Genomic DNA, 57,671 nt, shown 5'->3' on the forward strand with positions numbered 1-57,671 from the left:
ACGAACAGAGGGGTCAGTCAGCTTCCTGCGGGACCCTCACGCAGAGGGCCTGATGGTCCACGGTCACCTGGATGTGCTTCGTCTCTCCCAGAATGTCGCCGTCCACCTGGGCCAGGGCCGGCTCGACCAGTCGTATGTCAGACCTGCTGCCCTGCATCTGGACGATGGTCGAATTGGTGGACAGGGGGCTTTGGTTGGCCTTCCTGGTGATGGTCTGATGCATCACATCCCCCAGCAGGTTGGCCCAGCCGAACAGGCCGGCCGTGGTGTCGATGAGTTCGAAATCGAGCAGACCGTCATCGTAGGAGGCGTTGGGCATCAGGGAGAATCCTGGAATCTCCCCGCAGTTGCCCGCCATGAAGGTCCTGAAGGAGACCGAGGTGTTGATCTGTGCGCTGCCGTCCGGCCTGATCACGGTGATGTCACCGGTGTATTTGGGCGCGAAAAGATGCTTGGCCCCGCTGATGAAGTAGGCCAGCCAGCTGACGGTCTTCTTGAGATTGGGGTCGGTGTCGTCGATCATCAGGGCGTCGAAACCGATCCCCGCGATGATGAGGAAGGCATGCTTCCTGTCCGGCTCGGCCCCGTCCCGCAGGGACATCCAGCCCACGTCCACATGGCTGGACCCGTGTGAGGTGGCCACGGCCAGGGCGGCATCCACGTCACCCACCGGAATGCCCATGTTGCGGGCAAAGAGGTTGCCGGTGCCGATGGGCACGATGCCCATGGCGTGATCGGTGCCGGCCATGGCGCTCGCCACGGTGCGCACGGTCCCGTCGCCTCCCACGGCGACGACCACTCCAGCACCGTCGCGAAGGGCCTCCTCGGCACAGACGCTGCCGTCCTTGTCGAGCTGTGTGTCGATGAAACGTATGTCTTGTATGCCCTTGTCCCTGCAGTATTCCTCTATGCGTATCCGCACCGAGGCGGCCTGCGGCTTGGATGGGTTGATGACGAAGGCGTAGCGCACCTGATCGTCGTCGCGTGCCTCCAGCTTCTGCACCATCAGCCACCTTTTGCGGGCGCGCATGATTAGCACCGCAGCGACTGCGGCGATGACCACGATGGCGATGACACACAGGGTTATGACTACTGACTTAGGCATGATTCCATTGTGCCCGCAGCCGGGACGCTGACCCGACGCGGGCGGCCAGACGTCAACGAATCCTCTACGTGTCAGGAAGGCGGCGCGGGTGGCCTCGGGCGTGTCCTTTTCCGAGGCTAGGCTGGCCTTATGCTTGATATCCAGTTCATCCGCGACCACGCGGACATCGTCAAAGACTCCCAACGCAAGCGAGGCGAATCCGTCGACCTGGTGGACGAGGTGCTGCGCAACGACACCGCCCGCCGCGAGTCCCTCCAGTCATATGAGAGCGCACGGGCCCAGCAGAAGGCCCTGGGCAAGCAGGTGGCCGCTGCCCCCCCTGAGGAAAGGGCCGGCCTGATAGCCCGGACCAAGGAACTCTCCAATCAGGTCACGGAGTTCAAGAAGGCCGCTGACGAGGCCGACGAGGCATATACCACCGCCATGTGGAAGCTGAGCAACGTCGTGGAGCCCGAAGCGCCTGAGGGGGGCGAGGACGACTATGTGGTGGTCAGGAAGGTGGGCACCCCCCGCGACTTCCAGGCCGAGGGTTTCGAACCCAAGAACCATCTGGACCTGGGTGTGGGCGTGGCCGGCATCGACATGCGGCGTGGCGTCAAGGTCTCCGGGTCCCGCTTCTACTTCCTGCGCGGTGATGTGGCCCGTATGGAGATCGCCATGTTGACCATGGCCGTGGACCAGGCCCAGGAACACGGGTTCATCCCGACCATCACCCCCACCCTGGTCAGGCCCGAGGTCATGGCCGGGACCGGTTTCCTCAACTCCCATGCCGATGAGATCTACCGCCTGCGCGACCCGGACGACCAGTACCTGGTGGGTACCTCCGAGGTGGCCCTGGCCGGTATGCATGAGGATGAGATCCTCGACCTTTCCGAAGGCCCCCTGCGCTACTGCGGTTGGTCCAGCTGCTACCGGCGTGAGGCCGGGGCGGCCGGCAAGGACACGATGGGGATCATCCGCGTCCACCAGTTCGACAAGGTGGAGATGTTCGTCTACTGCAAGCAGGAGGAATCCCGCGACCAGCACCAGCAGCTCCTGGGCATGGAGCAGGAGATGCTGGCCAAGGTGGACGTTCCCTACCGGATCATCGACACGGCCGCAGGAGACCTGGGCTCTTCGGCCGCCCGCAAGTTCGACTGCGAGGCCTGGGTGCCCACCCAGGGCCGCTACCGGGAGCTGACCTCCACCTCCAACTGCACCGAGTACCAGGCCCGCCGGCTCAACATCCGCGAGCGTATGGATGATGGTTCCACCAGAGCCGTGAGCACCCTGAACGGGACCTTGGCGACCACCCGCTGGCTGGTCGCCATCCTGGAGAACCACCAGAACGCCGACGGTTCCATCGTCATCCCCGAGGCCATGAGGTCCTATATGGGTGGCAAAGAGGTCCTCGAACCCACCAAGTGGGAGGCCTGAGCCCATCTGGCGCCCGGGTCCGGGGTCCCGGCCCGGGCCATGGCCCGGAGGCCGGGCCCGCCCCGTCCACAGCCCTCCAGCATCGGTTGGGGGGCGGATGCGGGCCGGTGTGGCAGGCCCCCCGGGTGTTGTATACTGAAATCCGCGTCTTTGTGACAGGCCCCACCTTCCTGGCGGTTCTGTGACTGACGTATGGACAGGTGTCTGAGCGGTCGAAAGAGACGGTCTTGAAAACCGTTGTGGCGCAAGTCACCGCGGGTTCGAATCCCGCCCTGTCCGCTTCTTTGCTCCGGTATGTAGCCTCTGGTGGGAGGTTTCCGATGTCTTGCATCGCCGGAATGTCCTCCACCCCTGCCCGGAGCTCCGTGTGGATTCTGCCGGTGGTCCCACCCCGGGGCCCGATATGACCTGCCTGTCGCCATAAGGACGTTTCTGTTCCCCGGAACGGCTTAGCTTCCTCCCTGACGGCAGATGTAGGGTGCGCACGGTTTCCGTGATTGTAATACAATGAGACCGCCGACGAAGTGTGCGGTGAGAGCGTTGCCGATTTCACTGCGGAAAAAGGACAAGGGGGTTCCTTCAGTGGAGGGAGGGCCACAAAAGGGCGATAAGCCGTGCAGTCACATTCATGCCCCTGCCCACGCCGGATCCGTCTTCGCATTGATTGCTCCTGACGCAGCCGGATGTGAAGCCGGTACGGGGACGACCGTGGACGGCACCGGATGGCAATGGCTGTTTCTGCCGCCGGCGCTTCGGACTCCAAACGGGAACTTCTGAATCGGAGGTGATTCTCATCATGGCAATCCGGTATAAGGTTCGCTGTGCAGGAGTAACAGCCCTGCTTGTGGCGGCCGTGGCGCTGGCGGGTTGTGCGGGCGGCGCTCAAGCCCAGTCATTTGAACAGGAAAAGCAGCAGGCCGAACACATCGAGCCCTTTGTCGATGACATGAAGGAGGCGTTGAAGGGGAAGGATCTGAGTCCCCTCGAGCGCGATGTCTTCACCAGGGCGGCGAAGACCGGGCGCATAGAGGCCTCCGACTATGAGGAGGCGCACAACAGGTATCTGGAGTGCATGACCAACGCAGGCTTCGACGAGCACGACGCCAAGATGCCCGACGGGGTTTACAAAAGCGCTGAAAAGGTAGGTGCCGACTTTGATGGTCACGCATGGTTCAAACAGAGCAAGTCATGCTCCGAGCACACCACCATGCGGATTGAAGGCTACTACCGGGAGCAGCAGGACAACCCGGAACGGTATAAGGACATAGGAATCGTGGCCGTGCAGTGCCTGCGGGATTCCAAGATCGTGGGGGATGACTACACGGCAGCCAGATTCAACGAGGGACTGGAGCAGTTGAGAAAGGAGGATTCGGATCCAGAGGAGGCTTTGGGCTACTCCCTTTCCTCTGACAAGGGGGCCCAGGCCAGGTACTGTACCAGTCTGGGAGGGCTCGATATAGGCGTTGACAAGGCGGCGGCCAAGTGAAATTTTCCGGAAGGGGGAGTCAAGAGCGTGCCCGTTCCCCCAGAGGCAGGAGTGGGGGAGGGTCCCGGGCGGCCCTGGCGGTCCTTGTCTCCCTGGCCCTTGTCTGTCTTGGCTGTGGTGTGGGGGCGGCCATCTCCTCCCGATTCGTGCCTGTGGCCCTGCAGGCTCCCCGCCCGGCGGACCGGGCCCCTGTCTCCATCGAGGAATTCTCTGATGCCCATGCCGTCAAGGTCCACTTCGACGTGACCCCCGACATGCCCATCGGTTGGAAGGGAGGGGGGACGGTTACCGGGCTCCGGGTCGGCCGGGGCGATGATCTGGTCTCCGGCCAGTCCCCGCTCAGCATCGACGGGGTCCCAGTCCTGGCTCTTCACACCGCCATTCCCTTCTACCGCAGCATGTCCTTGGGGGTCCGGGGGGACGATGTGTCCGCCCTGCGCGACGAGTTGGCGACCCTGGGTCTGCCGGTTGGCCCTGGCGACAGGGCCCTCTTCGACCAGACCCTCAAATCAGCCCTTCAGACCCTGCAGGAGAAGGCCGGTGCACCCCGGGACGGCGTGATCGACCCCGACAGGGTCATATGGCTGCCCGGCGAGCATAACCTCCTGCGAGTATGGAACCCAAGGATGGGACAGGACATCGGTCCGGACCTTGGCGCGTCCCAGGGCTCAATCCAAGCCATGAGCGTGGCCAGGGCTCCTGAATCCCTGGCGGATGGCAGCCATGTCATCGAGGTCTTCGGCAAGAAGGGGGCTGTCGACAAGGAGCTCAAGACCACGCAAGCCGCCTTCCTGCGCGATCTGGCATCCACCAAGGAATACGCCGACCTGGCGGGCAGTCCCGATGCCCTGGAGGCAGGAGTCGATGCCGAGCTGAAACTCGACCATCCGGTCAGGGCCTTCAAAATCCCGGTGGGTGCGGTCTTCGGCAGGAACGGGCAGAAGGCCTGCGTGCAGGCAGGGGGGAAGGCCCGTCCCATCACTATATTGGGGTCCAAGGGCGGTTTCGTCATGGTCTCGTCCGACCAGACCTTCGACTCCGTAGACCTCAACCAGGCCATCACCGCACGGACCTGCGGAATCCGACCATGACGAAGACCGGAATCCAACAGGGCCCCATGGTCCTGGTGAGCGATCTGGGCCATCGCTTCACCGGAACAGGCATGTTGTACCAGCATGTGGCCTTCACCGTGGCGGCCGGCCAGACCCTGGCCGTGACCGGCCCCTCGGGTTCGGGCAAGTCCACCCTCCTCTCCCTGGTGGCAGGATGGGACAGGCCCACCTGCGGGCGGGTCGACCTGCAACAGGGTGCCAGGGTCTGCTGGGTCTTTCAGAACCCGTACGGCCCCAACCGCCGTACGGTCCTCGACATCGCCGCCTTTCCCCTGGTGGCCCAGGAAGAGCCCCGGCCGCAGGCGGAAGAGGAGGCCAGGGGTGTCCTGGACCAGTTCGGACTGCTCGGCAGGGCCCGCGCACACTTTGCCGACCTGTCCGGTGGCGAGGCCCAGAGGCTCATGCTGGTCCGGGCCATCTGCTCCAGGCCAGACATCCTCCTGGTGGATGAACCTACTGCCCAGCTGGACATGCGTTCGGCCCGCCAGGTTGCGGACAGCCTGCGGCTCCTGGCCGGTCGGGGGATGGCGGTCATCATCGCCACCCACGATCCGGCGGTTGCTCAGGTCTGCGACCTGACGCTGGATTTGGAAGACTACCTTCCAGAGGGAGGGACGGGCGATGAGGCTGGTTGAAACCCTGCGGGAGGCTGGACGCAACCTTGACACAGGAATGACCCGGCCGATGGCCCTGACCCTCCTGTTCGCATGCGTCCTGGCCTTTTGCGCCGGCATGGACATGTACCAGGTGGCCGACATCGAAAACCGGGCCCAAGGGTACCGGTCGGCCCTTTCGAACGTGCAACTCATCAAGAAAGAGGGGGCGGTGGACCCCGCCGCCTGCAATGCCTTGACCGGAAACACGGGTGTGGGGGAGTCCGGTGCCCTGCGGAAGGGGAATGCCATCAAGCCCCTTCTGGCACCGGGATTCACGATCAACACGTATGAGGTGACCCAACCCTTCCTGGGCATCGTCCAGGGGGAGGGCAGAGGGACAGGGGGCCTATGGGTCTCCAGCGCAGTGGCGGACAAGCTGGGCCTGCATCCCGGGTCCACATTGGAGACGACAGAGGGGGAAATGACGGTGGACGGGGTCTACCGATGGCCGGAGGACGGCAGGGACACCAGGCTGGGGTACTCTGCATTGGTCCCCGTCATCCCGGACGGAGACTTCGACGAGTGCTGGGCATCCATATGGCCCCTGCGGGATGATGCCACGGCCACCCTGCGGCAGTCCCTCAAATTCTCGACCGACCTGAGCGATTCTCAGACCGGTCAGATCAACTACAGCCAGGGGGATCAATTCGACCCACATGCGCTTTTCGAGACCAGGCTGACCCGCCCCCTCATCTATACGCCGGCCCTCCTGTGCTTTCTGACGGCCATTCTCGCCTGCCGTCGGCGCAGGCTGGAGATTGCGGGATACCTCCATGCCCGTGAACCCAAGATCTCCATGATGGTGAGAATGACCTTGGAACATTCAGCCTGTCTCCTCCTGGCCATGTCCCTGACCGTTCCACTTCTGGTTACGGCCTTCCTGGTCAAGGGGGCGGACCTGGCTGACCTGACCAGGACCTCCCTGGTCCCGGTTCTGCTGACGGCCCTCCTGGGACAGGTGGCCGGCAGCCTGGCAGGCGCCGGCGGCATACGCGAGCGCGATCTGTTCCGGCATTTCAAGAACCGGGAGTAGGGAGGGCGTTCCCCTGTTTTCCTCCCCCTCCCTGGGGTCGTGGTGCGGGTAGATTCGGGGGGGGGGAATAAATCTCGGCCTTAGGTGTTGTACAAGGTGCCGGATGATGTTGAACGTCATCCGTGATCATCGGGAGTGCCCCGTTCAGGCGGTTGCGCATGGTACGGTCTTCCTGCTGATCCGTTCCCGGACACGCCCAAAAGTTGATTATGCGGAATAGCATCAATATAACCGCAGCTTAATCTACAGTTTAAGATAATCGGTCGAGTTCAATTGGGAGGGGTCTCAGGCATTGGAACATTTCATTGCTATCGTGTCTTTGATGGGTGATTGGCTGCTCTATTCTTTCCCCCTGTACCAGGGTCTGATGGAGTTGAAGGATTACCAGGAATTGATGGATGACTTCGACAAGGTCAGCAAGAAGTGGAAGATGGTCTCTCCCTGGTGGTGGCTGATTCCTGTCATCAAGATCCAGATGGAGCGCAGGCGGGGCTATAAGATCCTTCGCGAAGCCACGAAGACGAAGAGCGAACGTCACCAGGCCATCAGTTTCATCGACAAGGCCACGGCCTGGTATTTCGTTTCGCTGGCAGGCTGGTTCAAGATGATCACGTCATCGTATGAGACCTTGGAAAGCTATGGTGCCCAGGACAACATCTGGCTGCTCATCCTTCTGGTCGTGCTCATGACGACCGGTGGGACCTTCAACGCTTACTACCGCATCGGGGGCAAGCGCGTCCATGAAAAGGAGGAGGAGCTCAAGCCCTCTTCCGAAGTCTCGGATGAGTGACCGCCAAGACCCGCCATCGGTCCGCGGGGACGCAACCTTCGTGACCCGTGCCGGTCTTCGAGGCCGGCATGAGGACCATGGGGGGCAAGTCGCAACCCCGGAACAGGGGAGTGCGGCTCGCACCTTCTCATGACGTGTCGGATCGGCGGAAGGCCTAATGTACGGTCGGCGCCCTCGGGATACACTGGCTCCCATACGAGCCGACCTGCATCCGGGAGGGCCAAGACATGAACAGAGGCAGCCAGGGGGGAGGACCCCGGTCCGGCGGTGACGGAACCGCTGATTTCAGAAGTGATGGCCCCGACTCTGCGCAGGCTGCAGAGGAGGGGCCCGCTGTCTGCCTCCTTGACCGCCTGGGCGTCCCCTGGCGTCTGGTCCGCCACCCGGCCATAGGGACGGTCGAAGAGGGGTTGGACGCAGGAGTGGCCGATTTGCTTGGCATCGCCGCCTGCGACCTGTCCAAGTGCCTCTTACTGGAAGATGCCGGCGGGGCCCTCGTGTTGGTGGTGGCACCTGCCCTGGTAAGACCGGATTTGAAGGCGGTCCGCCTCGTTGCAGGCACACGTCGCCTACACCTGGCCCCTCCAGACAGGCTCCGAGGCTCACTAGGGTCTGTGCCCGGTTCGGTCTCCCTCTTTGACCTGATATGCCATCCAGGGACCGTGACGACTGTGGTCCTGGAAGAGGGCCTGGTCCTCGGCAGGGGGGAGACGGCCCTCCACGCGGGCACGAACCGGGCTTCGATTCTCATTCCCAAGCGCTGCCTGCCGATGGTCGCGGACAGCCTTTGCGGCAATGTCGTGACCTGGAGGGTGGGAGGAGATGCCGACCGTCCGTGATCATGAGGCGGGGAAGCCTTCATGCTCCCGGTGTGTCCAGCCGGACCGTATATCCTGGGCTGAATGCTGCGAGCGGCTGGATCGGTGACCCGCAGCGGGGGCTCCGTGATGATTCGTGCGATCCCCTGGCAATGGGCGGAAGGGACCTTTCGGCGGCTATCCGCTGCTGCATCCGTAGCAGGTGGGATGCTGTCGATGACAGGTGAAGGAGGCGGAGGGCGATGGCCGGTCTTCTGCTTGCCGTGATCTACCTGGCCTTCATCAGCCTGGGCCTTCCTGACTCGATACTGGGGGCCGCCTGGCCTTCCATGAGCCGGGGACTGGGCGTTCCCTTCTCATGGGCAGGCGGTATATCCATGGTCATATCGACCGGTACCGTCATCTCGGCCCTCCTCTCCGAAAGGGTGACCCGCAGGCTGGGGGTCGGCAGGGTGACGGCCTGCTCAGTGGGGCTGACGGCCTTATCCCTGTTGGGCTTTTCCCTGGCTCCTTCATACTGGGTCCTCCTGGCCTTGGCCCTTCCATACGGTCTGGGGGCTGGAGGGGTGGATGCCGCGTTGAACAACTATGTGGCCGTCCACTATGCCAGCCGCCATATGAGTTGGCTGCACTGCATGTGGGGGGTGGGGGCTGCCATCGGACCCTACGTGATGGGCTTCGCCCTCTCCCGGGGTCAGGGATGGCCTTGGGGCTACCGTTACATAGCCCTGGCCCAGGCGGTGTTGACCCTGGTCATAGTCGCCAGTCTCCCCCTCTGGCAGGGTGAGGGGGGCGGCGCAGGACGCAGGCGTTCCCGGGGTTCTGTGCCACCCCCTGACCAACCCCGCCAGGATTCAGGGGAGGACAGGGGGCCGATCCCCCTGAGGGAGGTGGTCTGCATCCCGGGTGTGGCCGATGTCATGCTGGCCTTCTTCTGCTACTGCGGCATAGAGACCACGGTGGGCCTGTGGGCCAGCACCTACATGACCCTGGAAGGGGGGCTGGACAGGGTGGCCGCCGCCCGGTGGGCCAGCCTCTTCTATCTTGGGATCACGGCGGGCAGGGCCCTGGGGGGTTTCCTGACCATGAAGTTCAATGATCCGGTCATGGTCAGGTCGGGGCAGGCCATACTCCTGGCCGGGATCCTCTGTGTCTTCCTGCCGTCACCCGGCCAATGGACAAGACTGGCCGGGCTGATCCTGGTCGGTCTCGGGGCGGCCCCCATATACCCCTGCATGATCCATGCCACCCCCGCCCACTTCGGCGTCCGGCGCTCGCAGGCGGTGATAGGTGTTCAGATGGCCAGCGCCAACGCCGGTTCGCTTCTGGCCCCTCCGGTCTTCGGATTGATGGCCGGGCACTTCTCCATCGCCCTTTTCCCGGCCTATCTTCTCCTTCTGCTTGCAGGCATGGTGCTGGGCCATGAGCGGTTGGAGGCCAGATCGGCGGCCTGAGGCCTGTCTGCGGCAAAGTCCCGATCGGGAGCCGTGTGGGACATCCCCGTCCCGCCCTGAGCCCTCCTGCTTACGCCCTTCTTGTCGGAGCAGATGGGGCATGTGCCTGCCAAGGCACAAGGGTCGGATCAGCGACAAGAGCAGTCAATGAGGGCGGGTTGATTCGAAGATCATTTCCTACAGCGGCATCCGTGTGGAAGCGCGCTGCACAAGGGTGCCGCCGACCTTTTCGATTCCGTGATGGGACCCACCCTCCAGCATATCCGACAGCAGGCTGGCCGCCCGGGTTCCCATCTGTCTTAGGTCCAAATCGACACTGGTCAGGGTGGGGCGTGAATTGTCCACGATGACAGCCCTGTTATCGACACCGACGACCGATACCCGGTCAGGCACCGTCACATCCCGATCATGGAGGATGTCCAGACAGCCCCGGGCAATTTCGTCGTTGCCGCATGCCACGCCGTCGAAGGTGACCTTGCGATCCAGGAGGTCTTGCATGGTTCGACGGCCGGTCTCTTCGTCCCAGGCGCCATAACGTATGACGGCGGCTGGTTCCAGATGCCTTGCCTCAAGCTCCGCCAGGCCCCCTTTGAGCCTGTCGACCGACGAGCGGAAAGCAGGATCCCCCGCAATGACGACGATATGTTGACACCCTCCGTCCAGCAGATGGCTGACAAGGAGATGACCAACTTTGACGTTGTCCGTGATGACGGAACAGTCGTCTGTCTCCTGTGACGCCTGGTTGGCGTAGACCACCGGCACCGGACAGTTACGCAGTGGCGGCCGTGGGTCGGTCCGCCAGCCGACCATGAGCAGGCCCTTGACCCCGTAGGCCAGCAGGTTGTCTATGTGGCGTTGCTCAAGTGAGGGGTCGCGGCCGGCGTTGCATAGGAAGACGGGGATGGACTCCACCCCGAAGTAGTTTTCGGCTCCGATGAGAATGGGCATGGAGAATTGACCATTCAGGTCGGAGGTGACCAGTCCCACGGACCGGCGGGGGGCGGTTGCCTGGATGTTTCGGCGTTCGGATTGCAGGGGGAAGGACAAGGCGCTGGCCGCCTTGAGCACCCTGATCCGGGTGGAGCCGCTGACTTGCGGACTGTCCCTCAGGGCTTTGGAGGCGGTCGAGACGGCGACTCCGGCCCTGGCGGCCACGTCGGCAAGGGTCACTTTTTTGGTCATTCCATCCTCCCGATTGCTTTGTGGGTCGCTGCATCTACAAACATGGTAGTTGAAGGGGGAGTTCCGTATCCGGGTGGACAGGGGGCAGGCCTGTGCGCCTGCTGCCGGCCTTGACGGTCCCGCTCGGAAGGGATGTCTTCCTGCCTGTCACCGCAGTACGGCGGCAACCGTCTCTGCGGTCCTGAGAGGTGTCCCGAGAAGCTATACAGAAAAGTTTGCATCCCTTGAAATATTTCTGTGCACAGACTAACCTGAGTCTGCCGCCTCCTTCATCCCCGGCCGAGGACTGGTCAGGCGGCAGAGAAGGAAAGCCCCATGGCTACATTGTTTCACCCGGAACCTGGAAGCATAACGGTCGATTGCAAGGACGGATTGGTGATTGCGGGTAACGGGCAAGGTCCACGATGGATTGTGGATGGAGAGGAGGACCCAGCCGTCCTCATCGCCCTAGACAATCTCAAGGACGATCTGGAGGCAGTGGCCGGTGCAGGACCGGGGCCGTCACTTCCGGCCGGCAAGGGGGGAGCGACGATCTGTGTCGGAACCCTTGGAAGATCGGCCCCTCTTGATGCGGCTGTCGCTGTCCGCAACCTGGACGTGTCCCCACTCAACGGACAGGAGGGGACCCTCAGATGGGAGGGGTTCACTCTTCAAGTCAGGGACGACACCCTCTACATCGCCGGTACAGACAGGAGGGGGACGATATACGGCATCTATACTCTCAGCCAGGCCATGGGTGTCTCCCCCCTGCACTGGTGGGCGGATGTGCCGCCCAGACGCAGACCGTTCGTCAGCATTCCACGGGATCTGTGCGTCTACGATTGGCCATCGGTCAAATACCGGGGTTTCTTCATAAACGATGAGGAGGAACTGGACGACTGGGCCCGTTCGCACACCGCTGACGGAACAATCGGCCCCGTCACCTATGAGCATGTCTTCGATTTGATTCTGAGGTTGAGGGGGAATTACCTGTGGCCGGCAATGCACGTCAACGCTTTCAACAGCGACCCACGCAACGGCAAGCTGGCTCAGACGATGGGGTTGGTCATCGGCAGCAGCCATTGTGACATGCTCCTGCGCAGCAATCAGCATGAATGGGACCCTTGGGTGAAGGCACAGGGCGAACCTGTCGCCTACGACTATTCACTGCCGGGGAGGAACCGGGACAAAATCAGAGAATATTGGGCACAGAGCGTTGACATGAACCGGGATTACGAGGTGACATGGACCGTGGGCATGAGGGGGATTCATGACACCGGCCTGACTACACGGGTCATCGACGACGATCCCGGTCTTGACGATGAAGGACGGGTCAAGGCCCGGGTCGGCCTCATGGAAAAGATCATCGCAGACCAGAGAAGCATACTGGCCGATCACCTGGGCCGGAACCCGGAATCTATTCCTCAGATCTTCATCCCCTACAAGGAGGTCCTTCCCCTCTACGATGCCGGCCTCAGGGTTCCCGACGATGTCACCATCATGTGGGTCAACGACAATTACGGTTACATGCGCCGTCTTCCCGACAGGGCCGAAGCCGCACGTAGCGGGGGCAACGGGGTCTATTACCACAGTTCCTACTGGGCACCACCCAGAACCAGTTACCGTTGCACCTCTTCCACCCCCCTGGCCCTCATGTGGGACCAGCTCGGCAAGTGCTGGGACAGCGGCATCCGCCGTGTCTGGGTCGATAACCTGGGCGCCGTCAAACGTCTGGAACTGGAAGGGTCATACTTCCTGCACCTGGCCTGGAACGCTGGCAGGGCGGCATCATGCCTGCAAGCCCGTGACTTCGTGGCCAGATGGTTCGAGCAGACCTTCGGATCCACCTGCGGGCAGGAGGCCGCAGACCTGTGCATGGCATACTATGCGATCAACAACGAGACCAAAATAGAGCACTTCCACGAATGCTCCTTTGCCCAGTCCGGTTACGGGGACGAGGCGGGTGACCGGTTGGCCGCCATCATGGACCTGGATGCCCGTTCTCTCAGGCTTGAAGAGAGCCTTGATCCAAGGCTCCGGGAGTCCTATGCCGAACTGATCGGGTTCAAGATCGCGCTCATGCACTACGTGTGCGCTCAGTTCTACCATGCCGACAGGAGTCGGCTGGACTATGCCAGACGGGCTTACCGGGCGGCCGATCGGCAAACCGAAATCTCCCACCTCTACGGATGTGAAATCCGTGCTCTGGTGCACTGGTACAACCGCGTCCTGGCAGGAGGCAAGTGGGAGGACATCTTCACTCCGGACACCTTTCCGCCCCCTACCCTTCCCCAGCACCCGACCTGTCGCCCTTCTCCCGCAGCTTGGATTCGAGGGACCCAGCCGGGGATCGGGGGTGCAGGACCCTGCCATCCCGATCCAAGCTCCGGTCCGGCAGGCGTGGTCCCCGCGGTTCCGCCGGACCGGGATGCTTCCTCGCTTGCCGTCTCTGTGGAAGGGGAGGACGGGGTCTTCAGCCTGGGAGCCCTTTCCTGGTCCTTCGATGCCTGTGCCCCGCCCGCCAATTCCTCTTCTGACACCTTCTCCCCCCTGCCCGCCGGGTCTTCCGCAGGCCAACCTTCTCACGGCCATCGTTCCCCCGTTCTCTCGTTCGACCCGTATGGGTCGTCAGATAAATGGCTGGACCTGTATGCACAGGGATCCGCGAACGAGCGCTGCCGGCTGCGGGCCGATCAGGATTGGGTACACCTGTCCTGTTCGCAGGTGACTGTCGAGGATGAGGTCAGAGTCCACGTCATGATCGATGATCCACACCGCCATGCCGGCTCCAGGGCAGCATTGACCATCACCGCGATTCCGGCACGGGACGGCGTGCAAGCGGGAGCCGGGAAGGCTGTGGGCCGATGCGGGGTCGTGTCTATCCAACTGGGTGCCGGCCCCGGTCCCGACCCGGGTTTCATAGGTTATGTGGAGGCCGATGGCTTCATCAGCATGGATCCCTCCACGGGTCTGACTCGTCCCGATCCATCCGGCTCCGGCTCATGGCTGGCCACGGCGGACCTGGGCAGGTTCGCCAACCCCATCATGCAGACCGTCGGGCAAAGTGTACGTGATGTGGGCAATGCGACCCTTCTCTCTCTGGATTTCTGGCTTATGACGGCCGGCATCCACACTCTTGAGATTCACCGCCTGCCCACCCTTGATTCCCGGGGTCGGATTCGTCTTCGGGTGGGAGTCGACGGGGTCGAAGCCGGGATCGTCGAATCGCCCACCACGGATGAGTTCAAGGGGAATTGGCAGGATTCAATCGTGGAGAACGCCGAGAGACTGACCCTGGTCCTTCCCCGTCTGGATGTGGGCCCCCACCGTCTGGATCTGCGGGTCATGGACAGATCTTTCGGCATCGACAAGGTGGTGATCTACACAAGGCCCCGCAGGGCTGGCCATCTGGGACCCTCTTTCAGCACAAGGCTGACAGCTGGCAGCCATCTGCCAGCTGTCCAGCACGGTCCTCATGAGGGGGAGGGATCAAAGGGCCGTGACCACCCGGACTTCTCCGGATGGCCAGGTCCGGCATCCGGCTTCCAGCCCTGCCCATCCCGACGAGACCTGGATGATAGGCTGCGCCTTATGGCCGTACGCGGCTATGGAATCGACCTTGATGACCTTCCCCCTGAGGCGGTCGCCTACTTCGACCGCTCCTACTGGGCCCAGGCAGGCCTCTATACACGTCCGAACCTGGTCTACCCCTCTTCCGCGAAACGAAGTGGCCGCTGTGGCACCATATACGCGGCGAAGGCCGATGACCATCCTGGTTCCTGTCCGCGTAGCGGATCCATCCATGAGGTTCAAGGCCGAATCGCCATTGAGGTCGCTGATTGCCTGGCAGGAGGACGGAGGGCCTGGCTGTCACCAGGTGGTGTGCCCGGGGTGGGTTGGTTCCATACGGACGCCCCCATCCGGTCAGGCTTGGGCATGGCTATGAGGGCTGAACCGGCGGGCAGCGTCTGCGAGGATCCGTGGACGGCCCCTCGCATGACCTTCGCTTTCGACCTGGCACGGCCGGGTGTTTACCGCCTATGGATTCTGGCGCAGTTTGCCTCTGACCTGGAGGATTCCTGCCATCTCTTCATGGACGGGAGCCTCCTGGACTCGGCCTGTGTCTTTCCGCCCGGGGGGCATCTGATGACCTACGCCACGGAACATGTCTGGGCCTGGTTCGAGCTGGCCCAGGTTGAGCTGAGGGAGGGGGGACACCGGCTTGGAATCGCCCCTCACCGTGCCGGGATGAAAATAAGCCGGATCTACCTTGCCGAAGACGGCATCCGGCCTCCCCTGGAGCGGGACTGGCCCCTTCCGGCGTGAGGAAGGGGAGACCCGGTCACACGATCCTGCGGTCGGCGGCCCACCGGGTCAGCTCACTCCTGTTGGACAGTTGGAGTTTGCGCAGGACATTGGAGACATGCGTCTCGACGGTCTTGATCGATATGAAGAGCTCGCCGGCCACCTCCCGGTAGGTGTAGCCGCGGGCTATGAGGCGCATGACCTCCTGCTCCCGTGTGGAAAGACGGTCCAGTTCATCGTCCTCGATTGGGGAGGCCGGGTCTTCCGAGCCGGCGTGGAAGGCTGAAAGGACGAAGCCTGCCAGTTTGGGGGAGAAGACGGCATAACCCTCATATACCTGCCGTATGGAGGATATCAGGTCCTTGGAGGAGATGGTCTTGGTCACGTAGCCCTGGGCGCCGGCCCTGATGACGGCACCCACATCCTGGGCGGAGTCGGAAACGGACAGGGCCAGGAAGACGGTTCGGGGGGACATGGGCTGGGACCTGGTCAATATCTCGGCGCCGCCTCCCCCTGAACCTCCGGGCACATGGACGTCGAGGAGGACGACATCGGGCCGGGTGTCGGCGATCATGGCCACGGAAGAGTCCACGTCGGGGGACTGGCCGACTATGCTGAAATACGGCTGAAGGGTCGCTATGACGCCGGTCCTGAACATCTCATGGTCATCCACCACCCCCACCCGGATGGGGGTCGCCCGTCTGGTTGTAGCCGTGGATTCTCCGTCTGTTGCCTTCTGTGCTGAAATCATCCGACCGCCGTCTCAATCTTCCATGCCCCAGCATGGTGAATGGTTGTCCCCGCCATGGGGTCCACGGGTGTCTGCCGGTTTCCACCATCGTCACCGGCCGGACCAGGCCCGCTGGACCGCATTCTAGCATCCCGGCAGGGGCGGCCCCCCCGGCATCGTTCATCCGTGGGCCTGCCCCCTGCCATCCTGCTGGCCGGCCGGTGAAAGGGGCATGTGCATGCGCACTTCCGTCCCCCACCCGCTGCGGGATACGATTTCGACGGTGCCGCCACGTCTTCTCACCCTTCCGATGATGGACTCCTTGATTCCCAACCGGTCCGGTGGAATCTCGTCCGGGTTGAAGCCCGGTCCGTGGTCCCGCACGAAAACCTCGACCTTCTCCCTGCCTGACTCGCAGTACACGGAGATGGGTTCTTCACCGTGGGTGACCGCATTGACCAGGGCCTGCCTGGTGGCATCCAGGAGGGCATCGGTCTGTGCACTGGGCTGGGCATCGCCCACTATCACCACTTCGACGGGTTTGCCGGATTCGTCCTCGACATGGGCGGCGATCTGTTTGAGCCCGGCCCCCACGGACCTGTCGGACGGGGTCCGGTCCTGGTAGAGCCAGTTGCGCAGGTCCCTCTCCTGGGACCTGGCCAGGGCCAGGACGGTCTGGGGCTGGTCGGCGTGCAGCTGTACCAGGGCCAGGGTCTGCAGGACCCCGTCATGCAGGTGGGCCGTCATGTCGGCCCTCTCTTCCTCGCGCTCCTTCATGGCCCGTTCGGTGCTCAGCTTCTGAATCAGTGAGTTGATCCAGGGGGCCGCCGTCGCCGCGATCCCCAGGAGGAGGATGCCGGCGACCGCCATGATGGAGATGGCCTCCTGTACCGGGAAGCTGTTGAAGACGTAGACGGTGATTCCCCCCACTATCAGTCCCAGGCTGATCAAGAGGGTGGGCAGGTGGGGTTCGCTGTCCTCGAAGCGCAGCCAGGCCAGGATGATGCCCCCGCAGAAGAGCATGGCCGGCAGGATCATGCTCTCCTTGACGCCGATGAGAAGCTGGAAGAGCCCGAGAAGAATCAAGGCCGCCCCCAGGGCGGCGATCAGCTGAGGCTTTGAAACCGTGTTCAGACTCTGCCGCAGGTCAGATGGTTCGTTAGACGGCGGGGACTGGACGGGGTCTTGCGGGACCGCCCGCCCGGATGGTGCGGTGTTCCCCCTGGCCAGCGGTGCCTGTGCGGGGTTCTGCATGCCGAGGAACCCGGTCGGATCCCCCTGGGGGACGAAGACCCACAGGAAGAGGTAGGGCAGGATGCCGATGCCCGTCAGGGCCAGGAGGACGGTCACGAGTCTTACCGGGGTGACGCCGATGCCCAGGTGGAGGCTGACCCCCTTGCAGACCCCGCTCAGCACCCGCCCGGTCTTCGGCCTCATCAGGGGCAGGCGGGCAGGTAGGAGCGGAGGCGGTTGGGGGATTCCCCGCCGGTCTGTGGACTCGTTGCTCATGCTTCCATTATTTACGAACATCTGTTTTCCGGGAGGCCATGGACACTTTTTCAGGGTTAAATCAGGGTGTTCCCTGATGGGTGCCGCTCCTTCGACCTGATGTAATGGTGTCATGACTGGAAACGACTTCTATCAGACCGGCATGTCCCCATCGGGTGATCCCCGTGGGCAGGGTAGGCCGCCACGTGCCCCCCGTGATGAGGATGGCGGTGGACGTTGGTTCTTCCGTTGGGTTCGTGAAAGCTGCGTGGTCAGGACGAACGACCGGTGGATCGGAGGGGTATGCGGAGCGCTGGCCCGTCGTCTGGGTTGGAGCCCCTCCTTCGTCCGCGCCATCATGCTCCTGTGCGTCTTCGCTGCTGGGGCAGGCCTGGCGTTCTACGGTTTCGCCTGGTTCATCCTTCCTGACGAGGATGACACGATTGTGTGCGAAGACCTGATTGACGGGCGTTGGAGGGGTGATGCCATCGGTGTCATCATCTGCCTGATCATCACTTTCTGCCTTCCGGGCGTCGGACTGTTCGCGCTCGCGGTTGCCGCCGGCCTGCTCTACCTCTTCCTGCGCTGGAGCCGGCAGAGGGCGATGAGCGGCATGGACGGATATGAGGGCGGGGACTGGCATCGGCAGGAGGGAGGTCATGCCCCTTCCGACAGGCGCGGGCCCGGTTACGGGCAGGGCGGGTGGAACCCCGAGGGGGCTTGGACGCCTCAGGGTCCCGATGATGGACCAGGTCGCCAAGACACCGACCAAGGTTACCGGCCCTCCCCCTTCCTGGCAGGCTGGGAAGGCCCGGAAGGCGGGGCTGATCCGGCCTATGGCTCAAGGGGCTGGTATGGGGCGGCCCCGGATTATCGGACGGCTCCTGACCGTCAGGCAGGACCGGCTTCCGGCGGCATCGGCGGACCTGCGTATGCCGCCGGTCCCGCTCCTTCGTCAGTGTCACCCGGGTGGGGGGGCTCCGGTCCCGGTCGGTACACGCCGACAGTCAAGAGGCCGGCGCGCCGGCTGCGTCGCAGGCCGGCCGGGTTCGCCATAGTGGCTTCCGTCATGGGTCTCATCCTCATCTCCGGTGCCATCACGGCCCTGGTGACCTTCAACAAGGTGACCGGATTCCTTGACGTCTCTCGTGTAGCCCTGTATTGGACGGCCGGCATCTGCCTCCTCGTGGGCATCGTGACCGTCGCCCTCGGTTCCGTGGGGCGGCGTTCCGGGGGTCTGACGGTCATATCCGTGTTGACGGTCATCTCCCTCCTGTCTGTCACGGTCGGTGTGGCGAATCTGGCCATCTATGAAAATGGATTCAAGAAGCAAATGGCTGGATACCAGCACCTGGTGGTCAACGGAGAGGGCATGGGCAGGGTGATGGGATCCACCACCAGGGACATGAAGGCCTACGCCCGAGGCTACTTTTTCACAGGAGACGAGTCGAAGCAGGGGAGGGTCGTCCTCGACCTGTCCGACTTTGAAAAGAACAACGGCACGCACAGGGTGGACTATAAGGGGAGGAAAGCCGACTCGGGATGCCCGGCCGGCAGGATTCAACTGGCCGTGGAATTTGCGGATGTCAAGATCCTGGTTCCCAAGGAGTGCACCTACTATTTCAGCCAATATCACACAGACTTCCTGTGGGGTGACACGGGCGGGAAGGCTGATGGCGGCACCCCCCGTGATTGGTGGGACTACATCATGTCCGGCCGCCAGACCCGGTCCGACGGCTACCGGGAGGGTGACTGGGTGGCCGGTCCGGGCGTCGATCCCTCCGACGATTACGGCGATTCCGGCAATCCCGAGCTTTACATCGAGGTCAGTCCGGCCATCCACGGCCGTATGACGGTGGAACACAAGGGCCATGCAACCGTTCCATGGGGAAAGAAGAACCAGGGGGTCGGGTCCGATCATGACGGGCAGGGAAAAGATGCGGGGACAAAGACAAAGAATGATGGAGACGACCATGACGACAGATGAGGAAGGCCGGGAAGACGAGGGGCGGACCGAGCCCATCAAGGCAGACCCCGTACGGACAGGCGGAGATGAGGCGATGACGGAACAGATCGCCAAGATCGATTCGGGGCGCGGAGACACTGGGACGAATAGGACCGAGACGGCTCCGACTAGGGGGCACGGGGGGGAAGATGCCGACGCGACCGCACCTTCCGCTGACCCTGATGACCAGCCCGGCCGGCAGGACCGTGCGGCTTCCCCGGTCAGCGCCCAACCGGAGGGTGGGACCCCGACGGTCCGGGAGGGGGCAGATGCCCAGAATCCTGATGAGGGGGTCGGCGGCCCTGATGACGCAGGTCCTGCAGATCCTGCGGAATCCGGACCTGCCTCCCGTTTGCGCGATGACATCCCCCCCTTCCCACGGTCTTCGGCGCCCATGTACACGGTGGTGGATCCGGCTCCTGCCGAGCAGCGGCCGAACCGTCCGAGCGGGGTAAGCAAGCCCACCGTGATCTGGGGGGGCCTGGTCTGCCTGTGCGCCGTCATCTGTCTGGGTTTGGGCCTGGCTTTCGCCCAGTGTGGGCTCGGGGTCGGCCACGCCTTCGATTGGCTGAAGGTCCTTCCGGCCGTCTGCCTCCTGGTCGGCATCATCCTCCTGATCGTCGCCCTGGGATGGGTCCTGTACAGGAGCCTGCACTCCCATAAGAAGGGGGAATGACGGGGATGGCGGACGCCCCTGGGCCGGTTTGGCTGAACGGGCATCCGCGTTGATGGATGCGTGAAAGGAGTTCCGGCGGTTCCCATCGTGGCCTGCCGGAATTTCGTTCTTTTCGTAGAGAGGGAGGCCCGGCCTCTCAGATGGTGAACAGGCCCCAGAAGGCCAGCACGACCAGGATAAGGGCCGATCCGGCCGCGGTAAGGGCGAATGTGATCCAGTGTCCGGGCCCGGCCACCTGCCCCTTGCCCCCCATCGCCCTTGCGTGGGTGGGGAAGATTCCGGAAATGGCATCGGCGAGGACCGAGGCCAGGATGAGGGCGAGGATGACGGCCGCCACCTTGAGCGCGGGCCAAGAGGTCCTTTCCGTGGGTGACAATCCATTCAGACTGAGCGCGTGACCGACCACCATGACCGCATAGAGGCAGGTCAGCGCCAGGACTGCCAGGCTGCCGATTCCCAGAATCCACAGACGGGCCTGCATGCTCCTGCCGAATCCGGGCGATGTCCGGTCCGGTTTTATCTTTCCTTCCGATTTCCCTCGCCCATGCCCTGCCAGTCCCAGGCAGACGGAACCGATGAGGGCTGCGAGGAGGAGGACCGGCCCTCCCGCCATCAGGAGGAGGAGGGTGCGCAGGCTCGTGATCAGACCCGGTCCCATCTCTTCAGGGGCCGCGAAACGCTGAGCGGGCTGTGACCCGGCCACCATGGGGGTGGCCCACTGGTGGGCGTCCGTTCCCATGGCCACCCCGTTGATCCAGTCTTCCAAGTCATGCGTGTAGTGGGGCTCCAGCGGGAGACCGGGCTTGGACAGGCTGCTTCCTGTCCGCATCTGATGATTGGTGGGGTAGTAGCGCAGGGTCACGTTCGTGTTGCCGGCCTCCCCGGCTTTTTCGATCAGTTCCCTGGCTCCCTGTTCAATCGGCATGGAGACGTCTTCGGTGCCGAAGTTGACCAGGAGGGGTTGGGTGAGTCCGTCCAGGTACGACAGGGCGGGGAAGTCCGCATATTCCAATCCCAGGACCGACAGGTCCAGTCCCAGCAGTTTGGGGATGACGGCCCGGATCCCGTCGGGGGCCCCGACCCGGTCCAGGTAGGCGGTGGCCGCCATGGCCATCTGGCTGCGGCCCGGGTAGACGGGCGGGGAGGTCATGATCGAATAAGCGACCTCCTTGCGGGAGGCGGTCATGACCGACGATATCCAGGTCCCCTCGGATTCGGCGTAGACGCCCACCCTGGCGGGGTCAACCCCAGGCCATGACCTGAGCAGGTCGAAGGACCGCCCGTAGTCGTCGGCCATGGCCTTGTAGTCCCTGTGGAAGGTCGTGTAGGTGTCCAGGCGCTTGTCGGGGACCAGGGTGGTGATGCCGGCCGAAGCCAGGGCGCCGGCCAGGTCCCCGTATACTTCCGCCGCCTTGCCGGTGCCGGCCCCGTGGATGAACAGGCAGGCCGGGACGGGTCCCCTGACCCCCTCGGGCTGTCTGACGATGGCATTCACGCTGACACCGCCCCCCAGGTCCACCTTGACCCGGGTCTGCTTGGTGGCGTATGTGCCCTCGGTCGCCGTCCTGCCCAGACGCGAGGAAATGGCCGTCTTCCGCTCCGTCACCCTGATATGGCCGGTCTCGGCCTCCACCTGCCAGTGGGGGGTCATGAGGACCCCCAGCAGGGCCAAGGCGGACAGGGTCATGATGGCGGCTATGGCCGGTCCCAGCATCCTCTTGATGTTTCGCACCCGACCCACTCTACTCAATCGGTGCTCTGGGCCGCCTCGGCTTGTTCAAGATCATCGAAGCCGCTCTGACGGACCGTTGCCAGGATGGTCTCCTCCGTCAGATTCCGACCCTGGTCGGCCATCCTCCTGACCATGGATTCATACAGGTCCAGCGTCCTTGCCGAGTAGGTCCCCAACTCCCCCCTCAGGTAAGTCTCGAAGGAGGTGGCCGATCCGGTGTCCTGACTGGTTCTCAGAACACGCATCTGCCTGCCGAGGCGGGGATACCGCCCCTTGAAATCCTTGGCCCAGGCGACCTCCCGGTCGATGATGGCCTCCTGACGTGCCTGGCGTTCCAGGCCCAGCCTGGGCAGGTAGGGGGTGATGTTCCGCCGGTAGTCTTCGGGGGCGGTGGACTCCATCATCCGCCCGTACTTCTCCGTCAGAAGGTTGCGCCCGGACCTGTCCGCCTGGTCCAGGTCGTCTGCGTAGGAGGACAGGAGGTCAAGGGGCCAGACGAGGAACTGGCTCCTTCTCATCTGGTGGAAGACCGGCCAGTTCCCCTGGCAGTTGGCGGGGCCTCCCTCGTTGTTCACCTCCTGGAACTGGTCCCACTCATGCCTGACCACCTCTTCCACCAGCTGGTCCTGTCCCTCCGGGGTCCCGGTCCGGGCCCCCTCGTCCTCACGATCCCTGTCGGCCTTCTCCATGCCGACCTCCTTTCCCCGCCAACCGGCGGGTCGCTCTCAGATGCTGTGCAGGACCGGGTCTTCGCTGTCGATGTGGGCCTCCACGTATGGACGCTGCCACTCCAGGAATGTCTCCCGGGAGGAGGTCAGCCCCTCCTCCCGCAGCTCAGTGACGATCCGGCTGCATATGTGCTCGACGATGTCGTGTATCTGTCCCGCCGCCGGACCGGCCCCCCTGCCCCCCTCGCCGAAGCCGGCACCCCCGTAGCAGGCGGCCGAGGCCAGGCGGAGGACGGTTTCCAGTTCGTCCGCCACCCCGCCCAGTCTGGACGCCATCCTGGCGCTCAGCCTGTGGAGGGCTGCGAACCGCCACTTGTAATAGGGGAGGTATCCCACGGTGATCGGATTGTTGATGAGGAAGACCAGGGAGGCCGTTGCATTGACGAACTCGTTGATGGAGAGCATGGCGGCCGCCCCGTCACCACGCTCCAGACTCCTGGGCAGGTTGTACTGGCCGGCCTGGGCGATCATTCCCAGTCGGCGGGAGATCAGCGACAGGCGCACATCGTCCGGCATGGACTTGAATCCCTGACGTGTGGCCAGGAGCTGGCCCAGGGGGTCTGCGAAGACCTGGCCGTTCGTGGCGGCGGCCAGGGTGGCCTCGTCAAGGAGGAGCCACTCGTGGGGTCTGTCGTCCGCAGGGGCCTGTCGGTAACCCGTGAGGGCCTGGAAGAAGTCGCCGATTTCGAAGACGCCCACCCGTCTGCCGGCCCCCCGGGCACGGACGCTGGACTCGCGTGGCCCATAGCCCATGAAGTCCTGGGGGAGGGCCTCGTAGTCCGCCTGGAGGGAGGCCCCGATTGCCTGGTTGTCCTCATGGGTCAGCCACAGGCAGAAGCCAGGGCCGAAGTCATGGTCCCGTGAGACGGCATCGTCGAAGCCGTAGCACTCGGAGCCATGACCCATCAGCCCGGCGGCTATCCGTCCCTCGTAATCCTTGTATTTCTCCTGGATGAGGGGTTTGCCGTATTCCTCCCAGTAGGCCTTGGACAGTTGCAGGCCCGTCATTGCGGGATGGCAGGCGTGGGGGTGAGTGTAGGAGGGTGTGCCTTTTGCCGGACCCGCCGACATCCCTGCATCCGGCAGGGCCATGTCCCCTTCCCCCCGGTTGCCGTGGTCCTTCCGACCTGCTCGTTCCTCCTGCCCCTGCCGGCCGGCGGTGTCGGACCGGACCCTGTCTGCGGCGTTTCCTTCCCCGCCTGCGTCCGATCGGTCCCCTCCGGCCTCAAGGACCTGGTTCAGGTTCTCCTCGGTGATCTTGTAGTAGTCGCTCCCCCTGTCATACCGGTCTTCGATGATGGACAGGGCCTTGCGGTAGGTCGCGGCCGCCCTGGTGAAGTCCCCTTTGAAGTAGAGGGCCTGGGCATAGCCCGCAAGGGCGGATGCATAGTGGGCGCTGCCTTCCAGGTGGCCATGCCGGTAGATCTCCATGGACTTTTCGGCGTGCTTCATGGCCCGGTCCACGGTTTCATTCCTGTCGGCGCTTCCAGACCGGTCGGCCTGGCTCATGAGGTCGCCCGCGCCCCTGCCTGCCGAGGCCTCTTGGAGGAGGGCCAGGGCAAGATTGGTGTGGGTCGAGGCCACATCCAGGTCGGTGGTGGGGTCGGGGCTGGAGGACTCCAGGATGGACAGGGCCTCCTCCAGCTCATTCACCGCATCTGCCAAGCGCCCGGTCTCGCTGTAGAGCATGGACAGGTTGTTGTGGAGGGCGGCCAGCCTGCGGTCACCGGGGCCGAAGGTAGCCTCGGAGCTTTTCAGGGCCTGCCGGTACAGGTCTTCGGCCTGTTCATACTTGTGGGCCGCCCTCAGCCCCGTGGCGGCATTGATCAGTGTGGTGGTCCAGGCCTGGGTGCCTTCTATACCCATCTTGGCGGCAAGCTCGATGGCCCGTTGGATCATCCACTTGTTGTCCTCATGCCGTCCCTGCGACCGGTAGAAGCCCATGGTCTCGTTGAGCACGGTCAGGAGGCCGGCTTCATCGCCGACGTTCTCGGCATCGGCCAGGGCCTGGAGGAGGTATGGCTCGGCCGAATCTCTGGCCTTGCCGGCATTGAATATGGCGTCAAGGCCGTCCAGGAAGGCCTGGGAGTCGAAGGTTCCGTCCGGCTTCAGATAAGGCCGGTCCGGCCAGGCCGGTTCCTCGCCCCTTTTTGCTGCGTCCATGCTCGTTCCCCTTCGCTCGGTCTCCGCTGTGATTCCGCGTGCTACCTGCAATCCTAAGGCCAGGTCGGGCCCAGGGCGACGGATCGGCAGGGCTCCCGGAAGGGCGGCGGTCCTGTCACGTGTCGGGCCATTCTCACAAATTGATCGGATGGAGCCTGTTGAGGGCGTCGGTGTCCGTCTCGCAGCGCCAGGAGTAGAAGACGAGTAGGGCAAAGGCGGCCAGGGCCAGGGGGGTACCGGCCAGGGCGGGATAGTGGTAGTCCATCCCCGAGGCGTTCAGGGCCATGCCGCCCAGGGTGGAACCGACCGCATTGCCGAAGTTGAAGGCGACCTGAGTGGCTGCGCCGGCGATGAGTTCGCCGCCGCCCTCGCCCACTTCGACCATGAGGACCTGCTGCGGTGTCGAAACGAAGAAGAGGCTGAAAGCGATGAGGAAGGTCAGGATCGCAGTCACGGCGCGTGACCCGGGCAGGAAGAAGACCAGGAGCAGGCCCAGGGAGGCGAGCAGCTGGCCCAGGGCCGCCGTGCCGGCATGTTTCCACCGGTCGCAAAGCGCGCCGCCTGCCAGACCGCCGACCACCATGCCGAAACCGGCCAGCATCATGAGCAGGGAGACCCTGCCCAGGTCCCATCCGCCCACATGCGTCAGCCAGGGTGATATATAGCTCCACCAGCAGAATATGCCGGCGTTGCCCACGAAGACGGCCGCGAGGACCACCCAGGGACCCCTGCGCCGAAGGAAGTGGAACTGCCCTTTGATCCCACGGTCGGGCACGGGGGGGATGTCGGGAACCCACCTGATCACCAGGATGATGGTGGCGGCCCCCCAGAGGGCCAGGATCGTGAAGGCCAGGCGCCAGCTCAGGTTCTCCGCCATGAAGGTACCTGCCGGCACCCCCAGCATGTTCGCCAGGGTCTGCCCGGTGATCGTGATTGACACGGCCTGTGCTTCCCGTCCCTTGTCGGCCGTGGAGCGGGCTATGTAGGCGGAGGTCCCGAAGAAGGCCCCGTGGGGCAGGCCGGCTATGAAGCGTGCAAGGAGGAGCATGGGGGCGCTGCCTGCCAGGGCCGACAACCCGTTGCCCACGGCTATCAGGATCATGAAAGATGCAATCAGATACTTGGGGCGGGCCTTGCGGCCGAAGACCAGGATAAGGGTTCCCACGCAGACCCCGATGGCATAGGAGGAAATGAAATGGCCTGCCTGGGGGATGGTGACCCGCATGTCCCGGGCTGTCTGGGGGAGTATCCCCATCATGACGAATTCGGCTGCCCCCAGGGCGAAGGCGCCCGAGGCCAGGGCTATGAGACTCTTCTTCATGCTGCGGTTGCTTCTTCACGGGGTGGGATCTTGCTACAGGATAGGGATGCAGGTGGTTTCCGGCACCGATTGCCCAGTGTACCCCGCTGACCGCGTCGCGGGGTGAACCGGACGGTGGGACACGGCCAGGCCGATGCGGCAGGCTGTGCCTCCACGATCTGCAGGTCCCATGCAGCCGGGGGGCAGTCCGCATCCATCGGGTCGGGCAGACCGTCAGGGTGAGGGGTCATATATACGCAACGCGTCCATGGCCGGCATCGGCCCTTGGAGGTCGGCCTTGTTCGACAGGGCGGAAGGTCATGTCTCGGGCCTTGAGGCGACGGGGCAAGAAAAAAGCAGCCCAAGGATGGGCTGCGCAGATGTCGGGGTAGGGGGATTTGAACCCCCGGCCTCTTCGTCCCGAACGAAGCGCGCTACCAAGCTGCGCTATACCCCGCAACAACGTACCAAGATTACACCGGTCCAGGGTGAAAAGCCAGCCGGCGTGGCGTTCCGGGAGGGACGACGGGCGGTCGGACATGCCGACGTTTCCTCCCCATGGCCTGTCCGGAGAGGGATTGTCGACTGTCGGCGGTGTAGCAAGACCTGCGTACAATGGTCTACTATGACCGAGCCTATTGAGAACGCCGAAGATTCCGCTGAGAGCACTCCCGGGGATCAGGGCATGAACACCATCCATCGTGCACAGCTCCTGCTTGAGCAGGACGAGGCCATCACCGCCAAGGTCGATGCCGGTGCCACCCCTGAGGAAGCCATCGATCCGACCAACAAGGAATTCGGTCCTCAGGGCCATCCCGAACAGGTGCAGATAAGGGTGGCCAAGCGGGCCCAGATGCTCAAGGACGGGGTCGAACCCTACCCGGTCCACCTGAATGTCACCGACACGATCACGAGTGTGCGCGACCGCTACGATGGCAAGCTGGAAGCCGGCCAGGAGACGGAGGACATCGTCGGCATAGCCGGGCGAGTCCTCTTCCTGCGCAACGGCGGAGGGCTCTGCTTCGTCCAGCTGTCCTCGGGTGACGGCACCAGGATCCAGGGGATGATCTCCAAGCGTGAGGTGGGGGCCGACTCCCTCAAGCGTTTCAAGCAACTGGTCGACCTGGGCGATCACCTCTATCTGCGTGGGCGCGTCATCGCATCCAAGACCGGCGAGCTCTCGGTTTTCGCCACCGAGTGGGATATCGCAGCCAAGGCCCTCCAGCCCCTGCCGGCCCTTCACAAGGAACTGACGGAGGAGCAGAGGACCCGCAAGCCCTACCTGGCCATGATCGTCGACGATGGGGTCCGCAAGATGGTCCGCCGCCGGTCCGCCGTCGTCTCCTCCCTCCGCCACACCTTCGAGGATCATGACTTCCTCGAGGTCGAGACCCCCATGCTGCAGACCGTCCACGGGGGAGCAGCCGCAAGGCCCTTCACCACACACATGAACGCCTTCGACATCGACCTCTTCCTCCGCATAGCCCCCGAGCTCTTCCTCAAACGCTGCCTGGTGGGCGGTATCGAGCGGGTCTTCGAAATCAACCGGGACTTCCGCAACGAGGGGGTGGACGGCACCCATGCCCCGGAATTCACCATGCTGGAGGCCTATCAGGCCTATGGCACCTATGACACCATCGGGGACCTGACCAAGGAGCTGATCCAGAAGTCGGCCATGGAGGCCTTCGGAAGCTTGAATGTGGAGCTCCTGAACGGCGACCATTACGATTTCGGCGGCGAGTGGAAGCAGATCAGCATGTATGACTCCCTTTCCGAATCCCTCGGAGAGGAGATCACCCCCGAGACCGGCGTCGATCGCCTGAGGACCATAGCCGACAAGCTGGGCCTGGATGAGGAGCCCGCCGAAAACCACGGCAAGCTGGTGGAGCACCTCTGGGAGCACTTCTGGCAGGACAAGTTATACGAACCCACCTTCGTGAGGGACTTCCCCGTGGAGACCTCCCCGCTCGTCAAGGCCCACCGGACCAAGAAGGGGGTCGTCGAAAAGTGGGACCTCTACGTGCGCGGCTTCGAACTGGCCACCGGCTACTCGGAGCTGAACGACCCGGTCGTACAGCGTCAGCGCTTCGTGGAGCAGGCCAAGATGGCCAGCCAGGGTGATGTCGAGGCCATGGACATAGACGAGGACTTCCTCGAGGCCCTCGGCGTGGGCATGCCCCCAGCAGGAGGCATGGGGATGGGAATCGACCGCCTCCTCATCGCCCTGACCGGTGCGACCATCCGCGAGACCATCACCTTCCCCCTGGTCAAGCCCATCAACTGAAGGGCAAGCAGGGGATTCGGAGAGGAAGCGAGGCAAAGGATGGACATGAAGCTCTGGCTCAACGGCATGAGGCCCAAGACCCTTCCCGCCTCGGTCGCCCCGGTCTGCGTGGGGACGGCGGCCGCCCTCCTGGTGAGGTCCCGCCTTCAGGCAGCCTGCACGTCCGTCTGCTCGCCGACCGCCAAACCCCAGGTCCAGGCCGATGTGCCCGGCATGGGGCAGGTCCTGGCCGTCTTCCTCCTTTTGGTCGTCCTGGCGCTGGCCATGCAGATCGCGGCCAACTTTGCGAACGACTACTCGGATGGAATCAGGGGGACCGATGAGCACCGGGGGTCGGCCGAGGCCGTTTCCGGCAAGCCCCAACGTCTGGTGGCCTCCGGTGTGGACCCGCGGACCGTCTTCAAGGCCATGTTGGTCGCAGTCACCGTCACCTGCCTGGCTGGACTGGCGGTCATGGCCATCACCGGACACTGGTGGATGATCCTGGTCGGCATCTGCTGCCTCCTGGCCGGGTGGTTCTATGTGGGAGGGCGGCACCCTTACGGATATCACGGGCTGGGGGAGTTGAGCGTATTCATCTTCTTCGGGTTGGTCGCCACCCTGGGAACCGAATACTTCGTCATCGGTTCGGTGGACCGTACGGGGGTCCTGGCAGCCTGCGTCTGCGGGTTGAACGCGGTCGGTCTGCTCATGCTCAACAACTACAGGGACATGGATTCCGACCGTGCCGCCGGCAAGCACACCTATGCCGTATTGGTCGGGGACAAGGCGGCCCGGATATCCGTTTATGCGGTCTATGCCCTCAGCATCGTCATCTCCCTTGTACAGTTCATCGGAGTCTACTGGCGGTTCGGATCGGTCAGCCTCCCGGCCCTGATCATCGTCATCCCGATCGCCGCCTTCTTCATCCTCATCTGCGTCAGGTTCGCCCAGGGCAACCAGTCCCGCGCCTTTGCCCTCGCCGGCAGGGGGACCCTGGTCAGCGCCCTCTGTTGGACTGTCGGCCTCCTCCTGCAGCTGGTCTGAGAGAGGCGCCGTCCCTTCCCGCCTGGTGTGGAATTGGTCTGCGCGGACGCATAAACTGGGCTGTATGACATACAAACTAGTACTGCTCCGGCATGGCCAGAGCGCTTGGAACAACACCAATCAGTTCACCGGCTGGGTGGACGTCCCGCTGACCGAACAGGGTGAGCAGGAGGCCAGGAAGGGGGGCAAGCTCCTCAAGGATAAGGGTGTCCTGCCCGATATCGTCTTCACCTCCCTCCTGCGTCGCGCCATCAACACGGCCAATATCGCCTTGGACGAGGCCGACCGCCTGTGGATTCCGGTCAAGCGTGACTGGAGACTGAACGAGCGTCACTATGGCGCCCTTCAGGGCAAGAACAAGACCCAGATCCGCGAGGAGTACGGCGACGAGAAATTCATGCTCTGGCGCCGTTCCTATGCCACCCCGCCGCCGGAAATCGACCCGGATGACGAGTTTTCACAGGCCCACGACCCCCGCTATGCCGGTGTCGACGTGCCCCGCTGCGAGGCCCTGGCAAACGTGGTCAAGCGGGTGACCCCCTACTGGGAGAGCGACATCATCCCCGAGCTGAAGACCGGTAAGACGGTTCTGATCGCGGCCCACGGCAACTCTCTGCGTGCCATCGTCAAGATGCTCGACAACCTGAGCGAGGAGGAGATCGCCAAGGTCAACATCCCCACCGCCATCCCCCTCGTCTATGAGCTGGATGAGAACTTCAAGCCCATCAAGCCCCGCGGGGAGTACCTGGATCCCGAGGCCGCGGCGGCTGGTGCCGCAGCCGTGGCTGCACAGGGCCAGAAGTGACGGCATGACCTTGAACTGAAGCGAGGCCCCCGACCGGTCCATTCCGGTCGGGGGCCTTTGTCTGTCTGCACTCGGTGCCCCTCGGCGCAGTAGGACCCAAGTGCCATGCGCGGGGGGGGCACCCCTACGCACATGGCGCGGCCACGGACCAAATGTCCCCATCGGGATGGATACCGGGGCATCCCCTCCGCATGTGGCGCGGCCGATCCGGTCTCACCAGTCGTCTCCAGGGGGCCTGCTCCGACCCGCCTGTTCTCCGTGCTGCCGGTTCCCGTCCCGGTGCCGGTGCCTCAGGCGGGGGCCCGGATTCAGTCCAGATCCAGGTCGAGGGCTTTGGGATCCTTGGTGGGGTCGAAGCCCGAGACGATGTAAACCACCCGGCGGGCGGCAGAGACCCCATGGTCCCCCAGACGCTCCATGAACCGTGCCACCAGGACCATGTCGATCAGCTCCTGCTTGCTCCCCTCCCACTGGTCCGACAGGGCGTAGTTGAAGGACTGCTCGTGAAGTCGGTCCAATTCGTCATCGCTGACGATGATCTGCTCGGCTATCTTGGCGTCACGGTCGGCCAGCATGGCCACCAGGCGGTCGGCCATGGTGTCAAGGAAGTCCTGCATCTGACGGTAAAGGGGGAGGACCTGCTCCGGCAGGGCGGACTGGGGGTAGGCCCTGCGGGAGATTTCGGCAATGTGCCGGGCCAGGTCGCCCATGCGCTCGAAGGTGGCCGACAGGCTGAGGGTCGAGACGACCACCCTCAGATCCGTGGCCACAGGGTTCTGTTTGGCCAGGAGCCTGACGCACTGCTCGATGATGCTGGACTCCAGCTTGTCGATGCGGGCATCACCGTCTATGACCTCCTGGGCCACGTCCACATCCGGATCAAGCAGGGCGTGGCCGGCGCTGTGTATGGCATCCCTCACACTGGAGGCCATCCGGTCCATGTCATCCGCCACCTGGCCGAGCTCCTCGTTGAAGATAACCCGCATCTCATCCGCCTTCCGATCCTGTGCTCTTTGCTGACAAGTCTATGCGACGGACCGCCCTCAGGAAAGCGGACAGGCGGTGACATCGGCCCATCGGTCCCTCCTGCCCTATTGTCCCGCATCTTCATGCGAGAATGGTGTGGGGTGGTCCAAGGCCTTCCGGCTCCCGCACGTCCTCGTAACGGCATGGGGCCGGCCCCTGCACACCCGCACGAGTTCAGGGAGGACCCATGACATCATTGGCATCAAAGGTGCGAGGACTGTTCGCCGGGGAGGGGCGGAAGGGGGATGAGGAGGTCGACGAGGATCTGGACGAGACCACCGAGGCCCTTCTGTCCATGATTCCCACCGCCTCGGTGGTGGTCGACGCGGATGACGGGGTCATCCGTTCCAGTTCCGACTCCTACAGGCTGGGCATCGTGCGCAATGACGAGATCTGCGACGGGAGGGTCATGGATGCCATCAGGGCGGTCAGGGCATCCGGCGGCAAGAAGACCCTACGCCTGAGCACACAGACCCCTGATGAGTTCACGGCCCTCCCCGCCCAGGTGACACTCAACGCAGGGGCTGACCCGGGTGCCGAAGGGGACGGAGGTGCATCCGAAGGGGGACTGATGGACGCCCTGGAGGAGCAGGGGGACGAGGGCGGCGAAGACGAAGACGGAGGGGGGAGCGGGACGGATGCCTCCGAGGGGGCCGGGGGCGTCCCCTCACCGGGAGACGGTTCGGGGGACACGGCCCACGCGGGTCCCAAGCCCGTCACACGCCCCAACTGGCTCAATGTGACGGTGGGGAAAATCAGCGACTCCTTCGTCGTCGTCCTGATAAACGACGTCAGCGACTCGGTCCGGTTCATCCAGACCAGGGATGCCTTCATAACCAACGTCTCCCGTCAGCTGCTCAAGCCCGTCGAGGCCCTGGGGCATCTGGCCGGCCAGATCAGGAGGACCTCCGACCTGGAGGGAGTCGACGTCGGGCTCATCAGGGACCATCTGACGCAGGTGGAATCCGATGCCCGGGACGTTCAGCGATACAGCGAGTATCTGAGCCACGTCCTCAATGACCTCCTCCTCCTGATCAGGGCGCAGGAACCCATAGCCCCCAGCGAGCGGAACCGGTTGGACGTGGCCGAACAGGTCGCCAGGGTCCTCTCCGAGGAGGAGGGCCCCGCCCGTGACCAGGGGGTCTGCCTCGCACGGAAGTGCCGGGAAGGACTGACGGTCCATGGGGACGGGGGGCAGATAAGGGCGGCCCTGGCCAAGCTGGTCGAGAATGCGGTTTCATACTCTCCTGCCGGATCCACCGTCAGCCTCGTGGCCGACCCCTCGCCGGACGGCCGCTACGCCGTGATACGTGTCATCGACAGGGGGACGGGCATACCCAAGTCCGAGCAGGGCAGAATCTTCGAGCGTTTCTACCGGGCCGACAACCAGAATGGACGTACGGCCATCGGAATCGGGCTGGGCCTGGCCATCGTCAAGCACGTGGCCCTGACCCACCACGGTTCTGTGAAGGTCTGGAGTTCGCCGGGCGAGGGGAGCACCTTCAGCCTGATCCTCCCCCTGGCCGGGCCGGTGTCAGTGGACAGTCACGGGGTCGGGGCTTCAGCCGGCGGGCCTAGCGGGCCAGACGGCGGTAATCCCAACGGTTGAAATACTCCCAGATGAGGAGGATGAGACCGATGCAGACCCCCGATATCGAGACGATGAGAGGCTTGACCGTACAGTAGCCAAGGTATTTGAGCAGGCCGAAAACAATCAAAGCCAGCACCCACAGGACCGTCCCCGTCACGAACACCTTGCGCAGGTCCACCTGCACCGGTTTGGGCGAAGGTCGGCGCGCATCCGGGTTGAATATGGGTGCCAGTTTCATAAGCCCAACTGTATACGATGCGGGGACATGACGGGCAATCTCCACGGCCGGTCCGGAAATCGTCTCCGTACCGGCCCTTTTCCAGGTGGAAGGAGCCTTTCCGACCGGCTGGGGGGCTGGCCTCGCCGGGCCGGTCGACTGTGGTTTTGGCCTGGTGGGCAGGCATGTCATATCATGACTTGGGACTGGAAGATGTGCGGGAGACCCCCAATCCGGGATTCGGCACCTGCCGAGAGGAGATTGTGCGTGTATCCGATCCAAGCCGTTCAGAAACGGTATGCCTGGGGTTCGCACGATCGCCTGCAGAACATGTTTCATGTGGAACATGGACCCGGACCGGCGGACGTGCCCGAAACCCTGGCCGAGATGTGGTTCAGCGGCCATGAGGAGTCGCCTTCGCCGCTGACCCTGCCAGACGGTTCGCAGGTCGCTCTGACCCAGGCCATACGCAGGGATCCGGCCACCATGCTGGGGGAGAGGGATTCGCAATCCTTCGGCCCGGTCCTGCCCTACCTCTTCAAGGTCATATCGGCCCGCATTCCCCTCTCCCTCCAGGTCCATCCGCTGGACTTCGAAGCCCGGGCGGGATACAACCGCGAGAATGCCCTGGGGGTGCCCAGGCAGGCCTCGGACCGTTCCTTCAAGGACACCCTGGCCAAGAACGAGATGGTCGTGGCCCTGGAGCCCTTCGTGGCCTCGGTGGGCTTCGTCCCCATTTCCGGCCAGTTGACCCTCCTCAGGGCCGTGGACCACCCCCTGGCCCGCCTGATGGCCGATGCCCTGACTGCCAGGACCTTCCGTCTGGGGGTGCCACCCGAACGCTTCGCCCAGGCGGATGCCATGATGCCAGTGTCATCGCTGACCTGGCCGGATTCCCGCCGGAGGATCTTCCGCGCCTTCCATGCGGCCGTCACCTCTCCACCCGAAGAGGGGGAGGGGATATGCGAGGCGCTGGAGGAGGCCATGCGGGAACTGAAAGGGGCCCGATCCCTGGCGGCCCTGTCCAACGCCCTGGAGGCCGCCCGGGCCTTTCCCGGCGACCCGTCCGTCCTCTGCCTGCTCATGCTCAACCCGGTCTGCCTGGAGGAGGGGGAATCGGTCTACATACCGGCCGGCACCCCCCATGCGTACATCCACGGGACGGCGGCCGAGATCATGACCAACTCCGACAACGTGCTCAGGGCGGGGATGACTCCCAAGCACAAGGACCTGCCCGACTTCCTGAAGAGCCTGGACTGCCAACCTTCGGTCCCGATAGATCCCTCGAGCTCCATGCTGGCGACCCTGATCATGCGCAACATGGTCACCTATCGGCCCAACATCCGTGAATACATGCTGGTGTACGGGCATGTGGAGGAGGAGGGGGCCACCTGGCCCCTCATGAACGCCCTGGTCCATCGGTACGGAAACCTGGTCGACAGGATTGGGCCCCGCCAGCTGGTCATACCCCGCCGGGGCCCACGCATCCTCCTCTGCACGGAGGGCGGCCTGTGCTGCCAGGCAGGTTCCCAGACGGTCCTTCTCGGACAGGGGGAGGCCGTCTTCATCCCCTCCAGCGACGGGCGCATCGACATATCCATGGTCACCCCGGCGGGCGCAGACGATCTGGCCCGAAGGAGGGGGGAGGCACCCGGATCCTATGCCCACGGATCCTTCCTCCTTGCCTCGACCCCGGGCTGAGGTTGCCGGGCGCAGGGCCCGCCCCGGAAAGCGGCATCCCTCGGGAGGCACACCGGTCTTGTCCCCTTGGATTCAGTGGACATATAATACTGCTCGGCAGAGGGAATCACCATGGCCGTCGGATTTCCCAGACCGGTGCACGAGCGTCGGAATTCGCTCTGGGATGGCCTTGTCCTGTTCATGGTGTTCGCTTGTCATGTTGCGTTCGACTGGGCGAAAGTCGCACCTGGACGCCAACGGGAGTGATGGAACATGAAACATGCTGCACACAGGGCGAAGGCCTTACACGCCGCTCGCAAGCGACGCTCTTTCGGCCTCCGGTCACGTGGCGATGAAGAATCCGCGTCCTTATCCGCCGCGAGCCATTTCAGTCCTGTCCCCGAGGTCGACGGCATAGACGCCGCCCTTGCCGTGGAGCTCAACCGTGTGGCCCCGCCTACGCGGCGTTCGATGCGGATGGCCGCCAAGGCCGCCCAGCGCCGTACCCGCCTTCTGACCGGATCAGCCATGGCCGCCTTGGCCGGAGCGGCGGCCGGAGCCGTGGCCTTCCTGGAACCCGCCGGCCTGTCCTATCCCACCCTGGCGGATGGCGCTGAAACCTCCGTCGTCAGTTCCCGCTCAGTGGGCGATCAGGATGTCTCCCGTGCGCAGTCCCGAGCCCCCCTGTCTACGGTCAGCAGTGTCAATCGTGAAGGGACCTGGCAGCTTGGCGGCGAGGACATCGACACCTCGCAACTGTCCCGGCCGGGGGCGAACAACCCGGTGGTCGCATCACTGATGGAGAAAGACCGGGAGAGCATCCCGGCGGGATTCAACCCGGATCATCCCACGGGTGACACAGGCAACGCTTACGCCTTCAGCCAGTGCACCTGGTGGGTCTACATACGCAGACACCAGCTCGGCCTCCCCGTCGGCTCGCGGATGGGCGACGGCCGCATGTGGGCGGCTTCCGCCCTCTCCCTGGGCTACTGGGTCGACAACGTGCCCCGGAACGTCGGGGACATCATCGTCTTCCAGGCGGGGCAGGAGGGCTCAAGCCCCCAGTACGGCCATGTGGCGATTGTCGAGAAGATCAATGCCGACGGTTCCGTCGTCACCTCGGAGTGCGGAGAGGCCATGCAGGGCAAGCAGTACTCGAGGACGCTGACCAATGTCAGCTCCCTGCAGTTCATCCACTACTGAGATCGGCCGCCGCTGCTGAGACCGCAGCCGGTGCTGTCGGGGCCACAGCCGGATCATCCTTCACATTTGCAGGTGGGCATTCATCGGAGTATGTGATAATCTTGTGCTCGATGAGTAGAGCGCACAAAACAATCACGGTCCTGACAGCTGCAGCCACCCTGTGCGGCGGCCTCCTGATCAGTGGGCCGGCCATCGCCAGTGCAGCCGATGGTGCGAAAGATGCCGTGACCTCGTCCAGGTCCTTTACTCCGGGCAATCAGGTCAGGGTCAATCTCCTGGCGGAATCCACTTCGGTATCGGTCGACGAAAACACGGACTGGGGCGGAATAGGCAGTATGGATGTGCCGCAAACCAAGTCCCAGGCCGAGAAAGATGCGGAGGCCCGCCAGGAGGCTCAGAAGAAGGCCGAAGAGGACCGGCAGCGCCTCCTGGTCAGGCAGGCCCAGCCTGCGCGGACCGAGGGGCAGTTCCCCAGCCGGTCAGAGGCCCGCGACCAGGTCCGGCAGGAACCCGTGGCCAAGGAGGCGCCCGTCAGCGGGAATGCGCAGGCCGTCCTCGATTACGCCCTCCAGTATCTGGGTGTCCCCTATGCGTTCGGGGGCACGAGCCCGGAAAGCGGTTTTGACTGCTCCGGTTTCACCCAGTATGTCTTCGCGCATTTCGGCATCGGTCTGCCCCGGACCTCCCAGGGCCAGGCATCCGCCGGTGTCGCGGTTTCGCAACCTGCGCCCGGTGATCTCATGATCAGCGCGGACAACGGGCATGTCGCCATTTACATGGGCAACGGTCTCATGATCCATGCGCCCCACCCCGGCACGACCGTCTGCCAGCAGAAGATCTACGGGACTGGCTGGACCTACCGCCGCCTGTTCTGAGTCCATAGGCCTTACGGCCGCCGGTCCTCTGTTTCCCCTCGTTCCGACTTTTGCGACCCGGCTGTGCTTATCGGGCCGGTCCGTCTGCGATATCCTGTTGAGTGAAGGCGGGTTCCAAACCCTGCCACACATGCAAGGAGGTCGTTATGGGTAACGACAAGGCGATTCTCGTCGGTGTTGACGGTTCCGACGCCAGCTACAAGGCCGCTTGGTGGGCGGCGAACTATGCCAAGCATGCGGGATTGATGTTGCAGATAGTGTGCGCATACTCTCCGCTGAGTTATGCCGCGGTCTCATTCGATGCCAGCTACACGACCATGGGGGACGACACGGCCTCCCACAACGATGCACAGGAGATTCTGTCCAAGGCCAAGGCGATAGCGGATGAGCAGGGGGTGGACGCCGCCACCCTGATCGTGACGGGTGACCCCTCCTCGGTCTTCGTGGAGTTGTCCCGTAACTATAACCTGATCGTCATCGGCAACAGGGGCAAGGGGGGGTTGGCGGAAAGGTTGCTGGGGACCACCAGCTCCAGCCTGCCTGCGTACGCATACTGCCCCATCGTCGTGGTCCCCTACACCGATGACGAGGGCAACCAGATGCACCTGAGCAACGACATCAAAAAGGTCGCCGTGGGCTCGGATGAGTCCAAGTGGGGGTTGAAGGCCCTCCAGATAGGAGCGGCCTTCGCCGACAGCTGGAAGGCCGAGTTGGATGTCATCTCCGCCGTTCCGAACATTTCCGGGCTGACGGGGACGGGGTCGGCCGAGGAGCGCAGCGTCATGGACTCCTACCTGGATGATCTGGGGACCCGCATCGACCCCCTTCAGAAGGCTTATCCCGACCTGAAGATCGACAAGACTGTCGTGCCCGGTTCCGCCGTGGAGGCCCTGACGCAGGCCAGCAAGACGCATGACGTGGTTGTCGTCGGATCACGTGGCCGCGGGGGCTTCACCGGGCTCCTGCTCGGATCGACCAGCCAGGGGCTCCTGCAGCATGCGGTCAGCCCGGTCTACGTGGTCCCGCGCAAGTATGTGGAGGCTGAGGAGTCCGGCCTGAAGGCGGCCACGGTTGCCGGCCTGGATGTGGAGACCAAGTCCATAGATGAAATCACCGGCGTTCAGAAGGTCTCGGTCGACATGGCCGACCCGGACCAGGCGGCCGCCATCGAATCCGCCATCGACCCCCTGCACGGGGAGTCGTCGGACAGCGGGAAGGATTCAGACTGATTCACGCCTCGTGAACCGGATGTCCGACAGATGACGATCCCCCGCCCGAGTGCATCGGGCGGGGGATCGTCATCTTCAGCCGTCATCGGCGCCTTCCGAGGTCCGAGGAGCACGGCGGAGCGGGGAGGGGCTCAGTGCCGGACCTTGATCTGCATCCTCACCGGAGTCTCCTGCTCATAGGTGTGTTTGACCGTGCAGGACTTCTCGATGTGCCTTCTGACCCTCTCCTCCAACTTGGCGGCATCCTGCTCATCCAGACCGGCCGATGTGGCGTCCACGTCCACATGCTCGTCAAAGCTCAGGTAGGCGTCGTCGTCAGGGTTGTAGGTCCCGTCGACAACGATCTTCGCCCCCTTCCCCTTGCCCAGGGCGGACTCGACCGCGAACTGACTGGAGAGTCCGGCGCAGGCGGCCAGGGCTATCTTCATCAGGTCACCCGGGTTGAACTGGCCCTCTCCCTTGCCGAACGTGAGGTGGGCGCCCTCGTCGGAATAGGCGTTCCAGGTGCCGTCTTCTGAACGCTCCACCCACAGTCTCTTGCCCATGTCAGCCTCCTTCTGCAGGCCCTGTGGCCTGCTTCCCGCCCAGGCGGGTTTCCGTCCGGGCGTCATGCGTGATCTGCCGTCACCATCCAATCTAACCGGTCGGTCCTAATTTTCCGAGTCAAGCCGCCGGTCCTTACGTCACCGGTTTCCCACAGCCTTCGGCCCCGTCGTCTCCTCGGGCATCCTCCGGTGCAGGGCGGGAGCCGCCTGGCGGCTGAGCCTTGGGGGGAAGACGGGGGCGTCGTTCCGCCTGCTTGTTAGACTGGCCTCATGTCTTTGACGGAAGAGCAGCTGCAGGATATCCGCGCACGGATTCCGGGACGTCCCCATACGGACATACCCACCCCTTACGAGGACCTGGTGCGCACCATACTGTCCGAGGGGCACCTCAAGTCCGACCGCACGGGGACCGGCACCATATCCCTTTTCGGCCGGCAGATGCGCTTCGACCTGTCGCACTCCTTCCCCCTGATCACGACCAAGAAGGTCTTTTTCCGGGGCATCGCCTATGAACTCCTCTGGTTCCTCAAGGGATCCAGCAACGTGCGTTGGCTCCAGGAGAACCGGGTCCATATCTGGGACGAATGGGCCGACCCCCAGACGGGGGAGCTGGGGCCGGTCTACGGTGTGCAATGGCGCAGCTGGCCGGCGCCCACTCCGGACGACCCCGGCCATACCATCGACCAGATCCAGAACGTCCTCGATCTGATCCGGCATCATCCCGACTCCAGGCGGATGATCGTCACGGCTTGGAACCCGGCTGAGGTGGACAGGATGGCCCTGCCCCCCTGCCACGCCCTCTTCCAGTTCTATGTGGCCGACGGCAGGCTGAGCTGCCAGCTCTATCAGCGTTCCTGCGACATGTTCCTGGGCGTCCCCTTCAACATCGCCTCCTACTCCCTCCTCACCCTGATGATGGCCCAGCAGACCGGGCTGGAGCCGGGGGAGTTCGTCTGGACCGGGGGGGACTGCCACATCTATGACAACCATATAGAGCAGGTCCTCGAGCAGCTCTCCCGCGAGCCCTACCCATACCCCCGCATGAAGCTGCACAAGGCGGACTCCCTGTTCGATTACCGCTATGAGGATTTCGAAGTCGTCGATTACCGCTGCCACCCTGCAATCAAGGCCCCCGTCGCGGTCTGATGCAGGTGGGAGGCATTAAGCTCACGCCCGTCTGCGGCGATGATTAGCATATAGGGGAAAACCACTCACAAGGAGCAAGTCTACAAGATGGAGCATGACAGTAGTAGTCGCAGCGGCTATCACGAACCCGAGCCCGGTGATGCCGGGCTTTTAGGTGACGACGATTGGCGTGAGGGGAACCCCGAAGTGGAGGTTCCGGCTTCGGTCAATCTGATCTGGGCGCAGGCGACGGCCATGGACGGCCGCCGCGGGGCCATGGGGCAGGGCGGTGCGATGCCTTGGCATCTGACCGAGGACATGCGGCATTTCAAGGAACTGACCATTTCGCATCCGGTCATCATGGGGAGGAAGACCTGGCAATCCCTCGGCGGCAGGCCCCTGCCCAACCGGGACAACATCGTGGTCTCGTCGGATGTCCATTTCAAGGCCCCGGGGGGCACGGTGGTGAGCGACCCGGCGGCCGCCCTGGAACTGGCCCGCCAGGAGGCCATACCTGATGACGGCATCGACCGGCACGAAATATGGGTGATCGGCGGGGCGGAGCTCTTCCGGTCCATCCTCCCGGCCGCCTTCAGGGCTTTCGTGACGGATTTGGACGTGCAGGTCCCGGCCGACACCTTCGCCCCCGACATCGAGGAGCTGGTCCACGACCACCTCTGGAAGGTGACGGAGAGGGGTGGTTGGAAGAGGCCCGCCAAGACCGATCAGGCCCGGTTGATTCCGCGCTTCAGATACAGCACCTACGAAAAGGTGCGGTGATGACGGACGGCGGCAACCGCGGCGACGGCAGGCATGAAGGGCCGGAAAGGCTGGAGGAGGGTCCCTTGACCAGACCATATACGGTGATGACCGTATGCACGGGCAACATATGCCGGTCTCCCATGGCCCAGGTGATACTGAGGAAGTTCTTCGACGACAGGGGACTTGGTCCGGACAGGGTCCGGGTCGAGTCCAGCGGGGTGAGCGACGAGGAATTCGGCAACCCAATCGACCGCAGGGCGCAGAAGGTCCTGCGGGAGCGCGGGTACGAGGTGCCCCGCGACCATTTCGCCCACAGGATCAGTGTCGAGGAGGCCGATGAGTCCGACCTCCTCCTGCCCATGACGGCCGCCCACATGCGCTCCCTCCTCCGCATCCTTCCGGCTGACAAGAGGTCTGCCGTCCATCTCTACAGGAGTTTCGACCCGGACCTTCCCGCCCCGGCTCCGGGGCGGGAAGATGCATTGGACCTGGTCGACCCCTGGTATGGGGGTCCCCACGAATTCGAGGTGGCCATAGACCAGATCGAGCACACGGCCCCCTACATCGTGGATTGGGTGGTCGGGCAGCTGTCCGCCGACGATGGAGCCCGCTCATGATCCCCCGGGCGTAAGGACCACCGGCACCAGGAGGGTGGCCAGGGGCCCTGCTCGGGCGGCCCATCCGACGGGGTACGGCACCTTCCCGCTTGCAGGAGCGGATATCCTGTTCCGATACGGAAGAGGGGGCGGTCACAAGCCGACAGCTGTCGGCTTGTGACCGCCCCCTCCTGTTTCATCGCCGGGTGGCGGGTGGGAATGGAGCCGGAGGGCCGGAAAGACGCGCCCTGCTCTGGCTCACCCCCCTACTCGGCGGTCGCGGACTGCTTGGCGGACTCCTGGTCGGAGTCGGCGTAGATGGTCTTCTGGAAGACCAGGTAGATGACCAGGCCCAGGATCACCACGCAGGCGCCGATCAGGAAGAGGTTGCCGTAGGTGGCGGCCTTCCCGCTGGCACCGGTGATGCTCCCGCCGGACAGCGACGTGCCGTTCATGAGACCGCCGATGACGGCGATGCCGATGGAGGCGGTCACGTTCATGACCAGGTCGTTCATGCCCACGCCTCGTCCGGATTGCTCCTGGGGGAGGGTATCCAGGACTGTCGAAATCACCGGGGAGTACATGAGGCCGACACCTGCGTAGAAGAAGCAGGCGGCCATGGTCAGCATGATGACACCGGAACGGATGGCGAAGGCGGACCAGCCGAAGCCGACGATCATCAGACAGGCGGCGGCTATGATGGCGGGCCGGCGGCCGATCCTGTCCACGATCGCCCCGGAGGTGGTCCCAAGGACGGCGGCGACCAGGAAGGCCCAGACTATGTACATGGAGACCCTGGAGGTCGAGATGTGGTAGATGTCACGTCCCACGGCATTGAAGATGGGGGACATGCAGTAGTTCATGAAGTAGAAGACCACAATCAGGCTGATGGCCATCAGCCAGCGCTTGTTCTTGAAGAAGTCGATGGTGATGAAGGGGTTCCTGGCCTTGGAGATGTAGACCCCGAAGACCGCGTAGCAGACAGCGGAGGCGATCAGGAGCCACCAGTTGGTATAGGAGAAGAAGAGGGTCAGGAGGGCGGTGGCCAGTCCGAAGATGGTGAAGCCCATCCAGTCGATCTGCTCCCCGTTGCCGCGCTTGTTGGGCAGGACCTTGAGAAGGAAGGGGAGGAAGACGATGGTCACGGCCGGAATCAGGAAGAGATACTGCCAGTGGATGGCGCTCAGGAGTCCGGCTGCGAAGATGCCGATCGCCGCCGAAAGCTGGTAGCCGGCGGTGAAGATGCCGAAGAAGACCACCTTGAGGGAGGGCTTGAGGTATTTCGTCGCGATGACCAGGTAGACGGAGCCGGCCACCTGCTCACCGGCAGTCTGCAACATGCGGGCGATGATGACGGTCCACAGGTTGGCCGGGAAGAGGGTGTTGCCGATGTAGCCGGTCAGGGATCCGATGAAGAGGATGACCAGCCCGAAGACCACCAGCTTCTTCAAGGAGACGAAGTCCCCGAGGGAGCCATATATGAAGCAGACGATGCCCAGAACGATGCTGGGCAGGGCCGTGATCAGTGAGGCCTGGGCAGGGGCGCCCACATCGTCCCCGACCTGCTGGAAGACGAGGTTGAATCCCTGCAGGCACAGAGTGCCCAGAATGAAGGTGATCAGCAGGAGGACCAGGGCGCGGATCGCCATCTTGTTGCTGGTTTCCGGGTCGTCGAAGGGATCGACCTCGGGTTTTGTCGCGGTTTGTGACATTGTTCTTTCCTTTGTGCGCCGTCCGGATCGGTCGGATTCGGACGGCGGTCTATTGACTGCTCTTGGTTGTTTGGTTACGTTTTTGGTTTTGGGGACCGGGGCCGGACTGAAATAAATGCTTTTGGCTACCGGTGCAAAAGCCGCCCCGGCCAGCAGTGGCCGGGGCGGGGTCCAATCAGGCCTTCTGCTCTGCCAGGCGGGTGATGCGGGTCATGAATTCGTCGAGGAAACGCGGCACGTCGACGCCTATGGCCACCTGCATGGTCTTGTGGGGATCGTTCAGCCTGGTGTTGTCGCCGATGGTCCGTCCCCGGGTCGGTCCCTCGGTCTCCACCTGCATGTTGATGGGCAGGCAGGTGACCAGGGTCGGGTCGACCGCCACGCCGACGGCCAGGGGGTCGTGCAGGCCGCAGCCGCCCAGGTGGGGTGAGGTGGTCTCATAGGCCTTGATGTAGAAGTCGGTCATGTCGGCCAGGAAGGTCCCAGCCTGGGTGCCCAGGTTCCGCCAACGCGCGGTCTCCTTGTAGGTGAGGAGGGTCTGCAGGGTAACATCCAAGCCGACCATGGTCACGGGTGCGCCAGAACGGAAGAGTTCATTGGCGGCATCGGGGTCCTGGGAGATGTTGGCCTCCTCCCAGGCGTTCACATTGCCGCAGACTGTCAGCGCCCCTCCCATGAGGACGATCTTTCCTATTTCATCCTTGATTTCGGGGGCCTTCTTCAGGGCGGCGGCGATGTTGGTCATGGGACCGGTGGGCACATAGGTCAGGTCCTTGCCATAGGTCTTGACGGCATCGATGATGAAGTCCACGGCAGGTTCGCTCTCGGGCTCACGGTTGGAGTCAGGGATGACGGCGTCGCCTATGCCGTTTTCACCGTGGATGAAGGCCGAGACCGGAAGGACTTCGAAGGAGTCCGCGGTGGAGGAATGGGGCAGGCCCTTGTATACCTTCACCTCCGGATGCCCCATGAGGTCCGTGATGGCCAGGGCGTTGCGCACCCCCTGATCCAGGAGGACATTGCCATAGGTTCCCGTGATGCCTATGAGATCCACCTCGGGGCTGCCAAGTGCATAAGAGATGGCCAAGGCATCATCGACACCGGTGTCGAGGTCGAGAATCAATTTTTGCATACTGCTGCTTACCTTTCTCCGTTGGCGGGCCGTCCGTCAAGAAGGACCGTTCGTTGGCCGTACGCCGACAGTGGTGTCGACGGCCGGTGGACCCGGAAGGGGGTCCGTGAGCGGTATAGGGTCAGTATACAGTATTCGGCGCGGAATGTGGCGCAGACGGGGTCCCGACGGCGGTCCATGTCCGCGCGAGATGGGGAAGCGGAGATGCAAGGTGTGCATGGTTGATGAAATGTGACAAAGGGGAAAGCAGAAGGCGTAAAAACCGGTGGCTCCGAGCGGGATCGAACCGTTGACCTAGCGATTTTCAGTCGCTCGCTCTACCAACTGAGCTACAGAGCCAGGAACGGACCAAACACGTTATACGAGTTCGATCATTCCGAGCGACTCCGGCCGGACTTGAACCGGTGACCTCCGCCGTGACAGGGCGGCGCTCTAACCAGCTGAGCTACGGAGCCATGACTGCTTGAACAGCCAAGAGGAAAGCTTACAGTAAGGGCGGGCAAATGCAAGCCCCCGGCGCGTCGTCTTCCCCTCGGCAGGATGCAGGGCCCTGAAAGCCGGTCGCCGGTTCCGTGCGCGGGCCTTGGGATATTCAGGCCATCGGATATACATGGAGGATGTGGGTGAACAGAAGACCGGAGGGGCCGGCAGACGGTCCATTGTCTCGTATGTGCGGCGTTCGGACAGGCTGAGCGACCGGCTGGAGAGGGCTTGGGACGAATACGCTGCAGCCTTCCTGCTGGATCTCGGCGAAGGAGGAGGTTCCTTGGGGGTCTCCCCGGGTCAGGTCTTCGACCGTGCCTGGGCCGATGACATCTGGGGGAGACGGGCCCCCCTGGTGGTCGAGGTCGGTTCCGGCCAGGGGGAGAACATCGTCGCCGCGGCAGCCGCACATCCCGACAGGGACTATCTGGCCTTGGAGGTCTATGCGCCCGGCCTGGCCCATACCATGCTCCTGGCCGGGCCGGAGGGGCTGGGCAACCTCCGCCTGGCCCAGGTCAACGCCCCCGAGTTCTTCTCGGCCGGAGGGAACGCCTTCCTTGATGAGGTCTGGACCTTCTTCCCGGACCCCTGGCCCAAGATGAAGCACCACAAGCGTCGCCTGGTCCAGCCCGCCCTGGCCGCAGATGTGGCCCGCTGCCTGAAGCCCGGTGGCCTGTGGCGAATAGCCACAGATATAGAGGATTACGCCCTGCACGTGCATGAGGTGTTGGACGGTTTCCCGGCCCTTTCCAACAGGGGCGGACTGCATGTGAGCCTGCCCACCGGGCACGTGGGCAAGGGAACTGCTGAGGAGGCGGCAGAGCTGCCGCATGCGGACTTCATGGAGTCGGAACGGTTCGACGGCCGTGTCCTGACCAATTTCGAGCGCAAGGGGGCCCGGGCGGGAAGGGTCATACACGACCTCACCTACCAGGTGGCGGACCTTCCTGTCCTCTCTGACTCCTGACAGGATGGCCGATCCTCCTGGCCGGTACGGCCAATCGGGGACGGGAGCCTCTTCACCTGGGGAGGGAACCGAGTATCTTGTCCACCCGTTGCCTGGTGGCCCTGTCCATGCTGGTGCAGTTGTCCAGTATCCCTTTCACCTCGTTGGCGGCATCTATGATGGGTTCCGAGGCCGGGTCGGCGACTATGGTCTTGATTCTCAACCATTCGTTGAAAAGGTGGTAGCTCCTGTCAGCAGACTTGGCTTCGTATGTCAGCGGGACGCCCGCCTCCTCGGCGACGGCCAGTGAATCCATGGCCGAGGTCGCCAGGGTGCGCAGGGAACGTGCCGCCAGCCCGCGCTTGTGCTTACGGTCGAAATAGTTCTGGTAGAAGGAGAAGAAGAGGGTGGTCAGCACGGCGGCCAATTCCGCCAGACCCGTTACCCATTCGGCAAGATTGCCGATTTCCATATGCATGCTTCATAAAATACTCCACTTCGCCCTTGTTCACCGGCCCCGTTTCTCAGTCTTGGACGGGGGCGGGCTCCGGTCGGCCCGCCTGGGACGACAGGTCTAAGCTGGTCCATGCAGGTGGGGGATGCGTCAGGGTCAGCAGGTGGTCCTGCGGGCCGAGAGCCCCGGCCGGCAAGGTGCGAGGTGCCGCGTATCGCAGGACGCGGCACCTCGCGTCGGGAGAAGACCGGGGAAGAAAGGCGGGTGGGCGTGAGCAAGCGGGTGATCCTGGGGGTCCTGGCCCATGTGGATGCGGGCAAGACCACCCTGTCGGAGGCCATGCTTTACCGGTCAGGCCGCATACGGAAGTTGGGGCGGGTAGATCACGGGGATGCCTACCTGGACACCGATGCACTTGAACGCCAGCGGGGCATCACCATCTTCTCCAAGCAGGCCAGGTTGAAATACGGGGACCTGGACCTCACCCTGGTCGACACACCGGGACATGTGGACTTCTCATCCGAGATGGAACGCACCTTGTCCATTCTGGACTACGCCCTCCTGGTCGTCTCCGCCTCAGACGGCATCCAAGGGCACGCGGAGACCCTCTGGAGGCTCCTCAGACGTTACCGGGTGCCTACTTTCATCTTCGTCAACAAGATGGATTCCCCCGGTGCCGACCATGACAGGGTGTTGGACCGGATACGCAGGAGGTGGTCCCCGGCCTGTGCGGACTTTTCGCGCGATCCGGCCGGGGACGAGCTGGAGGACATGGCCCTCCTGGACGAGTCCTGCATGGATGAGTATCTGAAGACGGGCGGCCTGGCTCCCTCCAGCCTGGCCCGCCTCATAGCAGACAGGAAGGTCTTTCCCTGCCTCTTCGGTTCAGCCCTCAAACTGGACGGGGTGGACCGCCTCCTGGAGGTCCTCGAGGGTTGCACACTGGCACCTGAATACCCGTCCGCCTTCGGTGCCCGTGTCTACAAGGTTTCGCACGACGAACACGGGGACCGACTCACCTGGCTCAAGGTCACCGGCGGCAGCCTCCAGGTCAAGGCTGCACTGGAGACCGGCCGGGAGGCTGGCGGTGACGGAGGCCATGGGGGACTCGATCCTGACCGGGCCGCCGGTCCCGCCGGCGGCCCGCCTCCATCCTTTGACATCAAGGGGGACCCTGTTCTCGAGAAGGTGGACCAGGTCCGTCTCTACTCAGGGGCCAGGTATGACCTGGTCGAGCAGGTGCCGGCCGGCACCCTCTGTGCGGTGACCGGTCTGGATCTGACCCGGCCCGGCCAGGGGCTGGGGGCAAGCCCCCAGGCACCGGCCCCCCTCTTGGAGCCCGTACTGGCCTTCACGGTACTGACGGGGGATGAGGAACCGCACAGGGTCCTCCAGGCCTTGAAGGTCCTCCAGGATGAGGACCCCCAGCTTCATGTGGTCTGGCAGGACCGCCTGCAGGAGATCCGCCTCCGCCTGATGGGGAAGGTCCAGCTGGAGGTGGTCCGGGAGGAACTGCACGGACGGTTCGGCCTTGATGTGGACTTCAGCCCGGGGAGCATCCTCTACCGGGAGACCATCGAATCCCCGGTGGAAGGGGTGGGCCATTTCGAGCCCCTCCGCCACTATGCCGAGGTTCACCTCCTCCTGGAGCCCACGGGCAGGGGGAGCGGCCTGACCTTCGCCAGCACCTGCAGTCAGGACCGTCTGGACAGGAGCTGGCAGAGGCTTATCCTGACCCACCTGGGGGAGAGGGAGCACCTGGGGGTGCTCACCGGTTCACCCATCACCGATATGCGCATCACCCTTATCGACGGGCGGGCCCATGAAAAGCACACGGAGGGCGGCGACTTCCGCCAGGCGACCTACCGGGCGGTCCGGCAGGGGCTTATGAAGGCCCGCAGCATCCTTCTGGAGCCCTGGTATCGGTTCCGTCTGGAGATTCCCCGGGAGTCCTTGGGACGGGCAATGTCCGACATTCAGCGGATGGAGGGGACCTTCGTCAGTCCCACAGGCGACGGGGACTACATGATACTGGAGGGGGAGGCCCCCGTCTCCGGGATGCGTGACTACGCCCCTGACGTCACCGCCTACACCCATGGGCGGGGGCATCTGACCTGCATTTCAGCAGGATACCGGCCCTGCCACGACCAGGAGGCTGTGGTCCGGGCGGCCGCCTACGACCCCGAATCCGATCTGGAGAACACACCGGATTCGGTCTTCTGCGCGCACGGCGCCGGCTATACGGTCAAGTGGAACCGGGTGGAGGATTTCATGCATCTGGACGGCGGCCGTTACATATAGTCAGGCGTCCAGCCACCGGGGCATGGCCGACGCAGGGCGTTCGTTGAATCCCTCCATCCCGGCGCATCGGTCGCGTAGAAACGCTTGAGGTCGCCAGAGAACCTGGCCAGGCTTTCCGGGCTGGTGTAAAGCATGTGGCCGGCCGGATAGTAGGTGAAGGCGATGTTCCTGCGGAGAGGGGCGGGCAGGCCCAGGTGGTCGATGTCATACTCGGCCTGGCCGAAGGGGGTGCACAGGTCATAGATTCCGTTGCCGATCATGACCTTCATCGTGGGATTGTATGCGATGGCGGCCGCCAGGTCCTGGGTGACATCCGGGAAGGGGATCTGGTCCCCCCAGGAGGACTTGGCATGGTCCGGGAGCTTGTGCCACCAGTTCCAGCTCTTGCCTGGTTCAGTGGAATCCAAATCGAAATCGGCGAAACCCTTGCGCTCCTCCCGGTCCCGCCAGCCCGGTTCGTCGCGCAGTTAGGCGTTGCATAGGCTTGCATAGGCGGAATCCAGTAGGTGTCGTCAACCGTGAAAGTGACATCCTCGCTGGTCTGGTCCAGAGCGTAGCCGGCCGTCCGCCCGTCGTAGCAACCCACGATCTTTCCCTCCTGGCAGAGGAGTTCCTTGCGGAAACGGAAGTCCAGCACCCTCAGGTCGTTCTTCATCACGTAATCGGCGTCCAGGCCGGTCAATCGGGCGAAGCGGTCGGCCACCCGCCGCCGCGAGTCTGCATCCAGGGAGGCACCCTGGGCCAGTGCCAGGCGGAGGGGGCCGTTGGCGAAGGCCCGGGCCTGGTCCATCTGCTCGGCCATATCAACACCCTGGCCGGCACTGCCGTGATACTTGGCCACGGTGGCCTTCCTCCGGTTCGGCGAGGCCTTCCGCCGCTTCCGCCCCTGGGCGGGCTCCTGTTCAAGTCTGCGGAAATCAGGGGCTGAACCTCGATCCATTGAGACCGTTCGGCGGCCTGGCCGACCTTCTGGCAGGCATGGCCAGGAAGCGGCATACGTGTACGCCTGGTCCGTCGTCTTGGAGGGGGGTCATGCAAGCCTGTGCAAAGGCACATCCAAATAAGTGCCCGACGGTTCAAGGCAGCTGATCCGCATGGAATCCGTCAAAGTGACGGGCGGGTATCCCGACATAGAGCGAGGTCTGATCCGGCGGCCTCTCGTCACGACAGCTGGCGTTGACTTTCCCGACATGGCAGTGGTTTAATGAACTCAAGCTTGTTGCAGGAACAAGTGCTCTTTCTCTAAGCCGCGGCTGTCCAGACGTTATCGGTTTTCGGTATTTTCCAGGACACGGAAGGTCCTGCCAGATATCGCCAGGGTGAATTCCACCCGTCATGCAGGTATAACCAAGGATGGTGATGCCATGCAACACAAGCGCAGAATCAACCGGGGATCTGGTCTCTTATGCGCCATACACGCATTTGTCGTTCTTATGGTCGCTCATCCTGTGACTCCGGCCAGTGCTGCTGGTTGCATTGGTAGTGGGGTGTCGAATCGTTCCTTCAACGTCAAGTACACGAATGCGAATGACCGGTGGGTTGGCCGACATCATACGATAGGTCGCTTGTGAGGAGGTGTTTCTGATGAAGGCCACAATGAAGAATAAGAGAATCGGGCTGCTTGCCTTTGTGATTGCCGGGATTGTCGTCGTGGCCGGCGGAATGGTGGGGCTGCTGATTGTTCTCAATCGAGGGGAAATCACATACTGGCAGGCCTATTACCCGCAATACCCAAACGTAAGCCAGGCGGTGAAGGCCTCAGATGTCGTCGTCACAGGCATGCCTGTCGGGTCACATGAAGAGGTTGAATACCCTGGAGGTGACACCGAAAGTGGTACTGAGGTCGACAATCCACAGAAAGGTGTCAAGGAATCCGAGCTTCACTCCGAAGACCTGGCAGTGCCTCGTACCATTACGAGAATCAAAGTCACCCGGGCGATCAAAGGGTCGGTCCGTGAGGGCCAAGTCATTGAAGTGGCGCAGATAGGCGGCAAGTTAGGTCGCTCGGTGGTGCGTGAACAAGGTGTTGCCCTGCTTCAGGACGCAGCCGACACTCATGAAGGAAAGCAGTTGCTCCTCTTGTTGTCTGCGCATCCCGGCAAGGCATATGATGCGATAAATCCGCAGTCAGGCATGTTGCTGGTCGGCAGCAAGGGGAACGTTACCGGCATCAATGCTGCTTCAGTCAGATCTCTTTCCACAGAATCTACGCTGGATGAATATTACCGGGCTGCAAAATAGACGATTGAGTTGAAATCAGCCGGATGAAAGAGCCAGGTGCCACAATGACACGAGTCAGAACCAGAAAGTACAGCGTTGCTTCCCGGGTTGTTTCAGCGGTCTGCCTCCTGGTCTCCATCTGCCTGCTTGCGGCCTGTGGTTCAGGACAGGTCGCTGGGGGAAACCAGGGGTCATGTGATGAATCCGTCAACTCAGCCACGCCTGCCTGCATATTGGAGAATGACAAGGACGCGGACATATTCGTCCACAAGAATGTGGCCTATCAGCGGGCAGACCCCAAGGAGGTGGACCACGATGGCATGCAAAGCGTCGACACGATAGGAAAAGTGAGTCGTCGCTCCACGAGTGAATTCAGCGAGATGTCGGCGACCAAATTGGAAAAGGGGACCTTGATTTTCTCCACCAAGCGGAGCGATATCCTTCTTGCCGAAGTTGACGGCGTCAAAGTCCCCTATATGGCAATTCGCGAGGGCTGATTGCAGGCCTGGTCTTTGTGCACCTCCCAGGAGCCTGTTCTTCTCCGATTACCGTCTGTCTTCGTCGTGCAGGGATGGGTCACAGCCTCAGGTTGACCTCCCTCTTTGACAGGAGGAGACAGGTCAAGGGGGGCAGGTCGATCACGGTCTCCGTGTCGACCTGCCCGCCGTCGGCCGGGTAGATGGCTGTCATCAGGCCGTCTCGCACCTGATGCGGCAGATACACGCGGATTGGGTCGGCCGTGGGGTTGCGGACCAGGAGGAAGTGGTCGTCCGCCTTTTGCGCAGAGTAGCCGTAGCCGGAGTCCAGGTCGCCGCCGCAGGTGTACATCCGGCTCTCCTGGAGGGTTTCGAAGTGGGCGCGGACGAAGTTGAGGACCCCGGCCAGACCCCTCCACTGGCCTTGGGTCAGCCTGTCCGGGCTCAGATGGAGCTCCCAGAGCATGGGTCCCCTCAGAGCGTTGACCAGGAGGTAGCGGGCGAAGCCCTCATCCGTGTAGGGGGTCTCATCCGCGTGGCCGTATATGGGCTCATGGTTGTAGTAGTAGGTCAGGGGGAGTTGGAGTCTGGCCTGGAATACGTTCCTGTAGTAGACCCGGTCCCGCCCGGTGATCACCTGGTCGGTGGCGTCTCCGGCCGCGTCGCGAGCCTGTTCACGGTCGTCCGAGTTCTGCACCCATATCGTGTCGACCCAGGCCAGGAGCCAGGGCGAGACCGGGGCGTAGGTGGTCGCGTTGATGAAGATGTCGGGGTTCTCCTCCCGCAGGGCCCTGAAGATGTCGATCCAACGCTCCCAGAGCTGGGTGGTGTAGGCATCAGGCTCCAGATAGTGGCCGTGGCCTTCTTCCCTGCATGGGTGGGAGGCGAACCCGTCGAACTTCCAGTAAACCAGGTGACCCTCCTTCTGTGTCTCCAGAAGGAAGTCCTTGAGAAGTTCCAGGTAATGCCGGTCGTTGACGTCCAGTGCCCGGCCGACCGATGCCTCATGGTTGACATGGCCCCTGCCGCGGGACTCGAGGAACTGGGCGAAGGTGCCCTCATGCACGTATCCCCCTTGGGGTCCCAGCCACAGTCCCAGGGGCATGCCGTCTTCCTCCATGGTCTGGTGCAGGGCCCCGATCCCCGAGGGAAACTTGTCGTTGAACTCCCAGAATCCGCTCCGGTTGGGTGTCGGACCGCTGGCCTCCCTGTCGATGCCGGTGAATTCGGGGTCGTTGTAGTTGTTCCACCCGTCATCCAGCACGTATGCGTCAAGTGGCGGCATCCCGTATCGACGTACGGCCTGGTCCATCATCAGGCAGGTTTCACGGAAACGGCCTGCATCCACCCCGAGGAAGTGGTCATACCAGCTGTTGTATTGGATCCGGAGGGAGGGGGTCCGTGCGATCCCACCAAGATAGTCGCGGAAGTCCTCCTGCAGGGCCTCCATGTCTGCCCCACGGGAGGGGGCGGCCACGGCCGGCCAGGATTGCCAGGGCTCGTTCCGGCAGTCTTCCAGGGGCATGGCCGTCCGATAGTCCAGGAGCACCCTCGTCCTGTCCCCCTTGTCCACCGCCGCGTTCTTGTTGGCAGGGAACCGGCTGCCAAGGATCAACCCCTTCAGGTAGACCGGCTGGCCCAGCTGGACCTGTTCCGGGGGGAGGCTGTCGGTCGACTCGGGGACCGTGAACTCCAAAGGAGGAGTGAAGAGCAGGTCTTCGCGGGGGCAGTCAACCAGGTCCATGTACAGGTGGCGGAGCTTCAGACCCGTCCTTGCCCCTGTCAGCCGGAGGGTGAGAGACGACTCCAGACTGGAAGGGCTGTCGATCCGCCTGGTTTCATAAGTCACCAGGAGGCTGGCCCCGCCGGTCTTCCGCCCGCTGATGCCGAAGGGGGCGAAGGTGATCCTGACCCCTCTGCCTGCCGGTCCGGCCCCATCGAGGGGGGTGATCCGGTCGATTTCCAGGTCACTGGATCCCACCGTCACGTCAACCCCGTCTTCACCCTCCAGGACCAGGAGGAAGCACTCGCCCATCCGGTAGACATGTTGCCGGCCGGTGGGCTGCGAGACAAGTTCGGCACCGGTGATGCGGTTCCCGTCGCTGTAGATGGTCCTGGCCAATCCATCCACGCTCACCGTCAGATCCTGCCTGCCTGCCGCCATCGCCGCACTCCTTCACCACGGCCGCCAGGCCGCCCGTCGTTCCGACTCCCACCGCCTTCCCGATGCCTGCGCAGGGTGGGCGGACGTATCGATGTCTCCGTCGGCAGGCGTCCATCCGCTGCCCTGCCTTCACCGTGTCTGCCACTATATACGAGGTCGGTGAACCAGTCCCCACTCGGTCCAAGGTGCGGATGCCTGGCGGACGCCCCGTCGGCAGGCCTTCCAGCTCCTGCGGGATTCCGCAGTGTCGCAGGGATGTATGGTAAACCATGACAAGTTAGAAGTCGTCTTGACTTCCTCGACGAGCCGTGACCGTCTGTTCCCCCCGATTTTGCCTTACGCCCGAAGCACTCTCATCACCGCGATGGCACTCATGATGGTTGTCGCCCCTATTCCCGCGATTACTCGCCCCTGGCGTGTGCATTTGGAGTACGTGCGAAATGGGTCGGCCTGATATGGCGCCGCTCCTTAAGACCAGAATGATGATGAAATCGTGAGGCTGCAACCATGCCGATGGACCGGTCTTCCCTTTGTACCCCCGGAGAGAGTCGAACTCTCGCTGTCAGATTGAAAGTCTGGTGTCCTAACCGTTAGACGACGGGGGCGAACGAAGCATAATGTTACTTGATACCCCTGGACCAGGCAAATGCCGGCCTGTTGACAAGGCCGACAGCCCGCGATCCGTCCCTCACGGCGGCGGGAATCGCCCCCCGTCTCAGCCCTGGTCGTCGGCGCCCAGCTCCTCGTCTCGCTTGTGGAAGAGCTCCATCTGCTCCTGGATCCAGACCCTTTCGGCCGGGTTGATGTCGGCCGATTCCAGGTACTTCTGATAGACGGGATAGAAGGCCCTGAGTATGGGATAGAGGGCATAGAGGGTGTGCTCGGGCTTCTGCTCCCGGGTGTGTTGCGGGTGGGCGTCGAAGGTGTTCTTGAAACGCTGCATGTAGCGGCGGAAGGAGGGGAAGGAGGTGTCCATCCGGCGGGCGCTGATCCCGGCGTTCATGTCTTTGTCGTAAACGGTCTTGAACCCGTGCTCGATAAGGTGGAGGGAGACGTCGACGTCCTCATGCATGATGTCGGCCTTATCGCGGCAGACATCCTTGCGTATGACCTTCCAGGCGCTCGCCCTCAAGGCCATGTTCGACCCGTAGAGGAGGTATTGCCCGTCATCCGCCCGGTAGATGGCCTTGCGTATCGTGTTGTCGCCCTTGAGACCGATCTTCTTTCCCGGCATGTCGTAATACGCCACCGGTCCCGTGGCCCCCATGGCATCGGGGTCGTCGGTGAATATGTGGGATACTTCCTCCACCCAGTTGGGTCTGAGCATGCAGTCCGCGTCGATCCGTCCGAGCACGTCGCCCGTGGCCCGGTCCAGACCGTAATTGCGCGTGGGGATCAGCCCTTGCTCCTCATCCTGGTGAAGGAGGCGGACCGGGGAGGAGGGGTTGGTGTCCATGAATTCCCGCACGATGTCCGGCGTGCTGTCGGTTGACTTGTTGTCCACGACGAGTATCTCGTGAGGGGTCACCGATTGTGTGGTGGCGTTCATGAGGCAATCGGCGATGCGTTCCTCTTCGTTCCACGCAGGTATGACTATGGAGACTGTCAGCATACCCTTACAATACGTGTGGCCGGATACACAGGGATGGATCGGTGCTCATGTCACCGTGATTGGGGATAATGGAAGCTATGACAAAACAGGACAAGCAGCAGTTCGACCTGGCCACGGTCTTTCCGCCCAGGGGGGACCCGAGGCGGCCCCCGGAGTGGTTCGGCAGGGCGCTTCTGTATGTGGCCATCGCCTTCTTCCTCGGCTGGTTCGCCTACACCGCTTGGGGGCAGGTGGAGTTCCTCGTCCTGGATGTCGTCATAGCGGTCTTCGTCGCACTGGCCATGGAACCCCTCGTCGTGACCCTGGTCAAGCACGGGTGGAAGAGGGGGGCGGCTGCCGGCGTCACCCTGGTGGGTCTCATCGTCATCGTCATCGTCCTCATGGGCATGTTCGGCAATATGTTCGTATCCCAGGTCATCGGCATGGTCAAGGGGATACCCGCCCTCTACGATGAGCTGGCAGGGTTCATCCAGTCGCACACCCAGTGGCGCCTGCCCGCCATGAAGGATCTGGGCAGCGAGATCATCAAGAACATACAGACCTCCTGGGTGACCAACTTCGCCGGGCAGGCCTTCACGACCACGGTCGGCCTGGTGGGCTCCTTCGTCAACATCATGACCATCCTCCTGGTCATCTATTACATCTCGGCGGCCGGCCCCAAACTGCGTCGGAGCGTGTGCAAGTGGATGGGCCCCAACAGCCAGCGCCGTTTCGTCTTCGTGTGGACCATAGCCCAGGACCAGATCTCCAGCTTCCTCTTCAGCCGGACCATCCTGGCCCTCATCAGCTCCGTGTGCATGTCGGTCTTTCTGGTGGCCCTGGATGTGCCCTACTGGCTTCCCCTGGCCGTTTTCTGCGGCCTGGTCTCCCAGTTCGTGCCCACCATCGGAACTTACATAGGCGGGGCCGTCCCCGTCGTGGTGGCCTGGGGGAGCAAGGGGCTGGTCATAGCCGTGGCGGTCCTGGTCTACATCATCCTGTACCAGCAGGTGGAGAACCTGATCCTCTCTCCCAAGATCTCCGAGCGGACCATGGATCTGAATCCGGCGATAGCCTTCCTGTCGGTCCTCGCTTTCGGCGCGGTCTTCGGCGCCCTGGGCGCCTTCCTGGCCCTCCCCCTGGCGGCCAGCGTCCAGGCCATATTCACGGCCTACACCAAGAAGTACCCCCTGATCGACTCCCCCCTCATGCACGATCCCGAACCGGTGCGCAAATCCAAGGTGGTCGCAGGGGCCGAGGCCTTCAATGAACATGTGATCAAACCGGTGGCCGATCACATGGGCGGCAGATCAGCCCGGGGGACAAGCGCCCGGGTGGTCGTCGGGGACCAGATAGAAGAGCTGAAGGACCAGATATACAGGGCTCCCACCTCTGACACCCTGGACGAGTCCGAGACCGTGGCCATCCCCCAGAAGCAGGTTCCCGGCGGCCGACGTCGGCGGCACCTGGAGGGGACGGAGGATGAGACCGGGGGCACAGATGGTTCAGACGTGCAACCTTCCGGGGCCTCCGCGGACGGGCCTAGCGCAGAACACGGCGGGGAGGGGCAAGCTGACGACGGGAACCCGCGTAAGGAGTGGCACTGATGGCCTTCCTGACCGTCCTTGACATACTCATGTTCCTGGTCGGGGCAGTCGGCGTGGTCTACCAGGCGATCTGCATCGTCACCTCCTTCCTGACCAAACCCGTCGTCTTCCCGGACGCGCCGGCCGACAAGCATTTCGCGGTCCTGATCTCAGCCCGCAACGAGGAGAACGTGGTCGGCAACCTCATCGACTCCATCCATGCGCAGACCTACCCGGCGGATATGATCGACATCTGGCTGGTGGCCGACAACTGCACGGACGGGACGGCCGACCTGGCCAGGTCCAAGGGCTGCAATGTGGTGGTCAGGGACAACCTGCAGCAGGTCGGCAAGGGCTATGCCCTGACCTACCTGCTCGACCACATCATCGCGGCCGGCCGTTCGAAGACCTATGACGCCTACTTCGTCTTCGATGCCGACAACCTGCTCGACCGGCACTACGTGGAGGAGATGAACAAGGCCTTCCACGCAGGGTTCCGGGTCCTTACCAGCTACCGAAACTCGGTCAACTTCGCCGACAACTGGGTGTCCTCCGGCTCGGCCCTCTGGTTCATCCGCGAATCACGTTTCCTCAATTCCTCGCGCATGGTCTTCGGGTCGTCCTGCCACGTGGGCGGCACCGGATTCATGTTCTCCAGGGGAATCATGGAGCGCAACAACGGATGGAAGTTCCACCTGCTCACCGAGGACATGGAGTTCACCATGGACTGCATCCTCCACGGTGACAGGATCGGCTACTGCGGCACGGCAATGCTCTATGACGAGCAGCCCGTCACCTTCAAGCAGAGCTGGCGGCAGAGGCTCAGGTGGAGCAAGGGCTTCCTCCAGGTCTTCCGCTACTACGGCCCCGCCCTGATCAGCCGCGCCGTCAGGGAGCGAGACTTCTCGGCGGTCGACCTGACCATCCTGATCTGCCCCCTCATGGTCCTCGCCGTCATCCGGGCGGTCTTCGGCGTCCTTTTCGCCTCCCTCGGCTTTGTCACCTGGGCCAGCCAGTTCGGCTCCCTCCTCAATGTCCTCGTGGCCTCCGTCCTTGGAATCCTGGCCCTGATGGCCCTTGCCGCCCTGACCGTGGTCGCCGAACGCAGCAAGATCGGAGCATCCAACAAGGAGCTCTTCGCATACTGCCTGAGTTTCCCCATCTACATGCTCAGCTACGTCCCCATCTCCTTCCAGGCCATCTTCGCCAATCCCGGTTGGAAGCCCATCCAGCACACGGGCAAGTAGGGGAGACGACAGCAGGGGCCGGCTGTATGCTGTAAGCATGAACGCGAACCAAGCCCATGAAGAGGGCCATCCCGTCCGGCCTGGGGACCACGGGAATCTGGGCGTGCCGGTCTTCCGGACGGGACAGGGCGGGCAGGTTCCCCTCTCAGCAGGTGGGGGTCGGGACGGCGGGGCCGCCCAGCCCGGGCAGCCTGACCGGGCCGCCGCCCAGGCTCCATCGGCCATGCCGCCTTTCTC

At 63.4% G+C, this 57,671-nt stretch carries 47 protein-coding genes and 5 tRNA genes (1 of these 52 cut by a window edge); 30 read left to right on the plus strand and 22 right to left on the minus strand.

The features are described from left to right. Positions 1–13 precede the first annotated feature (13 nt). A complete protein-coding gene (locus V6584_RS01950; RefSeq protein WP_340468752.1) occupies positions 14–1,105 on the minus strand; it encodes a diacylglycerol/lipid kinase family protein in 1,092 nt (363 codons plus the stop codon). A 129-nt stretch (positions 1,106–1,234) separates the two neighbouring features. Here V6584_RS01950 and serS point away from each other — a divergent pair, with 129 nt between their 5' ends. The 9 genes from serS (at position 1,235) to V6584_RS01995 (ending at position 9,870) form a co-directional block, all read left to right on the plus strand. Continuing rightward, on the plus strand, positions 1,235–2,521 hold the full coding sequence (gene serS / locus V6584_RS01955; RefSeq protein WP_340468753.1) for a serine--tRNA ligase: 1,287 nt from the start codon (positions 1,235–1,237) through the stop codon (positions 2,519–2,521). Between the two features lie 194 nt (positions 2,522–2,715). Next, positions 2,716–2,800 (plus strand) — tRNA-Ser (locus V6584_RS01960). A gap of 517 nt (positions 2,801–3,317) precedes the next feature. Then, a complete protein-coding gene (locus tag V6584_RS01965) occupies positions 3,318–4,007 on the plus strand; it encodes a hypothetical protein (protein WP_340468754.1) in 690 nt (229 codons plus the stop codon). Continuing rightward, a complete protein-coding gene (locus V6584_RS01970; RefSeq protein ID WP_340468755.1) occupies positions 4,004–5,098 on the plus strand; it encodes a peptidoglycan-binding protein in 1,095 nt (364 codons plus the stop codon). The genes V6584_RS01965 and V6584_RS01970 overlap by 4 nt, the downstream gene beginning before the upstream one ends. Beyond that, positions 5,095–5,754: an ABC transporter ATP-binding protein gene (locus V6584_RS01975; protein ID WP_340468756.1), complete on the plus strand. Its 660-nt coding sequence runs from the start codon at positions 5,095–5,097 to the stop codon at positions 5,752–5,754. The genes V6584_RS01970 and V6584_RS01975 overlap by 4 nt, the downstream gene beginning before the upstream one ends. Then, complete coding sequence (locus V6584_RS01980; protein ID WP_340468757.1) at positions 5,741–6,808, plus strand: hypothetical protein; 1,068 nt, start codon at positions 5,741–5,743, stop codon at positions 6,806–6,808. Before V6584_RS01975 ends, V6584_RS01980 begins: the two co-directional genes overlap by 14 nt. 322 nt (positions 6,809–7,130) lie before the next feature. Beyond that, entirely contained in the window at positions 7,131–7,598 is a 468-nt protein-coding gene (locus V6584_RS01985) for a hypothetical protein (RefSeq protein WP_340486142.1), read from the plus strand. Positions 7,599–7,825: 227 nt separating this feature from the next. Further along, positions 7,826–8,437 (plus strand): YbaK/EbsC family protein, encoded by a 612-nt coding sequence (locus tag V6584_RS01990; RefSeq protein ID WP_340468759.1) that lies wholly within the window; start codon positions 7,826–7,828, stop codon positions 8,435–8,437. A 221-nt stretch (positions 8,438–8,658) separates the two neighbouring features. Then, a complete protein-coding gene (locus tag V6584_RS01995) occupies positions 8,659–9,870 on the plus strand; it encodes an MFS transporter (RefSeq protein ID WP_340468760.1) in 1,212 nt (403 codons plus the stop codon). 177 nt (positions 9,871–10,047) lie between these two features. On the opposite strand, the gene V6584_RS02000 is transcribed toward V6584_RS01995, so the two are convergent. After that, entirely contained in the window at positions 10,048–11,052 is a 1,005-nt protein-coding gene (locus tag V6584_RS02000; RefSeq protein WP_340468761.1) for a LacI family DNA-binding transcriptional regulator, read from the minus strand. Between the two features lie 411 nt (positions 11,053–11,463). On the opposite strand from V6584_RS02000, the gene V6584_RS02005 reads away from it, so the two are divergent. Beyond that, entirely contained in the window at positions 11,464–15,357 is a 3,894-nt protein-coding gene (locus V6584_RS02005) for a glycosyl hydrolase 115 family protein (RefSeq protein WP_340486144.1), read from the plus strand. A gap of 16 nt (positions 15,358–15,373) precedes the next feature. Here V6584_RS02005 and V6584_RS02010 read toward each other — a convergent pair whose 3' ends face one another. After that, a complete protein-coding gene (locus V6584_RS02010; RefSeq protein WP_340468763.1) occupies positions 15,374–16,087 on the minus strand; it encodes a LuxR C-terminal-related transcriptional regulator in 714 nt (237 codons plus the stop codon). 159 nt (positions 16,088–16,246) lie between these two features. Beyond that, positions 16,247–17,575 carry an ATP-binding protein gene (locus V6584_RS02015; RefSeq protein WP_340468764.1) on the minus strand — a complete coding sequence of 443 codons (1,329 nt, stop codon included), beginning with the start codon at positions 17,573–17,575 and terminating at the stop codon, positions 16,247–16,249. 112 nt (positions 17,576–17,687) lie between these two features. On the opposite strand from V6584_RS02015, the gene V6584_RS02020 reads away from it, so the two are divergent. Further along, the gene (locus tag V6584_RS02020; protein ID WP_340468765.1) at positions 17,688–19,541 is read left to right on the plus strand and encodes a PspC domain-containing protein; all 1,854 of its coding nucleotides are present in this window, start codon (positions 17,688–17,690) and stop codon (positions 19,539–19,541) included. Further along, positions 19,528–20,235: a hypothetical protein gene (locus V6584_RS02025; RefSeq protein ID WP_340468766.1), complete on the plus strand. Its 708-nt coding sequence runs from the start codon at positions 19,528–19,530 to the stop codon at positions 20,233–20,235. The genes V6584_RS02020 and V6584_RS02025 overlap by 14 nt, the downstream gene beginning before the upstream one ends. A gap of 136 nt (positions 20,236–20,371) precedes the next feature. Here the strand turns inward: V6584_RS02025 and V6584_RS02030 are convergent, their stop codons facing one another. The 5 genes from V6584_RS02030 to V6584_RS02050 form a co-directional block, all read right to left on the minus strand. Then, positions 20,372–21,967 (minus strand): alpha/beta hydrolase family protein, encoded by a 1,596-nt coding sequence (locus tag V6584_RS02030; protein WP_340468767.1) that lies wholly within the window; start codon positions 21,965–21,967, stop codon positions 20,372–20,374. A 14-nt stretch (positions 21,968–21,981) separates the two neighbouring features. Beyond that, positions 21,982–22,656: a DUF4125 family protein gene (locus V6584_RS02035; RefSeq protein ID WP_340468768.1), complete on the minus strand. Its 675-nt coding sequence runs from the start codon at positions 22,654–22,656 to the stop codon at positions 21,982–21,984. Between the two features lie 36 nt (positions 22,657–22,692). Continuing rightward, positions 22,693–24,858 (minus strand): DUF4037 domain-containing protein, encoded by a 2,166-nt coding sequence (locus V6584_RS02040; RefSeq protein ID WP_340468769.1) that lies wholly within the window; start codon positions 24,856–24,858, stop codon positions 22,693–22,695. Between the two features lie 133 nt (positions 24,859–24,991). After that, positions 24,992–26,179, minus strand: coding sequence for an MFS transporter (locus V6584_RS02045; RefSeq protein ID WP_340468770.1), 1,188 nt, complete (start codon positions 26,177–26,179; stop codon positions 24,992–24,994). A gap of 362 nt (positions 26,180–26,541) precedes the next feature. Beyond that, positions 26,542–26,615, minus strand: a tRNA-Pro gene (locus tag V6584_RS02050). 168 nt (positions 26,616–26,783) lie between these two features. Between V6584_RS02050 and lysS the strand changes: the two genes are divergently transcribed. The 3 genes from lysS to V6584_RS02065 all read left to right on the plus strand — a co-directional run bounded on the left by lysS (position 26,784) and on the right by V6584_RS02065 (position 30,273). Beyond that, entirely contained in the window at positions 26,784–28,442 is a 1,659-nt protein-coding gene (gene lysS, locus V6584_RS02055; RefSeq protein WP_340468771.1) for a lysine--tRNA ligase, read from the plus strand. 45 nt (positions 28,443–28,487) lie between these two features. Then, the gene (menA, locus tag V6584_RS02060) at positions 28,488–29,468 is read left to right on the plus strand and encodes a 1,4-dihydroxy-2-naphthoate octaprenyltransferase (protein WP_340468772.1); all 981 of its coding nucleotides are present in this window, start codon (positions 28,488–28,490) and stop codon (positions 29,466–29,468) included. Between the two features lie 64 nt (positions 29,469–29,532). Beyond that, positions 29,533–30,273, plus strand: coding sequence for a phosphoglyceromutase (locus V6584_RS02065; protein ID WP_340468773.1), 741 nt, complete (start codon positions 29,533–29,535; stop codon positions 30,271–30,273). A 308-nt stretch (positions 30,274–30,581) separates the two neighbouring features. On the opposite strand, the gene phoU is transcribed toward V6584_RS02065, so the two are convergent. Further along, positions 30,582–31,259 (minus strand): phosphate signaling complex protein PhoU, encoded by a 678-nt coding sequence (phoU, locus tag V6584_RS02070; protein WP_340468774.1) that lies wholly within the window; start codon positions 31,257–31,259, stop codon positions 30,582–30,584. A 227-nt stretch (positions 31,260–31,486) separates the two neighbouring features. Between phoU and V6584_RS02075 the strand changes: the two genes are divergently transcribed. Beyond that, positions 31,487–32,908, plus strand: coding sequence for a sensor histidine kinase (locus V6584_RS02075; RefSeq protein ID WP_340468775.1), 1,422 nt, complete (start codon positions 31,487–31,489; stop codon positions 32,906–32,908). Here the strand turns inward: V6584_RS02075 and V6584_RS02080 are convergent. Next, entirely contained in the window at positions 32,874–33,128 is a 255-nt protein-coding gene (locus V6584_RS02080) for a DUF2530 domain-containing protein (protein WP_340468776.1), read from the minus strand. The genes V6584_RS02075 and V6584_RS02080 overlap by 35 nt on opposite strands. A gap of 246 nt (positions 33,129–33,374) precedes the next feature. Between V6584_RS02080 and manA the strand changes: the two genes are divergently transcribed. From manA to V6584_RS02100, 4 genes are all read left to right on the plus strand, one after another. Continuing rightward, a complete protein-coding gene (manA, locus tag V6584_RS02085) occupies positions 33,375–34,808 on the plus strand; it encodes a mannose-6-phosphate isomerase, class I (protein ID WP_404802583.1) in 1,434 nt (477 codons plus the stop codon). Positions 34,809–35,234: 426 nt separating this feature from the next. After that, on the plus strand, positions 35,235–35,990 hold the full coding sequence (locus tag V6584_RS02090; RefSeq protein ID WP_340486148.1) for a CHAP domain-containing protein: 756 nt from the start codon (positions 35,235–35,237) through the stop codon (positions 35,988–35,990). 110 nt (positions 35,991–36,100) lie between these two features. Then, on the plus strand, positions 36,101–36,865 hold the full coding sequence (locus tag V6584_RS02095) for a C40 family peptidase (protein WP_340468778.1): 765 nt from the start codon (positions 36,101–36,103) through the stop codon (positions 36,863–36,865). Positions 36,866–37,011: 146 nt separating this feature from the next. Continuing rightward, entirely contained in the window at positions 37,012–38,094 is a 1,083-nt protein-coding gene (locus tag V6584_RS02100; RefSeq protein ID WP_340468779.1) for a universal stress protein, read from the plus strand. A 131-nt stretch (positions 38,095–38,225) separates the two neighbouring features. On the opposite strand, the gene V6584_RS02105 is transcribed toward V6584_RS02100, so the two are convergent. Beyond that, positions 38,226–38,639 carry an OsmC family protein gene (locus tag V6584_RS02105; RefSeq protein ID WP_340468780.1) on the minus strand — a complete coding sequence of 138 codons (414 nt, stop codon included), beginning with the start codon at positions 38,637–38,639 and terminating at the stop codon, positions 38,226–38,228. A 270-nt stretch (positions 38,640–38,909) separates the two neighbouring features. Here V6584_RS02105 and V6584_RS02110 point away from each other — a divergent pair, with 270 nt between their 5' ends. From V6584_RS02110 to V6584_RS02120, 3 genes are all read left to right on the plus strand, one after another. Next, positions 38,910–39,785, plus strand: a complete 876-nt coding sequence (locus V6584_RS02110) for a thymidylate synthase (protein ID WP_340468781.1) — start codon at positions 38,910–38,912, stop codon at positions 39,783–39,785. An 87-nt stretch (positions 39,786–39,872) separates the two neighbouring features. Continuing rightward, the gene (locus V6584_RS02115; RefSeq protein ID WP_340468782.1) at positions 39,873–40,544 is read left to right on the plus strand and encodes a dihydrofolate reductase; all 672 of its coding nucleotides are present in this window, start codon (positions 39,873–39,875) and stop codon (positions 40,542–40,544) included. 86 nt (positions 40,545–40,630) lie between these two features. Beyond that, positions 40,631–41,143, plus strand: coding sequence for a low molecular weight protein-tyrosine-phosphatase (locus V6584_RS02120; RefSeq protein ID WP_340469700.1), 513 nt, complete (start codon positions 40,631–40,633; stop codon positions 41,141–41,143). A 245-nt stretch (positions 41,144–41,388) separates the two neighbouring features. Here the strand turns inward: V6584_RS02120 and V6584_RS02125 are convergent, their stop codons facing one another. The 4 genes from V6584_RS02125 to V6584_RS02140 form a co-directional block, all read right to left on the minus strand. After that, positions 41,389–42,834, minus strand: a complete 1,446-nt coding sequence (locus tag V6584_RS02125) for an MFS transporter (RefSeq protein WP_340468783.1) — start codon at positions 42,832–42,834, stop codon at positions 41,389–41,391. A 175-nt stretch (positions 42,835–43,009) separates the two neighbouring features. Then, a complete protein-coding gene (locus V6584_RS02130; protein WP_340468784.1) occupies positions 43,010–43,966 on the minus strand; it encodes a nucleoside hydrolase in 957 nt (318 codons plus the stop codon). Between the two features lie 266 nt (positions 43,967–44,232). Further along, a tRNA-Phe gene (locus V6584_RS02135) sits at positions 44,233–44,305 on the minus strand. A 42-nt stretch (positions 44,306–44,347) separates the two neighbouring features. Beyond that, positions 44,348–44,421 (minus strand) — tRNA-Asp (locus V6584_RS02140). 155 nt (positions 44,422–44,576) lie between these two features. Here V6584_RS02140 and trmB point away from each other — a divergent pair. Beyond that, the gene (trmB, locus tag V6584_RS02145) at positions 44,577–45,416 is read left to right on the plus strand and encodes a tRNA (guanine(46)-N(7))-methyltransferase TrmB (protein ID WP_340468785.1); all 840 of its coding nucleotides are present in this window, start codon (positions 44,577–44,579) and stop codon (positions 45,414–45,416) included. Positions 45,417–45,468: 52 nt separating this feature from the next. On the opposite strand, the gene V6584_RS02150 is transcribed toward trmB, so the two are convergent. Further along, positions 45,469–45,867, minus strand: a complete 399-nt coding sequence (locus V6584_RS02150; RefSeq protein WP_340468786.1) for a hypothetical protein — start codon at positions 45,865–45,867, stop codon at positions 45,469–45,471. A gap of 252 nt (positions 45,868–46,119) precedes the next feature. On the opposite strand from V6584_RS02150, the gene V6584_RS02155 reads away from it, so the two are divergent. Beyond that, entirely contained in the window at positions 46,120–48,150 is a 2,031-nt protein-coding gene (locus tag V6584_RS02155; protein ID WP_340468787.1) for a GTP-binding protein, read from the plus strand. Here the strand turns inward: V6584_RS02155 and V6584_RS02160 are convergent. Together V6584_RS02160 and V6584_RS02165 are read right to left on the minus strand one after the other, a co-directional pair. Further along, positions 48,141–48,419, minus strand: coding sequence for a hypothetical protein (locus V6584_RS02160; RefSeq protein ID WP_340468788.1), 279 nt, complete (start codon positions 48,417–48,419; stop codon positions 48,141–48,143). The genes V6584_RS02155 and V6584_RS02160 overlap by 10 nt on opposite strands. Beyond that, entirely contained in the window at positions 48,416–49,090 is a 675-nt protein-coding gene (locus tag V6584_RS02165; RefSeq protein WP_340468789.1) for a hypothetical protein, read from the minus strand. The genes V6584_RS02160 and V6584_RS02165 overlap by 4 nt, the downstream gene beginning before the upstream one ends. Positions 49,091–49,734: 644 nt before the next feature. Between V6584_RS02165 and V6584_RS02170 the strand changes: the two genes are divergently transcribed. Then, complete coding sequence (locus tag V6584_RS02170) at positions 49,735–50,391, plus strand: hypothetical protein (protein ID WP_340486151.1); 657 nt, start codon at positions 49,735–49,737, stop codon at positions 50,389–50,391. Positions 50,392–50,435: 44 nt separating this feature from the next. Further along, complete coding sequence (locus tag V6584_RS02175; protein WP_340468791.1) at positions 50,436–50,867, plus strand: hypothetical protein; 432 nt, start codon at positions 50,436–50,438, stop codon at positions 50,865–50,867. 79 nt (positions 50,868–50,946) lie between these two features. Here V6584_RS02175 and V6584_RS02180 read toward each other — a convergent pair whose 3' ends face one another. From V6584_RS02180 to V6584_RS02190, 3 genes are all read right to left on the minus strand, one after another. Then, positions 50,947–53,010 (minus strand): alpha-amylase family protein, encoded by a 2,064-nt coding sequence (locus V6584_RS02180; RefSeq protein WP_340468792.1) that lies wholly within the window; start codon positions 53,008–53,010, stop codon positions 50,947–50,949. A gap of 533 nt (positions 53,011–53,543) precedes the next feature. Then, positions 53,544–53,615: transfer RNA gene (locus tag V6584_RS02185), tRNA-Glu, on the minus strand. Between the two features lie 110 nt (positions 53,616–53,725). Continuing rightward, positions 53,726–54,622 (minus strand): glycosyltransferase family 2 protein, encoded by an 897-nt coding sequence (locus tag V6584_RS02190; protein ID WP_340468793.1) that lies wholly within the window; start codon positions 54,620–54,622, stop codon positions 53,726–53,728. A 77-nt stretch (positions 54,623–54,699) separates the two neighbouring features. On the opposite strand from V6584_RS02190, the gene V6584_RS02195 reads away from it, so the two are divergent. The 3 genes from V6584_RS02195 to V6584_RS02205 all read left to right on the plus strand — a co-directional run. Further along, the gene (locus V6584_RS02195) at positions 54,700–56,208 is read left to right on the plus strand and encodes an AI-2E family transporter (protein ID WP_340468794.1); all 1,509 of its coding nucleotides are present in this window, start codon (positions 54,700–54,702) and stop codon (positions 56,206–56,208) included. Beyond that, positions 56,208–57,434 carry a glycosyltransferase family 2 protein gene (locus V6584_RS02200; RefSeq protein ID WP_340468795.1) on the plus strand — a complete coding sequence of 409 codons (1,227 nt, stop codon included), beginning with the start codon at positions 56,208–56,210 and terminating at the stop codon, positions 57,432–57,434. The genes V6584_RS02195 and V6584_RS02200 overlap by 1 nt, the downstream gene beginning before the upstream one ends. A 223-nt stretch (positions 57,435–57,657) precedes the next feature. Continuing rightward, positions 57,658–57,671, plus strand: the 5' portion of a protein-coding gene (locus V6584_RS02205; RefSeq protein WP_340469701.1) for an ABC transporter ATP-binding protein. It continues 811 nt past the right edge of the window; the window shows 14 of its 825 coding nt (coding positions 1–14); the start codon lies at positions 57,658–57,660; its stop codon lies beyond the right edge, outside the window.

This window comes from Bifidobacterium favimelis (genome assembly GCF_037963085.1).
Taxonomy (GTDB): Bacteria; Actinomycetota; Actinomycetes; order Actinomycetales; family Bifidobacteriaceae; genus Bombiscardovia; species Bombiscardovia favimelis.

What these genes read in the sequence shown, in the direction of transcription:
- menA (WP_340468772.1), top strand. Translation starts at nt 28,488, where the DNA reads ATGAAGCTCTGGCTCAACGGCATGAGGCCCAAGACCCTTCCCGCCTCG.
- V6584_RS01985 (WP_340486142.1), top strand. Translation starts at nt 7,131, where the DNA reads ATGGGTGATTGGCTGCTCTATTCTTTCCCCCTGTACCAGGGTCTGATG.
- V6584_RS02130 (WP_340468784.1), bottom strand. Translation starts at nt 43,966, where the DNA reads ATGCAAAAATTGATTCTCGACCTCGACACCGGTGTCGATGATGCCTTG.
- V6584_RS02035 (WP_340468768.1), bottom strand. Translation starts at nt 22,656, where the DNA reads ATGGAGAAGGCCGACAGGGATCGTGAGGACGAGGGGGCCCGGACCGGG.
- V6584_RS02195 (WP_340468794.1), top strand. Translation starts at nt 54,700, where the DNA reads ATGACAAAACAGGACAAGCAGCAGTTCGACCTGGCCACGGTCTTTCCG.
- V6584_RS01980 (WP_340468757.1), top strand. Translation starts at nt 5,741, where the DNA reads ATGAGGCTGGTTGAAACCCTGCGGGAGGCTGGACGCAACCTTGACACA.
- V6584_RS02125 (WP_340468783.1), bottom strand. Translation starts at nt 42,834, where the DNA reads ATGTCACAAACCGCGACAAAACCCGAGGTCGATCCCTTCGACGACCCG.
- V6584_RS02075 (WP_340468775.1), top strand. Translation starts at nt 31,487, where the DNA reads ATGACATCATTGGCATCAAAGGTGCGAGGACTGTTCGCCGGGGAGGGG.
- V6584_RS02015 (WP_340468764.1), bottom strand. Translation starts at nt 17,575, where the DNA reads ATGAGCAACGAGTCCACAGACCGGCGGGGAATCCCCCAACCGCCTCCG.
- V6584_RS02095 (WP_340468778.1), top strand. Translation starts at nt 36,101, where the DNA reads ATGAGTAGAGCGCACAAAACAATCACGGTCCTGACAGCTGCAGCCACC.
- V6584_RS02180 (WP_340468792.1), bottom strand. Translation starts at nt 53,010, where the DNA reads ATGGCGGCAGGCAGGCAGGATCTGACGGTGAGCGTGGATGGATTGGCC.
- V6584_RS02040 (WP_340468769.1), bottom strand. Translation starts at nt 24,858, where the DNA reads ATGGACGCAGCAAAAAGGGGCGAGGAACCGGCCTGGCCGGACCGGCCT.
- V6584_RS02200 (WP_340468795.1), top strand. Translation starts at nt 56,208, where the DNA reads ATGGCCTTCCTGACCGTCCTTGACATACTCATGTTCCTGGTCGGGGCA.
- V6584_RS01950 (WP_340468752.1), bottom strand. Translation starts at nt 1,105, where the DNA reads ATGCCTAAGTCAGTAGTCATAACCCTGTGTGTCATCGCCATCGTGGTC.
- lysS (WP_340468771.1), top strand. Translation starts at nt 26,784, where the DNA reads ATGACCGAGCCTATTGAGAACGCCGAAGATTCCGCTGAGAGCACTCCC.
- V6584_RS02010 (WP_340468763.1), bottom strand. Translation starts at nt 16,087, where the DNA reads ATGATTTCAGCACAGAAGGCAACAGACGGAGAATCCACGGCTACAACC.
- serS (WP_340468753.1), top strand. Translation starts at nt 1,235, where the DNA reads ATGCTTGATATCCAGTTCATCCGCGACCACGCGGACATCGTCAAAGAC.
- V6584_RS02170 (WP_340486151.1), top strand. Translation starts at nt 49,735, where the DNA reads ATGAAGGCCACAATGAAGAATAAGAGAATCGGGCTGCTTGCCTTTGTG.
- V6584_RS02100 (WP_340468779.1), top strand. Translation starts at nt 37,012, where the DNA reads ATGGGTAACGACAAGGCGATTCTCGTCGGTGTTGACGGTTCCGACGCC.
- V6584_RS02175 (WP_340468791.1), top strand. Translation starts at nt 50,436, where the DNA reads ATGACACGAGTCAGAACCAGAAAGTACAGCGTTGCTTCCCGGGTTGTT.
- V6584_RS02105 (WP_340468780.1), bottom strand. Translation starts at nt 38,639, where the DNA reads ATGGGCAAGAGACTGTGGGTGGAGCGTTCAGAAGACGGCACCTGGAAC.
- V6584_RS02080 (WP_340468776.1), bottom strand. Translation starts at nt 33,128, where the DNA reads ATGAAACTGGCACCCATATTCAACCCGGATGCGCGCCGACCTTCGCCC.
- V6584_RS01995 (WP_340468760.1), top strand. Translation starts at nt 8,659, where the DNA reads ATGGCCGGTCTTCTGCTTGCCGTGATCTACCTGGCCTTCATCAGCCTG.
- V6584_RS02020 (WP_340468765.1), top strand. Translation starts at nt 17,688, where the DNA reads ATGACTGGAAACGACTTCTATCAGACCGGCATGTCCCCATCGGGTGAT.
- V6584_RS02120 (WP_340469700.1), top strand. Translation starts at nt 40,631, where the DNA reads ATGACCGTATGCACGGGCAACATATGCCGGTCTCCCATGGCCCAGGTG.
- V6584_RS02110 (WP_340468781.1), top strand. Translation starts at nt 38,910, where the DNA reads ATGTCTTTGACGGAAGAGCAGCTGCAGGATATCCGCGCACGGATTCCG.
- V6584_RS02150 (WP_340468786.1), bottom strand. Translation starts at nt 45,867, where the DNA reads ATGGAAATCGGCAATCTTGCCGAATGGGTAACGGGTCTGGCGGAATTG.
- phoU (WP_340468774.1), bottom strand. Translation starts at nt 31,259, where the DNA reads ATGCGGGTTATCTTCAACGAGGAGCTCGGCCAGGTGGCGGATGACATG.
- V6584_RS02045 (WP_340468770.1), bottom strand. Translation starts at nt 26,179, where the DNA reads ATGAAGAAGAGTCTCATAGCCCTGGCCTCGGGCGCCTTCGCCCTGGGG.
- trmB (WP_340468785.1), top strand. Translation starts at nt 44,577, where the DNA reads ATGGAGGATGTGGGTGAACAGAAGACCGGAGGGGCCGGCAGACGGTCC.
- V6584_RS01990 (WP_340468759.1), top strand. Translation starts at nt 7,826, where the DNA reads ATGAACAGAGGCAGCCAGGGGGGAGGACCCCGGTCCGGCGGTGACGGA.
- V6584_RS01965 (WP_340468754.1), top strand. Translation starts at nt 3,318, where the DNA reads ATGGCAATCCGGTATAAGGTTCGCTGTGCAGGAGTAACAGCCCTGCTT.
- V6584_RS02190 (WP_340468793.1), bottom strand. Translation starts at nt 54,622, where the DNA reads ATGCTGACAGTCTCCATAGTCATACCTGCGTGGAACGAAGAGGAACGC.
- V6584_RS02115 (WP_340468782.1), top strand. Translation starts at nt 39,873, where the DNA reads ATGGAGCATGACAGTAGTAGTCGCAGCGGCTATCACGAACCCGAGCCC.
- V6584_RS02165 (WP_340468789.1), bottom strand. Translation starts at nt 49,090, where the DNA reads ATGGATCGAGGTTCAGCCCCTGATTTCCGCAGACTTGAACAGGAGCCC.
- V6584_RS02000 (WP_340468761.1), bottom strand. Translation starts at nt 11,052, where the DNA reads ATGACCAAAAAAGTGACCCTTGCCGACGTGGCCGCCAGGGCCGGAGTC.
- V6584_RS02160 (WP_340468788.1), bottom strand. Translation starts at nt 48,419, where the DNA reads ATGAAGGTCATGATCGGCAACGGAATCTATGACCTGTGCACCCCCTTC.
- V6584_RS01975 (WP_340468756.1), top strand. Translation starts at nt 5,095, where the DNA reads ATGACGAAGACCGGAATCCAACAGGGCCCCATGGTCCTGGTGAGCGAT.
- V6584_RS02065 (WP_340468773.1), top strand. Translation starts at nt 29,533, where the DNA reads ATGACATACAAACTAGTACTGCTCCGGCATGGCCAGAGCGCTTGGAAC.
- V6584_RS02025 (WP_340468766.1), top strand. Translation starts at nt 19,528, where the DNA reads ATGACGACAGATGAGGAAGGCCGGGAAGACGAGGGGCGGACCGAGCCC.